The following is a 47516-nucleotide window of genomic DNA, read 5'->3' on the forward strand; positions in this document are numbered from 1 at the left end:
GGCTGCCAGCAGCCAGCGAGGCACATGACGTGGTGCGATTGTGCGATGTGAGCTTAAACTCGGAGCTCGAGACAATCCGTCTCCTTGGTCAGGCCGCGAGGCAGCTGAAACATCCCCACGAGATCATACTTATGACCGACTTGGGAGATTTGCGCGAAGGGCTGCTTCCGGAGCACCTATTGGACGCGGTCAGGGAGATAGTGAATATTCCGGCCATCAAACTTGCCGGCATCGGTGTTAATTATACGTGCTATGGGGGCGTTCTGCCCAGTGTGGATTCATACAAGGAGTTGACGCACCTTGTGCATCAAGCTGAGGCACTCACGGAATATCCATTGCAACTCGTTTCCGGGGGCAATTCGAGCAGCCTGCCCTTAATACTCGGGAGCGGGAACTTGGGGAGAGTAAATCACTTGCGCATTGGTGAGGCGTTGCTGCTAGGCAGGGAAACCGCATTTGGTGAGAATATTCCGGGTCTGTATACGAAAGCCTTTATATTGGAGGCCGAAGTAGTGGAGCTGCAATGCAAACCTACTCTACCTCGAGGGGAAGCTGGCAGAGACGCCTTCGGTGGGGTCCCGTTATTCGAAGATCGTGGCTTTCGCATCCGGGCCGTTCTGGCCTTGGGTAAACAGGATGCGGTGGTGGAGCAACTACTCCCGGAGGCTGAAGGGGCTGATATTCTCGGAGCCAGCAGTGACCACTTGATTGTCGATGTGACGGACGCACCACCGGTAAAGGTAGGTGATACGATGCGCTTCGAGCTGCGATATGGCGCCCTTCTTCACCTGATGACGTCATCCTACGTTGTCAAATATGAGCGGTCCGATCCTTTGCTGTGCAGACATTTGGCGTTGGCGGCGCAGGTTTGATCATACTGAAGAAACTGAGACAGGGCAGTCCTTTTTTGGTGACCTCTTTCTCAGAAAAAAATCACCTTTAAATAACACTGAGGGAACTAACTCCATTCTTCAACTCTTAGAAGAGTGGAGTTTTTTCGGGTTATGGCACAGGCTTCCGCCGCCTAACCTGGGCTTATCAATATCATTTGTTGTTCCTTTACTTTTTCAGAATGAAGCTCCGGTAAACACCAATCATCTTTTTCTACTACCAATGCCAAATCGACGTCTCCATTTTGAGGCTCGTTGTGATGTCATTATGATCAAGGGATTTAAGATGGCTTTTTTAACGCCGCCTTTTTCAACAATGGTCTGGAAGGTTGTACAATGTCGAAGTTCCAATATAAATACATCCCTTTAGTTCGGTTTTACTGAACTATTTCTTCATTCTTATCATTTTACTAATAAGTAGTGGTGCATTACAATTAGGGCAGAATAACACTACGTTAGCCTGTGAAAGTAATGTGAAATGTGGTTAGTCCTCTTAGAACTGGGGGAATCATGTTACATACAGAGAAGTGTAGATGATGGATTGGAGAGTGTTAACCGTGACAGTGAAGATAAAGGTTTATTCAGATTATGTGTGTCCCTTTTGTTTCTTGGCAGAAAAGCCTCTGGAGGAAGCCATTAAAGGAAAAGATGTAGAAGTGGAATGGATGCCGTATGAGTTGCGCCCCTACCCTAACGAAACGTTGAAACCCGAAGGTGATTACCTGCAAAGCACTTGGAGACAGTCTGTGTATCCAATGGCTGCACGTATGGGGATTGATATTGTTCTGCCGAGAGTTTCCCCCCAACCATACACTCATTTAGCCTTTGAAGGCTACCAATATGCGAAGGAAAAAGGAAAAGCCAACGAATACAATGATCGTATGCTGCGTGCCTTCTTTCAGGAAGAGCAAGATATCGGCAATATCGACGTGTTGACAAAGCTGGCAGGTGAAATAGGATTGGACGAGAAGGAGTATCGAGAGGCTCTGGAAACAAGAAAATACAAAGAAGCACATCGTAGAGCACTAGAACATGCCTACTCGGAAGCAGATATTACGGCGGTTCCTACTTTTGTGATAGGTGACACTAAAATTGCAGGTATTCGTTCGAAGGAAACTCTTGAACAAATCATTAATGATGAAATAAGCAGACAAAAAATGGACTTCCCAGAAGGAATGGCTTGCGGCGTGGACGGCTGTTAAAAAGTTTGTTCGAAACAACCTTTTTAGCAAGGGTAACGCGTTTACAGTTGGCATTCGAATTTCGCAAGGAAAGGAGTGTAACGTATGAAAGCAGTAGTAATTGAACAATATGGCGGCCGGGAGCAATTAAAGGAACGAGACGTGCCCAAGCCGGTGCCAAAATCGAACCAAGTGGTGATGGAAATTCATGCGACGTCGATAAATCCCATTGATTGGAAAGTTCGTGAGGGGCTTTTAACTGAACGTGTTCCCTTACAATTCCCCATTATTCTAGGCTGGGATGCCGCCGGGGTAATCACTGAGGTAGGATCTGAGGTGAAAAATTACCAAATTGGGGACCGAGTCTTCGCAAGACCGGCAACCACGGACAAGGGAACCTACGCAGAATATACAGCCGTTGATGAAGATCTGCTGGCTAGGATCCCAGAGAATCTGACTTTTGTGGAAGCGGCATCCATCCCGCTTGCAGCACTAACAGCATGGCAATGCCTCGTGGATTTTGCAAATGTTCAAAAGGACTACAAGGTATTGATCCATGCAGGGGCGGGAGGGGTCGGAAGTTTAGGCATACAAATCGCAAAGCATTTCGGCGCCTATGTGGCCACAACGGCAAGTAAGGAAAATCATGAGCTTCTGCGTTCCCTTGGCGCCGACCTGGTTATCGATTACAAAGCTGTCGATTTCGAACAGGCACTCGAAGGCTATGATATCGTGGTAGATACCGTGGGGGGCCAGACGCTGCGGAAAAGCTACCGCGTGTTAAAGGAGGGCGGCAAATTGGTGTTCGTTGTGGAACCGCCGGATGAGGCGGAGGCACAGCGACATGGGGTTAATACAGCCTTTTTGTGGCTTAATGAAAATGGAGAACAGCTTCAGCAGCTGGCCGATCTTTTAAAAAAAGAAATTGTAAAACCTTCGGTGGGTCACGTCCTTCCATTCAGTGAGCAAGGGATAAAAGAGGCGCATGCAATCAGTGAGAGTCATCATGCTAAAGGAAAAATAGTCATAAAGATGAAATAAGTCAGTTTTAGCGGCAAGGAGCTCCTCGCCACCATCAAAGAAATTCAAAGCAGCTAGTACAGTTCTTACAGGCTAGCTGCTTTAGTGTGTTCAGTTAGCCCTTTTCGTTAAGCAAAAGCCGTGTGGGAAGTGTCGGCAATCTATTTTTGGTCGGTAGTACAAGCGCAGAATCCTCTGGTCCAGGGATGGTCCTGTTTTGAAATTATCGGGGAACTAATACAGCCTTTGAAGCGTCTATATTATAGAAAAGAGCAGTTGTTTTGATCAGTAGTGGCATAGAAACGCGCGGCTCACTAAGAAGGGAAAGTGAAGTATGAAAAAAAGGATGTTTACTTTGGGATCATTCTCGGCGTGTCAGCCAGCAGTACAACAGCAGTTTTCGCAGCTGATACCATTCAAGCCTACTTGTACCCTGTGAAAGTGATTTTTAATGGAGAGGAACAAAAAATTCCTGAAGAATCCAGTGTGATCAACTACAATAATCAAGCTTATGTCCCCCTCCGTTTTGTTTCTGAAAAAATCGGTGCAACAGTTGGGTATCAAGAAGGTGCCACAGTTGAGGAGACAAAGATCACATTAGACTTTACTAAGCAAGGTGCCACCGAAGTAAATAATCTGATCGTAGATAAAGAGTTGATCTCCATCGCAAGTCAAGGGAAGTTACAAGGAATCGACATTCCGCTCGGGACCTCCAAAGAGGAGTTAATTAATAAGCTGGGCGAACCGGATTCGATTAAAAAAGCCAACAGCGAAGAGTACAAGTATGGTAGAACGACTTTTTACATTTATAGAGATACGGTAAATGTAATCGATGCAGAATTGGATCTCTCTCCCGCTGAAGTCAAAAGTATTCTCGGAAAACCACATATAGACGGTATGAGTGATGCAGGGGTAACGCAGTATCTTGTGGGATATGAGGCAGATCCAAACTATTTATGCTTTTCATACACGTCCGAAGAATCAAAATCCGGTGTACTTCGATTGAAAAACCCGAAAGGATCTTCCAGTCAATAACAGCACATAACACTAGTGATTTTTATAAATAGGCACAAACGAATGCCGCGCCATAAGCGGCTTATTCTATTTGATACCGATCTGGTTATAATGGGAAGAGCGATCGCAGGAAAGGATGAAATCATCATTGAAGGTAATTGTCATTGGAGCCGGGATTGCTGGAGCATCGACTGCATACCATTTGGCTAAGCAGGGAGCGGATGTCCTCATTATCGATCGGCAAGATGCAGGACAGGCCACGGATGCGGCTGCCGGGATTATTTGTCCCTGGCTGTCACAGCGGCGCAATCAGGCTTGGTACCGACTTGCGAAAGCCGGCGCGCGGTATTACCCTGTGCTAATTGAAGCGATTGAAAGCGAAGGGGAAACCGAAACCGGATATGCCAGGGTCGGCGCCCTCAGTATACATAGGGATGCGGAAAAGATCACCAAAATGGAAGAACGAGCCTATAAGCGTTTGGCAGACGCGCCAGAAATCGGTGAGATTACCCGGCTAGAAGAGCAGAGAACTCGAGAGCTCTTTCCGTTGCTCGGTGAGGGATACTCTTCCCTTCATATTAGTGGGGCCGCCCGTGTCGATGGCCGGGCATTGCGTGACGCGCTGCTTCGCTCTGCACAGAGGAATGGAGCTAAGCTTATATATGGGGATGCTGGGCTTGCGTTTGCATCGAACCGTGTCACGGGCGTAACGTGCGGGGCAAATCGCTACTCAGCTGACATGGTTATCGTTTGTGCGGGAGCTTGGGCGGGACATCTGCTGCAACCCTTAGGCATTGATTTCAAAGTAAGGTATCAGAAGGCGCAAATCATGCACTTGCAGGTGCCAGACACCAAGCAAAATACTGGCAGCTGGCCGGTGGTTATGCCGCCTTCGGATCAATATCTGCTCGCCTTTGAGCAGCAGAAAATCGTAATCGGGGCAACTCATGAGAATGATATAGAAGGCTACGACACCAGGATCACACCAGGCGGAATGCATGAAATTTTAAGTAAAGGCCTCACATTGGCGCCTGCTCTGGCAGATAGCACGTTCCAGGAAGTAAGGGTCGGCTTTCGCCCTTTCACGGCCGATTTTCTTCCGGTCATCGGCGCCGTACCAGGCTGGGAAGGACTTCTTGCGGCAAACGGTCTCGGAGCCTCCGGATTGACGATGGGCCCTTATATTGGCAGCCAGCTAGCTAAGCTAGCGCTAGGAGTGGAATTCGATATCGATCTAACCGACTATGACATTCGAAAAGCCATTGGCTGACCTATTTGGTTTGTCACCGGAGTGGGAGGAGGAAAATCAAAATAATCCGCCAGACACAGAGCCTATTAATCCTCAATCATCAATTCGACCCATTCGAGCCTCTTCTTTATCGGACATCGTTACCGAATCTTTTCCACACACGAGTGTCTTCTTTTTTACCTCGATGGCTTCTGGTGCGACCTGAGCACACAAAAAAGCGGCAGGATTGCTTGACATCAATCTTTTTTTCAAGGTGCCTTGAAAGGGGGAATAAGACAATGAACCAAGACATTGTCATCAATTTACCAATAGAACCTCACGAAGTTCCTGCTTTGAGAGAAATGGTGGGTTGGAACGGACGACATTGTGATTACCCGATTTTATTTGACCGATGTCATTTTTGGGCTGGGCTGAGAGATGAACAAAATCAGCTCATAGCATTCGGTTATGTTGCCGGTATGGGGCTTCAACATGGCTATATGGAGGATATAATCGTACACCCACACTATCAGCGAAAAGGAATAGGTCAAGGTTTAGTGAAGACATTGCTTGAACAAGCTGAGCGTGTCGGGCTGGAAATCGTAACCTTGACCTGTGATTCCAAGCATACGAAATTTTATACCGAGTGTGGCTTCGCAACTTGTTCTGGCGTTGTATGGCGGAGAAAGGTCTAAGGAAAGTACGTGGATTCAGCGGCACAAGGCGACTATGCCGTCATCGGCGGTCTCGTTCACAGGCACGTAATAGACGTCGCCATGAATAACTGTACGCACAAAATTATGCGCAGAGTGGAGGCGGCAATATGGAACCATGCGATTTCATTCATTTCATAATGAAGGATTTCAAAAGACCATGGGGCATCGCTGGCGGCTGGTCAACGGACCTTTTTCTCGGTGCGAAAACGAGAGACCACGCTGATATCGAAATAATTATCTTTAGAAACGATCAATTAGCTATGCAAGAGCATTTGCTCGGCTGGAGCTTTAAACAAGTGCGAAACGGACTAGTTGCCGCATGGGCGCCAGGTGAGACGTTAGATCCTCCTATACATGAAACCTACGCGGACAAAGCAAATGAGAAGATAGAGATACTTCTGAATGAATGTGACTTTCACCACTGGATATATCGTAGAGATAACAGAATACGCAGAGATTTAAACAAAACCATTTTGGTAACGCCGAACGGGATACCTTTTCTAAGTCCCGAAATCACACTGCTATACAAGTCGAAAAATGCAAGAGCAAAGGACGAGACGGACTTTAGTAATACTTGTGAGCATATGAATTTGGAACAAAAACACTGGCTCCGTGCGGCGCTGCAGCTCACCTACATCGAACATCCTTGGATCCGGCTGCTGAAATAGCGGGACGGCATAGCTGATCAATCCGCAAACGAATACGGGATGGCGACGCACGCCAGGCGGTATATGAGAGAACTACCAGTTGCCAGAGACGAGTCACACTGATATATTATTCAATATGTTATATTTGCTGACAGTGGATCTAACCCTTTGTCCAGTAATAACATCTTGAATTGACATGAGAGAAGAGGGACCCGGATTATGAAAAGGTTTGGACTTGCTTTGCAAATTCTGGCTGGCTTGGTTTTGGGTATCGCAGTGGGAGCCGTGTTTTATGGTAATCCCAATGTCACCGCGTACCTGCAGCCAATCGGAGATATTTTTATACGTTTGATCAAGATGATTGTAGTTCCTATTGTTGTATCTACCTTGATTGTCGGCGTTGCCGGCGTCGGGGATATGAAACAGCTCGGTAAAATTGGCGGAAAGACAATTATTTATTTTGAAATAGTGACTACGGTTGCCATTATTCTGGGTCTTCTTGCTGCGAATATTTTTCAGCCGGGTGCCGGCGTTAATATGGATCAGCTGCAAAAAACTGACATCAATAGTTACGTCGAAACAGCGGAACACAGTCAGCATTCGGGGTTCGCAGAAACGTTTGTGAACATCGTGCCGAAAAACATTTTTGAGGCGCTAATGAAAGGCGATATGCTGGCCGTTATATTCTTCTCGGTCTTGTTCGGATTAGGAGTGGCCGCGATAGGGGAGAAAGGAAAGCCGGTGCTGGCGTTCTTCCAGGGTACGGCTGACGCCATGTTCTACGTCACGAACCAAATTATGAAGTTCGCACCGTTTGGTGTGTTTGCGCTTATCGGGGTGACTGTATCCAAATTTGGACTGGCCTCCCTAATTCCGCTAGGGAAGCTTGTACTGCTCGTGTACGGAGCGATGATTTTCTTCATTGTTGTTGTTTTGGGAATCATTGCGAAGTGGGCCGGAACTAGCATTTTCTCCCTGATTAAAATTTTGAAGGACGAGCTGCTGCTAGCGTACACGACCTCAAGCTCCGAGACCGTACTGCCGAGAGTCATTGAAAAGATGGAGAAGTTCGGCTGCCCGAAAGTAATCACTTCCTTCGTTGTTCCGACCGGGTACTCGTTTAACCTGGACGGATCGACATTATACCAGGCGATAGCTGCGATCTTCATCGCTCAAATGTACGGTATGCAGTTGTCGCTAACGGAGCAAATCACTCTGCTGCTTGTGCTGATGGTGACATCCAAAGGGATTGCCGGTGTACCGGGCGTATCGTTCGTAGTGCTGCTTGCGACCTTGGGCAGCGTTGGTATTCCTGTTGAAGGTCTTGCATTCATTGCAGGAATCGACCGAATCCTAGATATGGCTAGAACCGTAGTTAACGTGCTGGGCAACTCGCTCGCCGCCGTTGTCATCTCCAAGTCGGAGAAACAATACGACAGCGTTAAGGGCAAAGCCTATTTCAGTTCAATATGAATAAGCGAGCAGTCTCCAGTTTCCTTGGAGGCTGCTTTTTGTTTGATACAGTCTTGGTGATAGCTGCCTTGCCGGTCAACACATAGCAGCCTGGTACTGGTGGGCCAAACATGGATAAAGGTAGGATTTTTGCAGGGCCAGTCATGTTCATTGGCGTACATCTCCCTTTTTACTTGTGGCGGAATTGCACCGCGTCGCCGGGCAGACACCGAGCTGGTGAGCTTCGGACCGATCTTTTATTTTGTTGATGGGAAATATCAATTATTTTCAACAACGTAGGGTTCACTGTGATAAAATGGTAACATGATATGGTTACGCTTACATCAACTTGACCCATTTGCACGGCGAGGGGAGGATGGGCTTTGAAAGCGTTGCCAAATAACTACCCTCGATGCACCACAAAAATTGGAATTTGGAACTGGGGGATGCGATGACTGTTGCTCGTTTTTAATTGCAGTTACAAAATAAAGGAGGCTGCAAGATGTTCTTGAAGATGTTTACGCGACAAGTTCGAAAAAAAGTGTTATTCCGCGCAGTTTTGTCATTTGTATTTGTACTCTCGTTTACCAGTCTATCAATGAGTCCAGCGTTAACGGCATACGCAGCGCCAGAAGAGAACTTAGGCATGTCGGACATCGAGGTAAACAAGCCGGCGCACGCAGCAGTTGATCTTCAGAATGCAACCGTTGATATATCACTGCCTTACGGTACTCTGTACCAAATGCTGAATGTCACAACAAATCCAGCGGCTGCCGCTGCACTCTACCGGAGTGACGGAACATCTCCGATCGCTTTTGCCGCTAGCGGCATCAATCAAGGCGATGCGAAAATGGACAAATTTTCAGCAGGCGGCACTACTTTGTATTACTTGGTAGTCACTGATCAGCATAACAGTAGTAACAGCCGTACATATACCATTACGGTTACCGTTGATACTGATTTGCCACCAATAACAGGCCCAATGGGATCGAATGACAAATATTTGCCGCTCAATATTCACTCGGGTGAACACGCTTGGGATGTCATGGGCGCGTCCAAAATTGGTAATGGGAGTACGACTGGTGCTGTAGAAGGACCGGGTGTTCCCTCGTCCTACAGTGGGAAGCCATGGTCGGAATCAGTATATGACCGCTCAGGCGACTACCCGCTAGCTTTGACAGTGAATGAATCATGGCTTGGAGATCATATGTACCTGCAGACCATAGGCAAAAATGATATCGACGCGCTCACAAAATACGGGATTGCAAACGTTCCAGGAATGGACAAACTCAACTCCGACATTTTGCGTTTCCATACGTTTAAGCCGTTTGTCACTGCCGAAGGTGTCCAACGAAACGATGGCGATCGCGGTGCAGTGAACAGCGACCGTCAGCGGTTGGAGATCAAAAGCAACACCAGCGCAGCCAACATTGATGCCAATAGCGTGGGCGGCGACATCATGACTCACCGCTGGAAGTTGATGCTCCCGTCGGAAACTCTGCGTTTCCAAAATGATGCTGGTGATAAGAAGGCAGGAGATTTCATTGTGCCCTACAGGTTTTGGCACATATTCCAATTGAAAGAAGTAGCAGGTAACGCAGCCGGGCAGCCGGTCACAACCCTCTCTCTGGTTTCAAGTGGAGGTAAAGGCCACCTTGAATTCAGGAACAATCCGGATGGCGGCTACGCGGATAGAATTAAGCCATTGTTTACCATTCCTTTTGAAAAGGTGGTTGATCGCTGGCTTGAGTTTGAAGTGACTATTTTAACAGCCGACAATGGTTATATTCACGGTAAGCTTATCGACCTGACGACAAATGAGGTGTTGTTCGAAGGCGGCATGACCGGGGAAACATACAGGCGGCCCGAAGTGAAAAACCCCACTACCGGCAGAAATGAGAGAGGTGACCTGCCTGTTGTAGCAGGCCAGCAGAACCGTTCCAAATGGGGTCTTTACCGTGGATTGTATACAGACGCGGCCCAAGCGGATGAATTCCAGTCTGCCACTATGTATCTGGCCGATGTACATTTAATTAAACGGGATGAAAATAGCTACATCTTTCCCGATGGTTGGAATCCCAACTCACAGCCTAAGGATGTTGTAGCATGGGCGCGGCCGAGCGCAGTTACGGCTGACACAGCCACGGCGTTCAATGATTTGTCGCTGCCTTCGCAGCTAGATGTGACGTTGAGCACGGGCAACACAGCAAAGGTGAACGTAACATGGAGCTCGGAAGGCTACAACTCCGACGCCGTCGGCACATATAAAATTTATGGTCAACTGAGTGGCCCGGATATATCGAACAGCAGAAACATTCAGCCGTATATTGAAGTTACGCTGTCAGAGCTCACGCCGCCGGATGTCTCCCCGCCGAAGACAGAGGCGCGGATTGAACCGGCGCCGCGGAATGGCTGGCTGAACACGGATGCATCGGTCACGCTGACGGTCTATGACGATGTCTCCGATGTGACGAAAACGGAATACAAGCTCGGGGAGCATACGGATTGGCAAACCTATATCGAACCAATCTCCATAACAAATGACGGCGTGCACCGGCTGCAGTTCCGCTCTATCGACGCTCCGGGGAACATCGAACAAACGAAGGAGCTCATGGTGAAGGTAGACAAAACAAAACCGAGCTTCGCGCTCACGGCCAACGGGGAGCCGCTGGCGGAAGGCGCTGTCTTCTCCGACGACCGTCCGATTGCACTTCGCTTGGACACGAGTGATGGATTGTCCGGCATCGTTAACGAGGAGCTTGTCCTAGACGGACAGCGGTTGGACAACGGTGCTTCCGTGGATCTCGCCGGTAAGCCCGGTCCGCATACGCTGAAGATTGTCATCACCGACCAAGCCGGTAATACGACGAATGAATCTGTCCGCTTTCTGATTTCAGTGACTCCGGAGGGGGTTTCCAGCTTGATTGACCGCTACGCCGCAGCCGGCGAATTGCAGGGACCGCTTGTCAACCAGCTGCGTAACAGCTTGAACCAGGCTCGGCATCAGTTGGAAAAGGGAGACAAGGACAAGGCGGCGAATCATATGGGGGATTTTCTGCAGCACTTGGATAAAAAATCTCAGGACGATAACGTCTCCGATACCGCGAAGGCCGTTCTCACGGCTGATGCCAACGCCTTGATCGAGGCCTGGTCCGCGAAATAGGCACTTACGCGAGGAAGTTCGTGTCTAATCAGGAAATTCAAATCCCGTCTGGCAGCGCTCATCGACCAACAGCAGGCAGACGGAGGCTGGCCGCTGGCCCCCGCTGTCCAGGCACACAGCTAGAGTGGCGCGGCTGGATCCACCGTAAGCAGGTTCCGCACGTTGAAATCATACGGCATAAGAGGTCAAACCAGTGAAAGCTGGCTGACCTCATTCTCATTTTATCTGACATTATTGCGGATCTTTGCAAGAATGCGTTTGATTTCATTTAATTCTTCCTGTGAAAGCCCCTGAATTACCAAATCGTTGAATTCATGCGTAATAGGGATGATTTGGTCACCCAGCTGTTTGCCTTCCTCGGTTAAATAAACCCGGAGCGACCGCCGTCGTGTTCCGGACTTACTCTGCGAATAAAACCTTTTTGTTCAAGATTAAACAGCATTCGCGCGACATTCGTTTTATCCTTCCTAGTTGTTCCGCAATTTCATCTCTCATAAGGCCAGCTTTTTCCCAAAGAAGCATTCAATTTTGCTCTTCAAACAACCAACTCCTTTGTTGCTATAACAACATTTTATCAATTCGTCGGCCTTGAGCTGTTGTTTATGATACTGCAACAAATATGACAGCCTGCACGTTGTAGGTATTGAGGAGCGACTTAATCTGACTCGCAAGGGATTTTGACAGTGGGAAGCGAAAAAAATGGAGGTCAAACATGAAAAAATTGTTCTACTATTCGGCACTGCTGATGATTATTCTGTTAATTAGTTCTTGCGGCAAGAGCAGCGCAAGCATACCTGCTACGCCGAAGGAGGACCCTGCGCCTGCCTACTTTGGCAATTGGACCGTCCACAAGCTGGTTGGTTCCGCGCCCATATCCACTGAAGCTGATAAAAGCATCATTGGCATGAATGCAACGTATACGCAGGAAAAGGCTGCCTTTGGTGATAATGAAATTGTGAACCCCCAATACGAACAGTTGGAAATGTCGAACGATGAATTTTTTGCTGAGTACCGAACACAACTAAGTGAGATTGGAATTAATACACAATCGGTCAACGTTGTACGAGTCAGGGATTGGACCAGTCCGGGCAGTGTTTTAATTATGGAAGACGAACAAACAATGATTACGGTATGGGACGGAAACTTCTTTGAATTGCAGAAGGAGTAAAGCGGTTCTATTTTGTTAATGCGGTGTCCGCTTGCGCCGTAGTCAGTGCCGTGTCCTCCTCGTATAAGATTCGACAGGCGGCAACCGGCAGGATACGGGCTTTGGTCCCGGCGCGGAGGAGACCAGCTGCTCAGCTCCTGTCCTCGCTCTCCCACGTCCACACGTCGTCGATTATTCTTCGTCCGCGTACGCTGGAAGCAGAGAACACTAACTGCTGCCAGCGTACGCGGATTGGGCGCGTTGGAAGTACCTTGTTTCCCTCTCCGCAGTCCGAATCGACGCTGTAATACAATTCTTTAGTCCAAAGTGTTCATCCATAGTCACAGGCAGCTTCGCATTGCTACACGATTTCGAATCTCCACCAGTGAAAACCTCGCAACGCCAGACCCCAGGCTATGGCACACTCGACCATCGTCAAAAGACGCCAATTTTTGCGTAACAAAATGTTCAAATAATGTACAGGCTTTTAACGTTGACTGGTAAAAGATTTTTGTTTATAGTTAAATCATTAACTGAAAGCGTATTCTTATTCCGAGTTTACACCAAAAGAGGGGAGGGTCGAAGCGACAGCGTTATTTTGGTACGCGTTATGCAATCGCTTACTTCCGAGTTGCAGCTGCGCAAGGGTCACAGGCAGACACCATGGCGGCAAGAGAACTCCCTAGCGCCCCTATAGTAAGCACGAGCTCGGTTTTGATCAGAAGTTGAAGGGGGATTTGTTAATGAAATTGGGCTACCAAACGAACACTTGGGGAGGCGTAGTCGGCCACCCGGCCGGCGTGACCTCAGTGAAAGATCTTTATTATCTGGCCAACGGCTCCACGGAGCAAGCAGCACGGGATATTGCTTCCGCCGGTTACAAAGGGATCGAGCTGTTTGACGGCAATCTGGCGGAGTACGAGAACCGGCAGGACGATTTTCGTCGAATGATGGCGGATCTGCAGTTGACGTTGGTTGGTGTCTACACCGGGGCAAACTTCATTTTTAGAGATATATTGGATGAAGAATTCGCCAAAATTGAAAAAGTCGCCAAGTTGGCGTCGGAGTTCGGCGCAGAACATCTTGTTTTCGGTGGAGGTGCCGTGCGTTCGGGCGGTATTCAGGAATCTGATTACGAGGTGCTGGCCCAGTCGTTAACGCGTGCCGAGGAAATTGCAGTCAAGTATGGACTCACTCCAAGCTACCATCCGCATCTCGGCACCTGCGTGCAGGCGCCCGAGCAGTTGGACAAGCTCATGAGCATGACAACCATCGCTTTGTGCCCGGACACGGCGCACATCGAGGCGGGCGGCGGAAATCCGGTAACCGTGATGCGGAAGTATATCGACCGAATCAAGTATGTCCATTTCAAAGACTACAAGGATGGCCAGTTCCTGCCGCTCGGCGAGGGCGACCAGAATTTTGCAGAAATGCTGTCCATACTTCAGGGCGCGAACTATGACGGTTGGGTCTTGGTTGAGCTAGACAGCCACCAGGATCCTTTACAAGCAGCTCAGATAAGCAAGTCATACTTACAAGATACATTAAATCTTGCGTAACTCGTACTTATAACTATCCATCCAAAAAAGGAGAGATACACACATGCGTAAATTAAACGTAGCAATGATCGGCGGAGGCTTCATGGGGAAAGCACATTCTATCGCGTATGCAGGCATGCCGATGTTTTTTTGGCCCGCCCCGGCGATACCTGTGCGTAAAGCTGTGGTAGATGTCAATGAGGAGATGGCGAAAACTGCGGCAGAGCGTTATGGCTTTGAAGCTCATTATGCTGACTGGCGGCGGGTCATCGAAGATCCTTCGATCGACATTATCGATATCGTCACTCCGAACGACTCGCATGCGGAGATTGCCATTGCTGCGGCCAAAGCTGGGAAACACATCATTTGCGAAAAACCGCTTGCCCGTAACGGGGAAGAAGCCAAAAGCATGCTGGATGCCGTGAAGGAAGCAGGCGTAAAGCACATGGTTGCATTTAACTACCGCCGCACTCCGGCTATTGCTTTGGCAAGAAAATATATTGAAGATGGTGCTATAGGCAAAATTCTCAACTTCCGCGGTACATATCTGCAAGATTGGTCAGCAGATCCGAATTCACCTCTCTCCTGGAGATTTAAGAAATCGGTTGCAGGCTCCGGTGCACTTGGTGATATCGCAACACATGTGATTGACATCGCGAGGTATTTGGTGGGAGACATCACAGAAGTTATGGCGACGACCAACACTTGGATCAAGGAACGCCCCGTTCAGTCGGGCGGCGTTGACAAACTCGGCACGGTCAAGGCAGCAGGCGACGTGAAAAAAGAAGCGGTAGACGTAGACGATGAGGTCAGCACTTTCCTCCGCTTCGATAGCGGAGCGGTCGGCAGCATCGAGGCTACACGTAACGCGTGGGGCCGCAATAACTTTATCACTTTTGAAATCCATGGTGAGAGCGGTTCCATCTTCTTCAACTATGAGCGGCGTGATGAGCTGCAGGTCTGCTTCGAAGACGACCCGGGAGACAGAAGAGGCTTCCGCACGATCTACACCGGTCCTGCGCACCCGTATGGCGAGGCCCTTTGGCCGATTCCGGCTCTTGGCGTCGGCTATACCGAGACCAAAATCGTCGAATGCCACGACTTTATCTCTTCCATTGTGAACGATACGGAAGTATCTCCGAACTTCTACGATGGTTATCGGATTGCTGTGATCAGCGATGCCATCCTGGAATCGGCAAGCAGCGAAAAATGGGTGAAATCAATATAATCCCACAGAGGCGAAAACAGGTGCTGCCGGGCTGCTCCCAATCCCGGCAGCTGCTCATAAAGGGGGACCTTCGTATGGAAACACCAATTCTGCAAATGAGCGAGATATCCAAATCATTTAATGGAATAAAAGTGCTCAACAATGTGGATTTCGAGCTAAGAAAAGGCGAAGTTCATGCCCTGATGGGCGGCAACGGCGCCGGCAAGTCGACATTAATGAAGATTTTGACGGGCGTATACCAAAAGGACGGCGGAAGGATCACGATTAACGGCAACGAGGTGCAGATCCACACGACGAATGATGCGGAAAAGCACGGTGTCTCCATGATATTTCAGGAGTTCAGCCTGGTTCCCACGTTAACCGTCGCACAAAATATTTTTATCAATAGAGAACCGAAAACGGCACTGGGCTTCATCGATGATAAAAAGACAAATCAAATGGCCAAGAAGCTGCTGCAGGCACTTAACGTAGATATAAAGCCGACTGATCTGGTCGCGGACCTGGGAGTCGGGTACTGGCAGATGACCGAAATTGCGAAAGCGCTATCCAAACAAACGAAAATTTTGGTAATGGATGAGCCGACAGCATCTTTAACGAAGCGGGAGACGGAAGTGCTTTTTGAATTCATCGCACGCTTGAAGAATAACGGCATCTCAATCATCTACATCTCCCACCGCATGGAAGAGATTTTTCAAATCTGTGACCGCATCACGATTATGGGTGACGGCCGTCACGTGATCACCGCCAACATTAAAGATCTGGATATGGACAGTGTCATTACATACATTTCCGGCAAAAACGTCGCTAAATTCGAGTGGAAGCCGCGCAAAGCGATGAACAGCAATCAGGTCGTGCTTAAAGTGCACAATTTGACAACCAAAAATCGTGTTAACGGTGTGGAATTCGAACTTCGCCAGGGTGAAGTGCTCGGTATCGCCGGCTTGATGGGCAGCGGCAGAACCGAAACTTTGCGCGCACTGTTCGGCATTGATGCTATCACTGCAGGTGAGATTCATATTAAAGGAAAGAAAGCCGTGATACGCTCGCCGAAGGATGCAATTAATCACGGACTTGCGTTAATCCCCGAGGATCGAAGAGTACAAGGATTGGTCTTGGAACATGAAGTAAAGGATAATATTTTGCTGCCTTCGCTATCACAAATAACAAACGGACTTGTGGACGATAGCATGGGGAACAAAATCGCTGCGGAATGGGTGGCGAAGCTAAGAATCAAAACCGATTCCATTCACAAGAGAGCCAGCCTGCTGTCAGGCGGCAATCAACAAAAAATCGTGTTTGCGAAATGGCTGGCGAATTCACCGGACATCATCATGCTGGACGAGCCCACCATAGGAATCGATATCGGTGCAAAAACCGAAATCATAGAGATGATAAGGCAGTTGGCCGACGAGGGCAAGAGCATCCTGCTGGTTTCTTCGGAAATGACAGAGCTTTTGGCGGTAAGTGATCGCGTGCTCGTATTCCACGGCGGACAAGCAGTCAAGCAATTTATGCGCGAAGAGATAAGCACGGAGGAGGTTTTGGAGCATGCAATCCAAGGTTTCTAGTTCGCTCCCGGGGAAGACGGCCAACCCCTTGTCCGCCCTTTTTAATTGGCGCCAATACATCGTTTATATCGCCTTTGTTGGCGTTTTGGTTTATTTCGCGGCTACTTTAAGCGATGACGGATTTCTGACAACGTACAACCTCCTGAACATCGTGCGGCAAACAGCTATCATTTCCATTATGGCCGTGGCTATGACGTTCGTCATGAGTGCTTCGGAAATCGATTTATCTATCGGTTCGATCGCGGCACTATCATCATTGACCTCAGCTTTGGCGCTGGACGCAGATTTCGGTATCATCGGCGCGACCGTCGCAGGGCTGGGCACGGGATTCGTCATTGGGCTCATTAACGGACTGTTGGTAACCAAAGTGGTTATCCCTTCTTTCCTCGTGACGCTGGGCATGATGGGCATCGCCAAGGGTTTGGCTATGTGGGTGACGGCTACCGCGCCCGTGCCAATTTTGGATAAAACGTTCGTTTATTTATTCGGTTCAGGCGATGTTGGCAGCGTACCGATTTTGTTAATCTGGACTGTGGTCATTGTATTCGCCGGGCATGTGTTGCTTCGTAAAACCGCCTTTGGCAGAAGAACACTGGCGACAGGCGGGAATCCGAGCGCAGCCGCATTTTCCGGTGTGAACGTATCTAGAATAAAGCTCTATGTCATGATCGGATCGGGTATGCTGGCAGGCCTTGCCGGAATGCTGTACGCCGGACGGATGCACGCAGGCAGGTATACCTTCGGCGAGGGCGACGAATTATCCGTTATCGCCGCAGTTATTCTTGGCGGGACAAGCCTGTTTGGCGGGGTTGGCACGGTGATCGGAACGCTCATCGGATCGCTCATGATCGGCACGATCAATAACGGGCTTATTATTATGGGGCTGGATGTCAGTCAGCAGATGATCGTTAAGGGTCTTATTATTATTTTAGCCGTTGCCTTCGGACGCAAGGCCGTCAGCAGATGATGAGCGGGCGTGAAGCAAATCAGAAAATAAAACCTGCTTTCAGCGGCAACGGAATATAGATGGGGGTGATACAGATGAAAAAGCTGTTCTCTGGAGTTTTTTTATCCGCCGTACTTCTCAGTTTGATGTTAGCAGGCTGCGGTAAAAGCGACACCAGCACAGCCGCCACTGGGAGCAGCATGGACGCCGCTCCCGCTCCCGCTTCCGGTCCTATCACAATCAACATGGATCTGCCGGACAATCCAATTATGAGCGTAGGCCCCGATAGTGAAGCTGCGGTGTCTGCCAAGACACTCAAACTTACCGTGGACGACATTGAACGAATCAAGAACGGGAACCACACCGCAGCTATCTCCTTGCATTATGCGGGTAACGACTGGTCAACAGCACAAGTAAGAGGTCTGACAGACACGTTTTCCAGAATGGGTATTAAAATCGTCGCCAAGACGGATGCCAACTTCAAGGCGGAAAAGCAGGTAGCGGACATTGAAACCATCATGTCGAAGCAGCCGGACATTCTCGTGAGTATCCCGGTCGATCCGGTATCCACCGCCGAAGCTTTCAAAAAGGCGGCAGCGGCCGGAACGAAATTGGTTTTTATGGATAACAAGCCTAACGGGTTGCAGCACGGTAAGGACTACGTCAGCGTTGTTTCGGCGGATAACTATGGCAATGGCGTGCAAGCCGCCCACCTTATGGCTGAAGCGATTGGCAAAAAGGGCGACATCGGCGTAATTTACCATGATGCGGATTTCTTCGTCACCAGACAACGCAGCGATGCATTTGAAAAAACGATAAAGGAGCAATACCCGGATATCAATATTGTTGACCGCGGCGGCATCATGGGCCCGAACGATGGAGAAAGGGTGGCTGCAGCGCTTCTTACCAAGCACCCACGTATGAACGGATTGTTTGTGCCCTGGGATATACCTGCTGAGGGGGCACTCGCCGCGGCTCGTTCAGGCGGAAGAGAGGATCTCGCCATCACAACCATCGATCTAGGGATGAGCGTTGCGGTAGAAATTGCTCTGGACGGTATGGTGAAAGGACTGGGCGCGCAGCTGCCTTATGATCAAGGCGTGGCGGAAGCCATTCTGGCGGGATACGCGCTGCTCGGAAAAGAGACGCCGTCCTATGTAGCTGTGCCTTCGCTGCGCGTAGGGAAAGACGGCATATTGGATTCATGGAAAACGGTCTACCATGCTGACGCACCGGAAATAGTGCATAAAGCTGCCAATCAGAAGTGACAGGCCGTGTCAGGCAAGCATGGACAAAGATGATTTGCTCCCGTATGATAAGACAAGATAGCGCTTTATCGTTCGCTTGCACAGAAAGTGGTGAGTTAACTGCTGCTCGTAACTGCGAGTATCCTTCAAATCATCCGCAGAGCTAAAAATCCAGTATCCAAAATGGATATTGTGGCGGCATCCGGATTGTCATGGTCGGCCGTGTCCGACCACGTCGAGCGTTTACACGCTGAAAAGTTAATTAAAGTGTCAGAGATCGGGAATTCCAGCGGCGGCCGCAAACCAAAGCTTTACGCTGTCAATCGAAATGTGGGTCATGTCATATCCATTGAACTCGGCATATCCAGCGGCCGGGTTGCCATCTGTGACTTCGACAGCAATATATTGTTCTCGCATCGCTGCGGCGTCCATGTTAGTGAAGGCCCGGACAGAGTGTTGGCTCATCTGTGCGGGCGGGTGAAAGACCTGATGGCGAGGCACCAAGTGGAGCCGCATACGGTCATGGGTATCGGCATCGGCATCCCCAGCCCGGTAGAATTCGCTTCAGGTCTTCCGATATCACCTCCGATTATGCCGGGCTGGGACCGTTATCCGATTCGAGACTTTTGGGCGAAGCATTTTGATTGTCCCTGCTATGTGGACAATGACGTCAATGTGATGGCGTTAGGGGAGCATGCCAAGGGGGTAAACTTCGAAGTCGATAATCTAATTTATATTAAGATCGGAGCCGGTATCGGCTCAGGCATTATATGCTTAGGCCAGCTGTACCGAGGGGAGAACGGAAGCGCAGGGGATATCGGGCATTTTGATGTCGGCAGCGATGTGCTTTGTTGGTGTGGCAACCACGGCTGTTTGGAAGCAATCGCAGGCGGAAAAGCGCTGGCAGCCAAAGGGGAAGCGTTGGCGTTGGCCGGGGAGAGCCCATTTTTGCTGGACATCCTGAACGCCAAAGGCGGTATCACGGTGAAAGACATCAGGAGCGGGCTGCAGAACTTGGACCCCGTCTCCCTGAAGCTGGTCAGGGAAAGCGGGATGCAGATCGGACGTGTGGTAGCGGCGCTGGCCAACTTCTATAATCCGGCACTGATTTCGCTCGGCGGCTCCGTGTCCGAATTGGGCGACATACTGCTCGCGTCGTTACGTCAAGGTGTGTATCAGCGTTCTTTGCCGCTGGCCGCCCGCAATTTGCAAATCAACAAATCCGTTCTGGGGAAAACCGCGGGACTGGTAGGCGCAGCGTTTATGACGATCGACCAACTAATCATCAACAGCACGGATAACAATCCCGAGACGTTTTTGCCGCTGCGCCAAGCGGCTGATTTGCACAAGGCTGTTCCGAACGTCGAATGACTTCGGGACAGCCTTTCAGGATTCGGGGGGATTGGCCGACGAATCTGGACTAACGTACGAATCGGATAAAAGCCTAAGCAATACTTGCAGTGGGCCTCACGATAATCTCATTGACATCTACTTCAGGCGGCTGTTCTATGGCAAATAGTATGGCATTTGCAATAGCAGAAGCAGGTATTGAGATGCGTCTATATTCCTTCATCACTTGTCTCGCTGCATTATCAGAGATACTGTCGGCAAGCTCCGATTCGGTAACGCCTGGGGACACTTGCGTGACGCGGATATCGCCGCTCACCTCCTGGCGCAAGCCTTCGGAAATGGCTCGAACGGCATACTTGGTAGCACAATAGACCGCTGCGGTGGGAGATACCGCGTAAGCGCCGATGGAGGCGATATTGATGAATTGGCCGAAGCCTTGTTTCTTCATGACAGGTAAGCCAGCTGCAATGCCGTGGAGCACTCCGCGGATATTGACATCGATCATGCGGTCCCACTCATCCACTTTCAGCGATTCCAACGGCGATAATGGCATGATGCCTGCATTGTTGAGAATGACATCTACCCGGCCGAATCTGTCAAGTGCGAGTTGTATAAAGGCTTCCATCTGCTCGCGTTTTGTGACATCCAGTGCTTGATAAGCCGCAGATCCCCCTTCCGCTATTAATATGGAAGCAAGCTTTTCTAACCGGTCGGTGCGTCTCGCTCCCAATACCACATGGGCACCATGCTGTGCCAGCAACCTCGCTGCCGCTTCGCCAATCCCGCTGCTCGCGCCTGTGATTAATACTACTTTTCCTTTTACGTTAGACAAATGTTGTTCCTCCTCGTTATACTTTTTCCAATAGATCGCTTTGGCGATCGCGAGAGTACGCTATTCTTCCCGGTACAAAATCATCCCTGCATGATACAGAATGCCGTCCCGAAAATCCCCGTCGGCCGTGAATCCGGTGTCATCTAAGTACTCGATGTGATCGCCTTCGATACAATAGCGGCCTTGGTAGGCGCTTTTCCGACTGCCGCGGGCCTCGTCGTAACGGCCATCGGGCAATAGCTCATGCCGGATATATCCGTCCTTGGTCACCCACATTCCTACATATGGATGATTCTCCCTATCTGTGCCAGATTGATCCATTTTACACTCTCCCTGTGCGGTCTTGTCTAATCCTGCCACCGTTTGATTACCAGCCGGGAATTGCAGCAAACTGCATATTAGAAGCATTATCAGCATGTGATTCACTTTTTGCATCCGACTCCCCTCAGCCATCCTCTTGGGACACTTTCATTATGAGGTACACAGCCGTAAATGCGGTAGCCAAATCCGCTAGTGTTCTTGCCTAATCCTACGAATTTGTGAGTATGAAGTCACCTCAAACTACGGAGGGTACTCATCCGACTGAAGAAGGCAGGGGACGGCTGCCGTGCCGTGCATCAAGTACACTGCCACATTGTTGAAGAGTAGTCTGAGTTAATAGCGAAACTGAAACTGCTTTCATGAGCTTCATTATAACTTAACGTGGAGTTGACACCAGGTTAAAACTCAATGGATTTAATAGAAGGTGTTCCAACTAGCAAAGGAGCTGATGCTTAATGAACAAGGACAAACTATTCAATGATCTGGAAGAACGCTTTCGGGAAGGCAAGATGAACCGCCGGGATTTTCTGCAGGCAACAGGAAAAGTCGCACTCGCATCGTTAGGGCTGGCTATCACGGCTTCACTGCAAGGCAGTGTTGTGGACGCAGCGCCCAAATTTACGGCTTATCCATTTACTTTAGGGGTAGCATCCGGTGACCCGTGGCCGGAAAGCGTCGTTCTGTGGACTCGGCTTGCGCCCGATCCGATGAATGGTGGCGGTATGTTAGACAAAGACGTTCCGGTCAAATGGGAGGTCGCGCTCGACGATAACTTCCGCAAAGTCGTACGTGAAGGCGCAGCCTTTGCAAGAGCACAGCTGGGGCATTCGGTGCATGTCGAGGTGGACGGACTGCGACCAAACCAAGTCTACTATTACCGTTTTCAAGCCGGAAAGGAGATTAGTCCCACAGGCCGCACGAAAACGCTGCCCACATACGGATCTCGCGTTGAGAAAATGACGTTTGCTTTTGCTTCCTGCCAAAATTACCCGACGGGTTACTTTACTCCTTACCGCCATATGGCGGCCGACGATTTGGACATGGTGTTTCACCTAGGAGATTACATATATGAGGGTCCGGGTCCCAAGCCGGAAACTCCAAGCCCACGCTACCATAACGGTCCCGAAATTATCACACTTGACGACTACCGTAAGCGTTACGCACTTTATAAAAGCGACAGCGACCTGCAAGCCGCACATGCGAAGTTCCCATGGGTGGTTGCTATGGACGACCATGAAATCGAGAACAACCATGCCGGCCTGATTCCTGAGGCTAATCAGCCGATCGAACCTTTCCTGGCGAGAAAGGCTGCAGCATTCCAGGCCTATTATGAAAATATGCCGCTAAGAAGCTCGTCTCTGCCCAGCGGTTTCACTATGCAATTATATAGACAATTTTATTACGGCGATTTGGCTAATGTGCATGTGCTGGATACCCGCCAATTCCGTGACGATCAGGCGAGCGGGGACGGCAGCAAGCCTCCGACGCCGGAATCCACGAGCGTGGAGCGTTCCATTTTGGGCGAAGAGCAGGAGCAATGGCTGCTTTCAGGGCTCAATCAATCGCAGGCACAGTGGAACATCATTCCACAGCAGGTGTTTTTCTGTAAGAGGGACTTCCGGATCGGAGACGGGGAGCAGTTCAGCATGGATGGATGGGACGGATACTCGGCCAATCGTGACCGCATCATCAACTTCGCTGAACAGAAGAACCTGTCCAATCTGGTCATCCTGACAGGGGACGTGCACTCGAATTGGGCGTGCGATATTAAGGCGGATTTCAACGATCCGGATTCGCAAATCCTCGGCGCCGAATTTGTCGGTACCTCCATTACTTCCGGCGGAGACGGTTTTGACATAACCGACGCCCAACAAGCCATACTTGCGGAAAATCCCCATATTAAGTTCTACAATAGTCAGCGCGGCTACGTGCGCTGCACCGCCACGCATGAAAAATTTCAGGCGGATTATCTGGTTGTGCCTTTCGTCACCCGGCCCGGTGCTGACATTTCCACTCGCGCATCCTACATGATGGAAAAGGGCAAACCGGGCTTGCAGAAAATTTACGACGCGGCCGTGACCGTATAGACGAAGTTAGCTGTTGGTGTCACGCATACCACATAATCAAGAGAATCAGCCATGGCCTCTTATAGCCATGGCTGATTCTGTCCGTTCCGAGCAGACGCTTGCAGCGCCGTCTTCAACTTCAGCACCCACACACGTCACGTGGATCGCTGCTAAATGGGATCTAAATAAACAGTAAAAGACTGACCGCCATGACCATCATGCCGCCGATCAGGCCATAGATCGACAGGTGCCCCTCGTCATATTTCTTAGCAGCCGGGAGCAGGCCGTCGAGCGAGATGAACACCATGATGCCGGCGACAGCGGCGAAAATAAGGCCGAATAGGAAGTCGTTCAGGAACGGCATCAGCAGCAGATAGGCGGCAAGCGCACCAACCGGCTCTGAGAGTCCGGACAGAAACGAGAGCTTGAACGCTTTCTTCTTATTGCCCGTCGCGTAATACACAGGCCCGGATACAGCGACTCCTTCGGGTACGTTGTGGATAGCTATCGCCACGGCTATCGCAATGCCCAGCGTTGGATCCTGAAGAGCGGAGGTGAACGTCGCAATTCCTTCCGGAAAGTTGTGGATCGCGATGGCAAGTGCCGTGAATGTCCCCATCTTGAGTAACGATCTGTCACCGCCCCGCGTACCTCCTGTGGCCTCCATATGCTCATCGGCGTGCGGATTCCCCCGCTGCGGGACGAGTTTGTCGATCAAGGCGATCAGCAGCATGCCGCCGAAGAACGCCGCCACCGTTATCCAATGTCCTGGTACGTTGCCCGCTGCAGAGACAAGCGCCTCTTGGGCCTTAACGAAAATCTCGATCATCGATACATAGATCATAACGCCAGCCGAAAAACCCAACGTTAGTGATAAAAACTTGGTGTTCGTCGTCGTGGTTACAAAGGCGAGTAGGCTTCCAATGCCGGTCGCAAGTCCGGCCATTAGCGTAAGTCCAAACGCCAGCAGCAGGTGCTCAGTCATCTCTGTCACTCCCTTCACTCGGTTATAAAATGTTTCCCTTAGTCAACATTTTAAGTCTGAGACAACTGTTTCGTCAACCTTGCAACTAAATCCATCACCCACCGTCTAAAACTATAAGAATGGAGATACAGAGTCGCGGTGTTCTAATTGTGAACTCCTCCACCGTTAGTCATGGAGGGCGGAGGATGGCCATAGAGAAATTCCCACGAATACCATGCGCAACTTGCAATGCCTAACGTCTGGTTTTAAGGAAATTGCTCTCTGCCCGTGGTAGACCTTTACAACGCACTTCCCCCAGCCGGGTAAACACTGAAAGAGTCGTATGCGACGACCTGCACGTACGCATGTGTGAGAGGCCCATGCAATTGCGCATGGGCCTACTCAATACTCAAGGACGGCAGGAGTAGAACACACTGCAGAAGTGTGCTCCCACTCTTAGTTTCATCCGTCGGATCCCTCTGTCTTCTTATCTATTTTATTTTTCTCTTCTTGCCACCATAAGGCTTCCGCAGGCTCTTCTAAAATCTCCTGTATTTCGTGCTTTTCCTCCACTGCCGGCGGTGATCCCCTAAGCGGTCTGCCCGCAGTTTCTTTAACAAAATACGTCGCAACAACGCCGATCAGACATGTAGCCACAAGATAATAAGCTGGCACCATGCGATTCCCCGTCACGTTAATCAACCAAGCCACTATCAATGGTGTCGTGCCGCCGAACAATGAAGCCGATATGTTGTACGTAATGGCAAGCGCCCCATACCTCACTTCAGTGAAGAATAGCGAAGGCAACAGCGATGGCATGGTTCCCAGAAGACAAGCTAAACAGATGGCTAGAATTATTAGTCCTAAAAAAACCAGCCAAGCGTGTCCGCTTCCGATAAATAAAAACGCTGGGATAGACAGAAATATTAGCCCCAGCAAGCCCCCTCGAATGATCCGTAAATTTCCAATCCGATCACTGACATAACCAACCGTTAACACAATGGGTATCATAATCAGCATGACCACTAGAATTAATAACAGCCCTCTGGTTTGTCCATAACCGAGCACGGCCGTCAGATGCGATGGCATATAGGATAAAATCATATAGTCGACAACGTTATAGAAAAAAACAATTATGAAAGCAATAAGCAAACTTCTCCAATGGTAAACAAAAATATCTTTTATAGACCCTGGTTCATTTTTTTTGTTTGCTTTCTCCAGCGCCTCAAAAGCTGGCGTTTCTTCTAAATGATTACGCAAGTAAAGACCGATGAGACCTATAGGCCCAGCGATAAAAAATGGAATGCGCCATCCCCAGGCCAGCATGTTTTCCGGTCCTAAAATAGCAGAGAGCAGCGTCACTATACCCGATCCCGCAATAAATCCGGTTAAGGTCCCGACTTCCAGTCCACTTGCCAAAAAGCCCCTTCTCTTGTCCGGTGTCGATTCGGCGACGAAAGTCATTGCACCGGAATACTCTCCACCCGTTGAGAATCCCTGCACCATCCTGGCGATGAGTAACAATATGGGTGCGGTCGCACCGATAGAGGCATAGCTGGGTATTAACCCAATACTCAAAGTAGCTAGCGCCATCATCACCAAAGTGATGCTCAAAATCTTTTTGCGTCCTAATCGGTCTCCTAGCATGCCAAAAAACATCCCACCGAAGGGACGGACAATAAAAGCGACAGCAAAGGTAGCAAAAGTGTACACCAGCTGCAGCGGGCCGTGCATTTCGGGGAAAAACACTTGCCCGATCGTGACAGCTAAATAAGAATAGATGCCAAAATCAAACCATTCCGTGGCGTTACCCACGGCAGTTGCGACAACAGCCCTTTTCATGACTTTTTTGTCTACAACGGTAATGTCTTCTTTATTTAATTTTGGTGCTTGTTTTTTGATTCGCTTCTGCCGCTCCAATTGTGAATTCCTCCTTGTGTTGGGCACACAGCCCAGTCTCACCTAATAATATTAACCAAGATACGCAAACCTATTAACGGGTAGGTCGGCATGGGCCAGCGCCTTGGCAGATGGTATCATAACAATGTTGACGAATGGAGAATGCCTACTTAACCCAGTTACTGCGTTAATTCAAATAGCTCAGATTCCACGTGGTACGATATTATTACTACATAAGTACACTTGATCGCCCTGACAAAGATGCAGACTTAAATCCCGCATTACAGCGATCTCATCATGAACACAAAGGGCGTTATGGTTATCGTCGTATTACGGCCGAAGTACACAATCTGCTAGATTTGTTTAACGGGGAGGTGATTACATACGCCGTTGAATCTCGCCCTATCTATTAACATGCCTCAATGCGGGGTATCTTGAAATCTGAGTTTTATATACATAACCACAAACGGATTAAAGCGAAACTAAAGGGCCTGAGGCCAGTACAGTACCTACCGGGTTGATGCCCTGCAAGCAGCCTAACTATATCCACCGTCTAACTTTATGCGGTCCACTTCATTGCCGACAGTTTATATTTTGTTAATAAGTTATTTAGAGAAATGCAATAGTGGTCCATTATAATACTAAGTAAGGAAACGTTTCCCCCAATACGAAAATAAAGGAGTTACGACATGAAACTTAGAAAAAAAACGATTACCGCACTCTCATTTACGCTTGGAGCGTGTGTGTTTGTATCTACGGCGTTCGCCGATACGCTGCTGGGCTCGGGCTACGACCAGCTGAAAGCTTCCGCCAAGTATACAGCGGCCCAGATGGAGCAAGGATTAGGCAACTATACGATCGAAGCGCTGTATGAGCTGAAGGATAACGATCAAACGCTGATCCAGTCATCCCTCTCTAAGAAAATCGATTCACAAAAGCAGGCATCTGAAAATACGACTGTGACACAAAATTTCAATGGGGAGACGGCCACTAGTTATTTTTACGCAGACCCCAAGCTCGTAATTTCCAACCGCGGGACGCAGGATAAATATTATGTAACGGAATTCACCGATGATGCGGACAGGGGAGACATTAACAAATTCACCAACCCGTTCAACGAAAAGGGAGCGCCGGAGATTGAAAAAATCGTGGACGCCGTGGTCGGCAATTTAAAAGACTACGTGCAGCCGGAAGAAAGAGCGGACGGCGGCAGAGTCTACACGGGCAGTTTATCCGAGGCCCAGGTACCCGCGGTGGTGAACGCTGTGTCTTCCTTCGGTATAAAACAGATGATGAATGAACGGGGACACATGCAGCAGCAGTCGAAGCTGCCGGACATCGAGAGTGATGTGTTTGTGAAGAAGGTGGTAGGCACCGCGGTAGAAAACAAATCGGGTATATTGGAAAGTGTGACTAGCGATGTTGTGTTGTCGGGGAAAGACAAAAACGGAGTGCAGCACGATTTAACGCTCAATGTGGTGTTCAAGCTTTCCAACATCGGAACTACGAAGATCACCTTGCCTGACCTCACAGGAGCAAACGTGGAAAAGGTCACCGAGACGGGCGGCTTTAGCAGCAAGCATGTTGGAACATACAAAAATAATATTGTTATGGAGAAAGACGGTAAATTTATTAAAATTGGTGAGAGAACTCTCGAACTAAACAGCGTGGATAAGGATAAAATCACGGGCAAGTATTTCGAAACCGTGAAACCCGAGTTTGCAGCCGAGTACGGAGACCAATATAACTTTACTTTTGAGCACAAGCCACAGCAGTCCGGGCCCAACTTCTTCACTTACACGAATGCCAAAGGCGAGCAGGAAAATGGGCAGCTGCATCCGAGTGATTCCGGAAAGATCTACCTCGACCTGAACATCAAGGTCGCCGATGACAATTCCTATCATTCCCATCAACGACCATACTTCGACGGGGAGTTTAGCCGCGTATTTCAGGAGTAGCCTGCTAAGGGAAGCCGCTAGTGCGGCTTCCTGAGCTTGTCGAGCAAGTGCCTGATGAATGGGCATACATTGGGCACTCGTCGACATTCTGGGGAAGCCGCAGCCCGGCCTCCTGACCATTTTTGGAGGGGGAAGTTGCAATACATGAATACAGCCATCAAGATCACTGGTTTGACGAAGGTTTATAACAACGGCAGAGGAATAAGCAATTTGAATTTAGAAGTTCAACATGGCGACATTTTCGGTTTTTTGGGACCCAATGGCGCGGGGAAGACTACAGCGATGAAAGTGATGGCGGGACTGCTGAAGCCAGACTCTGGAGATGTGCAGATTTTCGGAGCCAGCGTGTTAGAGGACTATGTCAATGCAATGAAGCATGTGGGTTGTATTATCGAGACAGCTGAGTCGTATCCCTACTTGACGGCCAATGACAACCTAAAATTATTCGCACGATTTTACCCGCACGTCGATCAGCGTCGAATCGATGAATGTCTGGAGATCACCGGCTTGTCGAAATACAAAAATGAAAAATCCAGAAGGTTTTCACTAGGGATGAAGCAGAGATTGGGTATAGCGGCTGCGATCTTATCGAAACCAAAGCTATTGATTCTAGATGAACCTTTGAACGGGCTCGATGTGGAGGGCATGCTGGAAATGCGCAAGCTGATTAAACAGCTCGCACAGGAGGAGCGTACGACCTTTTTCATTTCTAGCCATCTGATTCATGACGTGGAGCTTACCTGCACAAGAATCGGTGTTGTGTACGGCGGCAAGCTGATCAATGTGGATTACACGAACAACATTTTGGCGAATTACTCTTCTCTTGAAAACTATTTTGTCAGTGAGGTGGACAGGAATGGCAGGGTTTAAAGCCGCATTTTACATTGAGACCGTGAAGCTGTTCAAGAAGAAAAAAATAATCGCGGCCGCCATTCTGTCCATACTTGCCGTGCTGATCGGACAGATTGCGGTGACGGCCATCAAACACGGACTTGGACTTCGAGTTGTGGGCAGTACCGAATTTCCATTGGTAGTTCTATCGATGTTCAGTTATACGATCTTGCCGCTGTTCGCTACGTTCGTGGCAATTGATATGTTTAGCGGAGAATTTTCGTCCAATACGATGAAAATCACGCTCACACGGCCTGTTTCCAGGTTCGGCGTGTTTAGTGCGAAGGTGTTGAATTTAGCCTTGTTCATCTTTGCAACCCTGGTTTTTGTTATGGCGCTCTCTTTATGCGCGGGTTTCCTGTTTAATATGTCGACGGCGAGCGCGCTCGGGATCGCCAGGGTGGTACTGTCTTACATCGCGACGTTTTTTCCCGTTTTTGTATTTTCCCTTTTGGTGGTGCTGTTGTCTAATCTGCTGCGGGGCGGACTGGCTGTCTTTTTTCTCTCCGTCATTGCTTTTATTGCACTTACCTTCCTGAGTGTCGTGTTTTCGAGCTATTCGAGCTTCTTTATTACTTCGATGTTCGGCTGGCACACACTTTGGATCTCAGAAACAGTCAACGTGTTCAAAATAGTCCGCCAGATTCTAATCATGACGGGGTGTGGTATTATGCTATTTACAGCAGGTTACTACTTGTTTGACAGCAAGGATATATAGAAGGGGAGATAGATGCATTTAACCAAACGCTTTTTCGTCATGAACGCGTTGTCTGTACTGCTGTCTATTGGTTTGACGGTGCTGGCAGTGATCGTTTTTGTTGCTGTCTATACGAAAGTAGTCGGCCGTGAGGCGTATATGAATGAATTACAGCGGGTCTTCGAGATCAGGACAGCAATGACTGAGATCCAGCGGGAAGCGCAGACCTACGAGTTTGAACAGCTCTTGGATAAGCAATACCAGCAGAATCTCTCTGCACGCGTTAAGGCTTTGGGGGCCGCGGCTGTCCTGCTCAAAAACAGAGAAGTGTTATACTCCACCTCCAAGCTCGACCCGATCGACATCGGAAGAACCTTAATGCTCACTGGCAGCGCACAGAATCAGGATACCTTAGAGCTTGGGCCGGACGGTAAAACGTATATATTTGCGCGCGCAGACTACAAGCTGCCGTCTGGCGATGACGGGACGTTGTTGCTGTTAGCGCCGGCACAGCTGAATACGCACTTTTACATACTGCTTGGTATGTTTACGATCAGTGTTTTTATATGCGTGTTTCTATTGATGAATTTCTGGGTATCGTACAGATTCTCGCGCGGGATTATTAACCCGGTCGCCCGGCTCAAGGACGCCGCCGCAAAGATCAGCGAAGGCGATTTGAACTTCGGCATTGCTGAGGAGGGGGAAGCGGAGGTGCGGGAGCTCTGCAGAACGCTGGAGCTAATGCGGCTCAAGCTGAAGGAATCCATTTACTTACAGCAAAAATATGATGAGAACCGGATTTTCCTGGTGTCAAGCATTTCCCATGACTTAAAGACGCCGGTCACATCTATCAAAGGTTATATTGAAGGCATCATAGATGGCGTAGCCAACACGCCAGAGAAAATGCAGCAGTATTTGGAAACGGCTAGCTCTAAGGCTGAATTGGTCAACACGCTGATTGATGATCTTATTTTATATTCCAAGCTTGATTTGCAGCAGATCCCTTATCATTTTGAGCATACGGACCTCGCAGACTATTTCGCGGACTGCGTTGCGGATTATCGTTATGAGTTTGAGCAGGCCAACATCACGCTAGAGCTGATCAATGAGTTAGATGCGCCTGTTGTAGTGTTGATGGATCGCGAAAGGTTGAAGCGGGTCATTCAAAACATACTTGGCAATGCGCTGAAATACTTGGATAAGGCGGACGGCCGGGTTGCCATTATACTCAGGGAGACACGAACATCAGCCATCATGGAGATAAAGGACAATGGAGTGGGAATACCGGCGGATGATCTTCAACATATTTTTGACCGCTTTTATCGGGTGGATTCTGCCCGCAACAATGCTGACGGCAGCGGACTTGGCCTCGCTATTGCCAAGCAGATCGTGGAAGGGCATGAAGGAAAGATTTGGGCTACAAGCAGCGTAGGTGAAGGAACCCGCATGATGATATCTCTGAAAAAGGTATAGCATTTTGGAGGTTATGATGAAAAAGATACTCATTGTTGAAGACGATCCGAGCATTGCAAATTTGCAGAAGGATTACCTGGAGCTAAGCGGATACGCGGTGACCATTGTGCATAGCGGGGCGGAGGGCTTGAAGGCTCTTGCCGAAGACGAGTTTGGGCTCGTGATACTGGACATCATGCTTCCTGGGATAGACGGCTTCGATGTGTTGAAAAACATTCGCGAACGGGATGATATTCCCGTGCTTTTGGTCTCCGCCAGGGCAGAGGAAATTTACAAAATCAACGGCCTCGGCCTGGGTGCAGACGATTACATCACAAAGCCGTTCAGCTCAGGTGAGCTGGTAGCCAGGGTGAACGCCCACCTCAAAAAGTTTGAGCGGATGAAAGAGCGCTTTGGCAAGGGCAATGTGGAGACCACGCTGCGTGTCCGGGGCCTCGAGATCCATAAGGACTCCAGACGGGTGTTCGTGAACGGCAGCGAGGTTACACTAACACAGAAGGAATTCGACCTTCTGTTATTTCTTTTTCAGCATGCTAACCGGGTGTTCGGCAAGGAAGAGCTGTTTGAGCGAATCTGGGGACTGGAAGCGCTAGGAGACGCTTCAACTGTCACCGTGCATATCGCCAGAATCAGAGAGAAAATTGAGGAAACCCCGTCCAAGCCCCAGTATATCGGCACCGTTTGGGGATCAGGGTACAGATTTATGGTCTGACCGCATTAAAAAACAGGGGGCGGCAATCAACTCTACCGACGGATTGGCATCCGCAGTCACACTCAATACCAACAGCACACCCGCCGGAGAAGCAGACCTTTTCGGATGCTGTTTTCGTAAAGATTGTTGCTAATAGTGAATAAAAAATTGTTTATATAATATACTGGATCCCAAACGACGTTTCTATAAAATGGAATTATGAATCGAAACTTAGTTTCATTAAATGAAACAAGGAGGGGCTATATGTCTTTCATTTTCTCTGGGATTGACCATGTGCAATTGGCGGCTCCTGAAGGTTGCGAAGCAGACGCGCGAAGCTTTTTTGCTGACTTATTAGGTTGGAATGAAATCCCCAAGCCTGAGAACTTAAAAAAACGTGGTGGTGTTTGGTTTCAATGCGGAAGTCACCAGGTGCACATCGGAGTTCAAAAGGACTTTATCCCCGCAAAGAAAGCCCACCCTGCATTTCATGTGCAGAACCTAGATTCGTTGCGAGAATATTTACTGCAAAAGAGCACCTATGTGATTGATGATCATGCACGGTCTGATGAAGGTGTAAAACGCTTCTATCTAAACGACCCATTTGGAAATCGCATTGAATTTTTGGAATGGCTCTGACGCGAGAGCTGGCGGCCACCATGCAGGCAATCAGTGCAAAATGCCGGTATGCTCGCCACCATCGTGAACAAAAACTTAGAGCAAAGATAAGATATTGTAGCCGAGACAACGAGGCGGCCAAAGGAGGAAGTGACCTTTGCGGGTCCGGCCTTCTTTTTTTGCCGCATTTCGTCTTCTTTCTGAATTGAGCTTTAGTTCATCAACCAAATCCTTTCCTGCAATAACCCTCGTAAATGACGTTGTTCTAGTCGAGCCGTATAGAGCCTTTCTTTGTAAACTGTTCCAATTCATGCGCCGCGAGTTTATTTCGTGCAACGATGACCTATATCAATTTCGTGTCTTTTCTCAATCTCTCGTTTGCATGAGAACGTATATTTTACCTGGAGTTGTTCAGCGTGGGTTATAGTAATTTCCCAATTCAGCCCATTTATTGCTCATTCCTGTGACAAGCCGTTTTACCAAACTTTTCGTGAAATTGGATATGGTGCGTGGTTACTGTCGGCAGGGGTCACCTTTGCTTGACGTAATTTATTTTCATAATATGGAACCATTTGATGTAATCTACGGTCTATTTATTGGGGTGAAGGCATTGACAGACCACTGGGATTACTTAAAGCATCTAGCACATGGTTATGACCGTAGTATCGTGCTTCGTGACTTGATGGATTGGTTCGGCAACGATGTGTGGAACTTTGCCTATTTTATGACGAATCGTTGCGATGTCGCCGACGATATATCACAAGATGTATTCATAGCAGCATACAACGGCTTGTACGGATTTCGAGGAGAGGGATCGGTTAAAAGCTGGTTACTGACGATTACGAGGAATAAAGCACTACATTATTTGCAAAGCGCCTTCATCCGTAAAGTGACCCTAACCGACAAACTGAAAAGTGGTACCTCTCCAGCTGCGGAACAGGTGGTATTCAACCGTCTCGATAACCGCGCAGTTTGGGATGCAGTCATGCAGCTGCCTCGCAAATACAGAGAGGTATTGGTACTCGACTTTCATTACGGTCTGAAGCACAAAGAAATCGCCATTTTGTTGAAAGTATCAGAAGGTACGGTTAAATCAAGAGCGCATCGAGCTAAGAAACGGATGAGCGAGCTGCTATCCCGTGAGGAGGTGTAGAGTATGAGCGAGGAAAAACCGGATTGGGCCAAAAGTATGGCGGATCCGCCTTTTGTCATTCGTCAGTTCACGCCGGATTTGAAGCAAAAGGTGCTGCAGTATGCGGGCGAGTCACATAGAAAGCGTTTTTCTACGATGAAGGCCGTGTGTGTAGCTCTGGTCACAGCATCGCTTGTCATCGGGTTGTTGCATTTAACGGAACATGCGTTGCCTTACAGGGTCGCTCCGCAAGGTGAAGCATCCGGTGGACCGACGACAAGGAATGCTTATTATGAGCAGGGACGTGTGTTATTCACACTGTATCCGGAACCCAACGCGGAGGCTGGCAAAATCGCCGGCTATATGATCCATTTTGAAGAGCCTTTGGAAACCTTCATCGGAAAAACGTTGACGCTTCAAGCGGTGCATCGGTTGGCGGGCGTGAAGGAGACGGTGTCTTCCGAGATCATTACGAAGCCGAGCGCCGGGTATCCGGGGCTGGATCGCTACACAACCCATTTCGCTTTACCGCTAGAGGGAATGTGGGAGCTGCATGTGTTGTTAGACGATCAGCCTTATGGCAACGTGCAGCTATTCATGCGCGCACCGTCGTGGGACGTGACTCCTGAGTTCCAGTCAGGCTCTTACATGATGCGCGGGGTGGAGAAAAAGATCGGGTTCATCGATGCCGGGTTTATCGCCGGCCAACCCCAAAAATACATGTGGCATTTCTGGGGAAACGAAGATCTGCTGAACGGGCCATTTGAGGTGAAAGCGGTAAAACAAGGTACAGACAACATAATCAATGTTTACTCCTCAAACCAGGTAAGCTCAGCGAATGCCTTGGCCGGTGAATTGAATGGAGCTGACCGTAACGTCGTCACTTCGATGAAGTTACCCGAAGCAGGGCGTTGGCGGTTACTTCCATACGTGAAGGGACGACTGCTTGATACGATTGTCGTCGAAGTATTGAAGTAAACTTTCATGAGAAGATTTTTATGCAAGGCAACATCCGAGCCATAGGCTAACCGTGTTTGGGCCTACACACTATCGGCATCTTTACAGCGCAGCACTTAGCAGTTTACGTGTCCGCTGCTCCTCAAGCTATGGAAATTATCGTTGATATGGATTACATTCTTCCACGGAGGAGTACAAAAATGGAATGCAGAGTTTTTTCAAGCCTAGATACAAATTCTGACTGGTTCAAAAGTATGTGTGCATTGCACGATAGTATTTTCGGGGAACCAGAGCTCCAAATATATCACGCTGAATTATCGGGCAGACCTCAGCGCTTAGTGCTTGTCGCAGCTGATGATGGGCGTGTTGTTGGTTATAAAATAGGATATCAGGACAGGCAAAACCGCTTTTATAGTTGGCTAGGTGCAGTGCACCCCGAGTACCGCAGTCAAGGAATTGCGTCGGAATTGATGAGCAGGCAACACGCATGGTGTAAAAGCCATGGATATCACGTAGTTCGTACCCAAACGAAAAATAAATGGAGAAACATGCTAATCCTTAACATTCGACATGGTTTTGATATAATTGGAACTTTCACCGACGATCAAGGGGAAACAAAAATCATACTGGAGAAGCGTTTGTTATAAACGCAGGTATGCTTTTGAGACAATTCAGCTGAACGGGGGCATCGCTGACAGCTCACACCCATAGTCTGGATGAAGGACAGGCGAGCTGAATTTCACACCGTAGGGCGTCGGCGTTGGCACTAAACTTTAAACTTTTTTTCCCTGAAGGAGGCATCAAATTGCTGTTTGTTTTTATTCTTCTTTCCGCACTGGGCTATTTTCTTTTCATAGGCATCGCATCCTTGCTTGGAGTACATTACCGCACTAATAGTTTAGAACCTGTGATTTTTTTGCTGATCGTATTGACTGGTATCGCATTAAACATCAATTACAAAATTAAAACACTACAAAAAGAGACGAAAGCTGAGAAATAATTTTCGTGAGATCAGTACCGTGTGGAAACATGGCAACTTTTAGATTTATTTTGCGTCTGTAGCTATGCATAAATAACTTTCCATGAGGTGACGCCCTATGAAGAAGAGTTGGCTTGGACGCAAACAAAACATTCTAACTGCATGCTCCACATCCTTCCTCCTTGCTTGCCAGCTACTAGTAGTCCCTGCCACTGCTCAGGCCGCAGAAGCACACCCGGTGAAGGTGGGCCTGCCCTCTTTCCCCGTCCAAATTAACGGACTCACTATCGATCCCTACAAGGCGAAATATCCCCCTATCATTTACAAGGACATTACCTATTTCCCGGTGACCTGGGATTATACCCGTACCTTGGGTCTATCGCACACGTGGAGTGAATCGGATGGACTTCGCATCACCAGCAGGGGAATGGCTCAAGTGCGGCCGGCTGCGGATACCCAAGGTAATAACAGGAAAACGGCGTACACCGCAGTACCGGTCACCTATCCCGTATTTGTAAACGGCAAGCGAATTGAGAACGAGTCGGCGGCGTATCCGCTGCTTAATTTCCGGGATATCACTTACTTCCCGATGACCTGGCAGTTCATGCACGATGAGCTTTGGATGAATGTGTTCTGGAACCCTGAGGACGGATTTGCCGTCGTTTCGCCGCAGCGGCACTACTTGAGTACCATCTTGAACGATGACGCTGACTACCTGTATATTAACTCGGGTGTCCAGATGTTGAAGATAAAAAAATCGCTCGCCGAGCGGCCAGCAATTCTTACCAACGATGACAAAGCTAAGCTCACCAGTCTGCCCCAACGAACGTCTGCTGAGGTGCTGCCCGCAGCGCAGTTTGAGGCTCCTGACTCCCCGCTGACAGAGCGTAAGGACAAAGCATACTATTACAAAGGGGAAGAGCTGTTTTCGCTGACGCCTAATGACGGTTATTCCTCCCTACCGTTCACAGAGGGCGCTGCCACAGACAAAGAGTATACGGAAACTTGGCTTGATCTGGGGTCGGCGCGGAAGATCATGTCGTTACGAGAGATGGACAAAAACAACATCATTCCTCGCGAATTTTTCACTCATTACCGGTATTTCTTCGTGGATGGCAGTTCGCGCCCGGTGCCCGTTGATGGGTTCACCCGTTGGCCCATCTCAAGAGTACAAGCCAATCCAAACGGAACTTGGTGGTTGACTAGTACACCTCTCACAGTAGACGACATCACCGCCCGAAATAGCTTTATGATTGGCGAGCTGAGCCTGCTTCAACCAAGCGGCGAATCCGTTCTCGTAAACCGTCAACTCAACGCCAGGGAGATTGAAGTGCTTTCCCATAAGGAGGACGGCACACTCATTTTTCGCGCGTATACCCGTGCGACGGAAAGGGATAATCCCGGGTTTGGCATCTATGAGATCGACACCAAAGGAAAAATCACTAGGCTGAGTGATTTGTACGGGTCGGCCTATGTGAGCACTGATGGGGACCTGTGGGTCACCGACCGCTACACCAACCGGATCATGAATGTAACCAAGAATCTCAGTAAACTGTGGTATGACTATGAGTTCCCTTTCGCCGACCAAGGCTAGGCGCGAAGTACGTGTTGCTTCCCGCCGCACACGGGGGGTTTGCCTAGAAGGGGTCGCTAGCCAGCGGCCATCCAATTGGCCCAATCCGGCGGCGAAGCATCTCAATACGCGCCAACATGAGCAAGGTGAGCGAAGTCGAAGCGTTATTTTCGGCGACGCTCGAGCGATTCGGACGCGTGGACATTCTGGTCAATAATGCCGGCACATGGAGTGTAACGTAATCGCGGACGTACAGAGGAGATGTTTGATCGGCATTTCGCATCCACGTGAATAGGGACTTATTTCGCCTGCCAACAAGAGATGAAACATATGGCAAACAGGCGGGATGACCATCAACTTTTCGACCTCCGTGTCGTGCGCGATGCTCCCGCGTAGGCGCCCCTATGCTGCAGCGAAAGGTGCGGTCGAGCAGTTGAACCGCCAAATTGGCGAAGGAATTCGGTCCTGAGGCCATCGTCATCAATTGCATAGCCCCGGTCAAGTGTCGACCGAGTTATCTTTTGAACGGCAAATCTCCAGGAGCTAATTGATTCGTTCCGCCCAATGAATGCGGTTGGACGGCTTGGCGAACCTAAGGACATCGCAAATGCGATCGGCCTGCTCGTCAGCGATGAAGGTTGGACAAACGATTCGCGAAAATGACGTAAAAGGAGGGATAAAAGATGAAGGTCACCTTTGCAACTGACTCAGACTATGAATACATACGAGACCGTGACCTTCATATTGCTGAGAGATTAATATTGTCAAAAATAAAGGGAAGTGAAATATACATTCTGAGGAACCAAGATGAGCGTAATATCGGATGGCTGAGGTATACAAAGACGCAGGATGCTTAATACTTGATACACAACCGTTGGAAATACTTCTTATCAAGAAGCTGAGCTAGCGGAGAAACGAAAGCTGAATACACCGAAACAGAAGACTGCCGCGGGATTGATATTCTCCCCTATAAGTAGACAGGTTTAAAAAAATAAACCGGCTACTCGAGCGGATATGAAACAGTACAAATTGACGGTTGCAGCCGTGGATGTTAAGATACGACTATTAATGATGAGGAGGATTGCGATCAATGACTCACTCCATGCGTTTAAGGTAAGCACGCGACGGATTTTCCACTGAGGTGGGCCTTTTTTGAGCTGCTTATTTTTACGTATGAGGACATCGACCGCGATCCAGACGGCTTTTTTGCCATGCCTCGTTTCGCACTGTTCTGCCGCGTAAATTATGCAGACTCAAGCCCGCATGTGGCCTTGGGTCTGCATTTTTTAATTGCGGTAATCTTTGGTTGTCGATGAAAATAAGAGAAAAGGAGCCATGACGATGCGACGCATGCACTGGTATTTCTTTATATAATCTTCCCTTCGCAAAATCGCAGGTCAGCCTGCGAACTGAAAACACGGAAGCTGCGATTTTCGAAGGAGGATAAATAAATTGTTATTGATAAAAGCAAAAGATATTTATGTGGAATATTTGGGGCGCGAGGTGCTCGATATTGACCAGTTGGAGTTGTATGAATACGATCGAATCGGTCTGGTTGGTGCGAACGGAGCGGGAAAGAGCACATTATTCAAAGCGTTGCTAGGCAAAATTCCTCTGCAGCATGGCAAGATTGAAAGGGAAGGGACGTTTACCTATATCCCTCAGCTGGAAGAGGCCGTTGTCCAAGATGTACAGGATTACTCCATAATGGGCAAGTTAGGCGTCAACCTAGTGCATGCTGAGGCAATGAGCGGCGGGGAAGAGACGCGGCTAAAGATCGCGCAGGCGCTGTCCGAAGAGGTGCATGGCATTTTTGCCGACGAGCCGACATGCCATCTGGACCGGGAAGGCATCGACTTCCTCGTTAACCGGTTTAAACATTATCGCGGAGCTTTGCTCATCATCAGTCATGATCGTTATTTTCTAGACCAGGTGGTCGATAAGATCTGGGAGTTGCAAGACGGGAGGATCACCGAATATTGGGGTGGTTATACCGACTATTTGATGCAGAAAGAAGAGGAACGACAAAGTCAGCTTACCCAATATAAACAATATGTGGCCGAACGAGAGCGGCTGGAACAGGCTATCGAAGAGAAGAGAAGTCTTGCCCGGAAGCTGGATCAGAAGGCAAAGGGAGCAGATAAAAAAAACAGCTCGGAAAGTGGGGGGCGCCTCGGCCATCAGAAATCCCAAGGAAGCAAGCAGAAGAAGCTCCATAACGCAGCCAAAAATATGGAACGGCGAATCGAAGCGCTTGGCGAAGTTATTGCGCCCGAAGCCATACGAAGCGTTCAATTCCGACAGGTCAAAGCGCTGGAATTGCACAATCCATTTCCGATTGTGGGAAACGAGATCGTCAAACGGTTCGGAGACAAGGTGATTTTCGACAACGTGTCCTTCCAGTTCCCGCTCGGGGGCAAGATTGCGATAACCGGAGCTAACGGGGCTGGAAAAACCACATTGTTCAACATGATTAGCGGTCGGGAGAACGGTATTACGCTATCACCCAAAGCGGAAATCGGCTATTTTGTCCAAACCGGTTACAAGTTCGATCGGAATCAGAACGTAATGGCATACATGCAGGAAAACTGTGAATACGCCGTTTCGGCCATTCGCGCGGTACTCGCATCCTTGGGGTTCACGCATCAGGATGTGCGCAAAGGGCTGTCGGTATTGAGCGGCGGGGAGATCATCAAGCTGCAGCTAGCCAGATTGTTGCTGGGTCGCTACAACATCCTGCTTATGGACGAACCGAGCAATTTTCTGGATATTCCCGCCGTGGAAGCGCTTGAGACCATGATGCGAAAATACGTAGGCACCATCTTATTTATATCGCACGATGCCCGTCTGCTGGAGGGCGTCGCCGATCAGGTGTATGAGGTGAATGATGGGCGGCTTGTTCGATTGAAGTAATGAGAAGATTAAGGAGAAAACACTTATGCATATGCAATGGAAAAAGACATTCGCATTGATCTTCAGCGGGCAAATTTTTTCGATTTTAACGTCTTCTATGGTTCAGTTTTCAATCATCTGGCATTTGACTGAGACGACGGGGTCGGCTGCCGTCTTGATGATCGCAGGTCTTGCCGGATTCCTGCCGCAAGCGCTCCTAGGCCCGTTCATTGGCGTCTGGCTTGATCGATGGAATCGTAAGATCACCATGATGGTTGCCGACAGCGTCATTGCGTTTTCCAGTTTGGTTCTAGGCATTTATTACTTATGGGGTGAACCAAGTTTATGGGTCGTGTATGCGATACTGTTACTTCGATCGACAGCCTCGGCTTTCCATGCTCCTTCGTTCCAAGCCGCGATCCCGCTGATCGCGCCAGAAGAGCAATTAACCAGGGTGGCCGGCTGGCATCAGTTAGTGTTCTCCGCTTCCAGCGTACTTGGACCGGCACTCGCAATAGCGGTATACTCGGCTACTTCACTAGGAACGGTACTGCTCTTGGATGTGGTTGGTGCCTTGATCGCCAATCTGATGCTGCTGCTGGTCAATATTCATCAACCGAAGCCGGAGATCATACAAACGCCTTCGTTCCAGAAGGAGTTTATCCTCGGCTGGAAAGCGTTCCTCTCTGAAAAGTCGGTGGTTACGATTACGGTCGCGATGGCGGTGTTTAGCGTTGTTTTTATGCCTCTTGCCATGCTATTTCCCCTGATGACGCTGTCGCACTTCGGCCGCGGGGGGTATAGCGCCAGCTTGATTGAGGCGGTATTCGGTATCGGCATGATCCTTGGTGGCGCGCTGTTGTCGGTGCTTGCTTCCAAGTGGAAGGATTCCACGTATATGAGTCTGAGTTTAGTTGTCATTGGGTTGACTTGTTTGCTCAGCGGGATCATTGAAAGCCATGCGTTTATCTTATTCGTTGTACTTTCCTTCTTTATGGGAGCGGCAGCCCCTCTGTTCAACGGTCCCTACATGGCAATGATCCAGAAGTCGTACGAACCAGAGAAACTGGGGCGCGTGCTGTCGTTCGTAACAAGCATAGGCTTATTGTCCTCACCAATCGGGCTTGCTCTGGCCGGACCGATCGTCGATCGCTTCGGGGTTCAGATCTGGTTTTTCTGGGCCGGGATCGTCGTAATCCTGATCGGAACTTTTATCAAGTTATATTTCATAGGAAAAGAGAATAAACACGTCGGGCAGGGATCAATTTAGCACAGCTTTATTATGGGTAGAAGAACCGTCATGCGTGTATGCGTTTGACGGTTTTTCTCGCTCAACAAGCAATGTAATGAAGTGCAAACATCTGATGATCGCGCATGTGAGGCTGGACAATCGGAAAACGCTAGCTCTATAAAGGAATGCCGGCGGCTGGCCAGAACGATCGGCGGCGGTTTGCGTTAAACAGTTATGTGTAAAGACTTTCTCAACCAAAAATATGTGCGTTATGTTAACATTGGATTTAGAAAACATGGGAGGTGCATTTTTATGGCAATGAGAAACGAAAAAGAAATGTTTGAGTTGATAAAAAATGTAGCCCAAAATGATGAACGAATTCGTGCGGTTTATATGAACGGTTCCAGAGCCAATCCCAACGCTCCAAAAGACATTTTTCAGGATTACGATATTGTTTATGTGGTGACTGAAACTGCCCCCTTTCTGAAAGACGACAAATGGATACATATATTTGGCGATTTAATTATGATCCAAGAGCCCGATAAACTAGCCCAAGGTGTTGGTGTGGCTGTGGATTTTGACAGGTCATATGGGTATTTGATGCTCTTTACAGACGGTAATCGGATTGACCTTCATATTGAAACGAAAGAATCTATGATCGAGGGCTATTTTGGTGATAAACTCACGGTTCCTTTGTTGGATAAGGAGAACTGTTTGCCGCAGATTCCGACCCCGACAGACATTGACTATCATGTAAAACAACCAACAGCAGGCCAGTACGTTAGTTGTACCAATGATTTTTGGTGGTGTTTGCAGAATGTCGCAAAAGGAATCAGGCGAGATGAATTACCGTATGCGAAGCGTATGTTCGAAGAAACAACCAGGGCTTCACTGGATCAGATGGTGTCTTGGTGGATTGGGAGTAAATATGATTTCCAAATTTCTAGTGGGAAGCTGGGGAAGTATTTTAAAAAATATCTGCCTGCTGCCTATTGGGAGTTGTATAAAGAAACATTTTCTAATGGGGACTATGAAAACTTCTGGAATTCCATATTTGTGACTTGTGATTTGTTTCGTGCTTTAGCGATAGACGTTGCCACACAGTTTTCATTTATATATCCACTGAATGACGACACAAACATGACGGCGTATCTAAAACATCTCAGATGTTTACCTCTTGATGCCACGGAAATATTCTAAGACTCATTAGTTAATTAAAATTTCTAGTTCAACAAACGGATCATAGTTGCAAATGATGAAGGATATTGCAGAAAAATGTGGGGAGGCCCAAATGAACGAAAACGCACTGCAGCATGCGCTGGAACTTCAGTTATTTGACCGATTGAAGCCGGAGTTAACATCGTTCTGTTATAGAATGCTAGGATCGATCGATGACGCAGACGATGCCGTTCAGGAAACCTCTATTCGTGTTTGGCACAGTTGGAACTCATTCAGACAGGAATCCTCGTTCAAAACATGGGTCTATCGGATTGCCTCAAATATATGCCTGGACAAGCTAAGACAAGCTAAACGCCGCACTCGTCCCGTTGACTTTTCCGACCCCCAGGCATCGATTATCGTACCCAGCGAAACGTTGCCTGACTCATCCTGGATCTGGCCTGCGCCCGCATTTTCGGAGAATCCGGAAGATATACTCATTCGAAAAGATACCCTTCAACTCTGTTTTATTGCCCTCTTGCAAATCTTGCCTCTACGTCAACGTGCAGTTCTTATTTTGAAGGATGTATTTGAGTGGTCCTCCAAACAGATTGCGGAAACCTTAGGATTGTCGCCAGCAGCAGTTAACAGCGCCTTGCAAAGAGCCAGAGAAACGATGGGTCGGGCGAAACTCCGTTCTGAAGAATACAGCTTGATGGATGTCGAGCCTGATCAAGAACTGTTGTCACGGTATGTGGAAGCTTTTGAACGATTTGATATCGATGCACTGGTAACCTTGTTTCATGAAGAAGGCCATATGTCTATGCCGCCTTTTCCTATGTGGGTATGCGGCAAGGACGATTTGTTCAAGTTTTTTTCGCTTACACGCTGGCATTGTGACGGGTCCCGGTTTTTGCCGACTACGGTGAATGGCGGTTACCCTGCTTTTGCGCAATATGTGCCGAGCAGCGACAAAACCTCCTTGGTGCCCTGGGGAATTCACGTCATTGTAATGAAAGACAAGAAGATATTCCACATCCAAAATTTTATCAACACAAAATTATTTTCCCGATTTCGACTTCCTGAACAATTAGACCGATGAATATTGCAGTCGGATTTCGTCTAAGTAAATGAGAATCAAAAACAATAATCGAGTGAGGTGCTTCACAATGGAAACAAGTGAAACGAGAGTCACCGTCCAGGCAGTCATTCAGGCGCCAGTATTAACTTGTGAAAGGGGAGTTGAAAATCAATGATTAGCAAAGTAGGTCAAATTATGTTGTATGTCAACAACCAAGATGCGGCAAAGGCTTTTTGGACAGAAAAAGTAGGATTTACTGTAATTGCAGAAGAGGATAACGGTCAAGGAATGAGATGGATTGAAGTTGGCCCTACCGGTGCAGCAACAAGCATCGTTCTCCAAAACAAGGAATTGGTCGCTAAAATGGAGCCTGATATGAATCTCGGCACACCTTCTTTAATGTTTTTCACGGATAATGTCGATCAATTATACGCCGACTTATCCAATAAAAATGTCAAAGTGGGGGAAGTTGTAAGTATGCCTTCCGGGGAAAAAGTATTTAACTTTGCAGACGATGAAGAGAATTACTTTGCAGTCATGGAAAAAAAATAAATCGTTTGCTAATAGTTACGATAGTTTAATGGGAAGTCTACAATGTAGTGTGGTTCTTAAGATCAAAAGTAACAAACTGCTAGCATGCCGTTTAAAGGCTACATGATTTCCAATTTGTTCAAATAAACGTTCTTAATTTTAGCATACATAAGAACATGTGGAGTCTCCCGACAATTGCCGAATTTAACAATGCATGCTGCCACGAACTGTGTGGCAGTATGCATTGTTGTTAAACTAACGTATCCGTTAATGCTGCTACCGCCGCGCACCCCACCTCCTCCGCTTTACCATGTGTTGTCCTTTTTCTTGTGATAAAACATAACCCGCGGTGATCTAAATCACCACGGACCCCACTCCCAGAAAACCGATTAAATAACTTTATTTTCTTTCGCCAACAGATAATTTGCATATCCCCGCCCCATGTGTTACGATTTAAGTCGACAAATTTGCAGGTCTATACAAGGAGGTTCACGCGCCCATGTCCCCCCGTACCAAAGAACAAAATGAGCTCATCCGCATGCAGCGTAGAGAACAGATCCTGGACGCCGCCGCGCGCGCCTACTTCCGCACGGGTGGCAGCTTTGATATTCGCGACGTCGCCCGCGAGGCCGAGCTCGGTTACGGCACGGTATACCATTATTACCCCAACCGGCATGTATTAATAGAAGATGTGCTGCGCAGCGGCTTCGAGCGATGCGAGCAAGCCCTGACAGAATGGGCAAGCATCTGCGGCGGCAGCCCGGATGACAGGCAGCTGTTGACGTATTGCAAGGCGCTGCTCCGGCTGTGGCAGTCGGACGCACGCGCATATCTCGTCTATAAAATGGCGGCGGAACATTATGTAGGCTTACCTGAGACGGATCGGCACCCCGCCAAGAGACGATTCATGGAACGACTGTACGTTCCGCTCCAATCGATCGCCCAGCGCGAAGACGACAGCATCGACCATATGCTTGCCGTGCTGGTCGGCTGCTGCGGGCTGTACTACTATGCGGGCACTTCCGAGCTGGACGTCGATCGAATCGCTAAGCTCGCGATGCAAGCTATTACGAAGGAGTCCTGATACGAACATGGTCATCTTAAAAAGCAAGCATGAAATCGAGGCCATCCGCAAGGCATGCCAAGTGGTGGCCGAATGCCATCGCACGATCGCCCCGCTCATCAAACCGGGAATCACGACGAACGAGATTGAGCGCATCTTCGAGGACATTATCTCGAAGCACGGCGCCAAGCCCTACACGAAGGGCTACAAGGGCTATCAATATGCGACCTGTGCCTCCGTCAACGACGTGATCGCACATGGCTTCCCTAGCGATAAGCCACTTGAGGAGGGCGATATCGTGACGATCGACACGGTCGCGGAGCTCAACGGCTGGCTCGGCGATTCGGCCTGGAGCTATGCGGTCGGGAAGATCTCGCCGACGGCCGAGAAGCTGATGCGCGTAACGAAGGAATGCCTTGACCTCGGCATCACGCAGGCGCAGCCCGGCAATCGGCTCGGCGACGTGACGAGCGCCATCCAGCGGAATGCCGAATCGAACGGCTTCGGCGTCGTGCGTGACCTTCTCGCGCATGGCATCGGTCGGGACCTGCACGAGGAGCCGAACTATGTGCATGTCGGCAAGCCCGGCAAAGGCCTCCGTATCAAGGAAGGCATGGTATTCACGATCGAGCCGATGATCACCGAAGGCACCTACTTCATGACAATCGATCCGGACGGCTGGACTGCGCGGACGTTTGACCGCAAGCTCGCCGCCCAATACGAGCATACGGTCGCCATCACGGCTGAAGGTCCACAAATCCTGACCGCGCAATAGAATAATTAGAGGCCGACCACGAGATGGTCGACTTCTTGGTTCCGTTCGAAGTGTCAAATAAAAACGAAGTATTGACACTGAATGTGTTGATCTTACGCGGAACGTAGCCAAAGCGTCAGGTCCCGCCCAATAAGTATTAGACTGACTCGAATACGTAAAAGCGGTAGCCTTGGACCAGAAAGATAAAGTCCTAGATTACCGCTTTTTACTCAACTAACGTGTCCCGTTAGTGAAAAAATTCATCGGACAAAACTTCATTCAACGTGCGTCGAGCCTCTTCTATTTTTGATGGATTGGGATTAGTGTGGTCGGCAATTGTTATCAACGCTTTCCATAATGCCCATCCCCGGGCGCGGGACCAGGTATCCTCATCGATCATGAGACCTGCTCGGAAAATTTCTCTACTCTCTCCAGAAAAGAACGTCCACGCAATAGTTAAATCACACGCGGGATCACCTACTGCCGAACAGCCGAAATCGATTACGGCAGATAAGCGCCCCTTTTTGACAAGGAGGTTTGTTGGATGCACGTCTCCATGAACCCAAACTGGTGGGCGGTTCCATGTTGTCTTGATGGATTCTTCCCATACAGCAGTGGCAGCATCTTTATCAATCTGATTGCCAACAATTGAAATTGCGGTACGAGTTTGCTCATCGTAGATGCTTACTGGTCCACCTCGATAAAAGTTATGGAGACCAGGAGAAGGACCACCGATATCAATTTTTTGCAGGTCTCGAAGGAATTTGGACAACTGCTTTGCAAAATCATTTAGATTTTCTATCGTGTTGATTGACGCATTCTCGCCATCAATCCACCGATAAACTGACCAATGCCACGGATATTGCTCAGAAGGTGCTCCCTTGGCAAGAGGAGTGGGGATGGGAAAACGTAGGTGCGAAGCAAGCTGTGGCAGCCACCGTTGTTCTTTTTCCACTTGTGCAGCATATCCTTCGCCGCTTGGTAGCCGCACACTCATTTCGTTACCAAGACGAAATGTTCTATTATCCCAGCCACTTAAATCAACGGGCTTGATTGGGAGCTGAGCCCATTGCGGAAATTGTTCTGTAATCAACCGACTTACTAATGACACATTGATGTCCACTGCCACAGTTGACCCTCCCAGCAGTTAGATTTTTACATCTACTATCATAGTTTTGCGGTAAATCATGCGCAAGGGAGAGTATGGTTAAAACGGTTTTGATTAACACAGCTTGGACAATACTGTCGGAAAGATAAATAGACCGCCAATGATGATATGCTCCCCTTTAAGTAGACAGGTTTAATAAATAAACCGCTGCTTGGAGGGGAGTTTTTTTGTCAAGAAAGAATGAATATAACGCTACTGAGAAATTCACGATCATAGAAGAGTGGGAAACGGGTGGCGGTACCCGGGCGGCAG

41 protein-coding genes and 1 pseudogene (1 of these 42 only partly in view) are annotated in these 47516 nt (G+C 48.8%); 37 read left to right on the forward strand and 5 right to left on the reverse strand.

The genetic code is table 11. The annotated features are described in order from the left end of the window. From CBW46_RS16180 to CBW46_RS16255, 16 genes are all read left to right on the forward strand, one after another. Positions 1 to 872: the 3' portion of an alanine/ornithine racemase family PLP-dependent enzyme gene (locus CBW46_RS16180; protein WP_089201038.1), read on the forward strand. It extends 241 nt beyond the left edge of the window; only the last 872 of its 1113 coding nucleotides appear in the window; its start codon lies beyond the left edge, outside the window; it ends in the stop codon at positions 870 to 872. 575 nt (positions 873 to 1447) lie between these two features. Continuing rightward, positions 1448 to 2092 (forward strand): DsbA family oxidoreductase, encoded by a 645-nt coding sequence (locus CBW46_RS16185; RefSeq protein WP_089201075.1) that lies wholly within the window; start codon positions 1448 to 1450, stop codon positions 2090 to 2092. 84 nt (positions 2093 to 2176) lie between these two features. Then, complete coding sequence (locus CBW46_RS16190) at positions 2177 to 3112, forward strand: NADP-dependent oxidoreductase (RefSeq protein WP_089201039.1); 936 nt, start codon at positions 2177 to 2179, stop codon at positions 3110 to 3112. Positions 3113 to 3418: 306 nt separating this feature from the next. After that, on the forward strand, positions 3419 to 4126 hold the full coding sequence (locus CBW46_RS16195) for a stalk domain-containing protein (protein ID WP_089201040.1): 708 nt from the start codon (positions 3419 to 3421) through the stop codon (positions 4124 to 4126). Between the two features lie 115 nt (positions 4127 to 4241). Continuing rightward, positions 4242 to 5375 (forward strand): NAD(P)/FAD-dependent oxidoreductase, encoded by a 1134-nt coding sequence (locus CBW46_RS16200; protein WP_089201041.1) that lies wholly within the window; start codon positions 4242 to 4244, stop codon positions 5373 to 5375. A 257-nt stretch (positions 5376 to 5632) separates the two neighbouring features. Further along, the gene (locus CBW46_RS16205) at positions 5633 to 6028 is read left to right on the forward strand and encodes a GNAT family N-acetyltransferase (protein WP_089201042.1); all 396 of its coding nucleotides are present in this window, start codon (positions 5633 to 5635) and stop codon (positions 6026 to 6028) included. A gap of 128 nt (positions 6029 to 6156) precedes the next feature. Beyond that, positions 6157 to 6717, forward strand: coding sequence for a nucleotidyltransferase domain-containing protein (locus CBW46_RS16210; RefSeq protein ID WP_089201043.1), 561 nt, complete (start codon positions 6157 to 6159; stop codon positions 6715 to 6717). Between the two features lie 198 nt (positions 6718 to 6915). Next, a complete protein-coding gene (locus CBW46_RS16215; protein ID WP_089201044.1) occupies positions 6916 to 8169 on the forward strand; it encodes a cation:dicarboxylate symporter family transporter in 1254 nt (417 codons plus the stop codon). Between the two features lie 481 nt (positions 8170 to 8650). Beyond that, positions 8651 to 11311: an Ig-like domain-containing protein gene (locus tag CBW46_RS16220; RefSeq protein WP_089201045.1), complete on the forward strand. Its 2661-nt coding sequence runs from the start codon at positions 8651 to 8653 to the stop codon at positions 11309 to 11311. Positions 11312 to 12023: 712 nt separating this feature from the next. Further along, the gene (locus CBW46_RS16225; protein ID WP_089201046.1) at positions 12024 to 12479 is read left to right on the forward strand and encodes a hypothetical protein; all 456 of its coding nucleotides are present in this window, start codon (positions 12024 to 12026) and stop codon (positions 12477 to 12479) included. A 722-nt stretch (positions 12480 to 13201) separates the two neighbouring features. Further along, entirely contained in the window at positions 13202 to 14017 is an 816-nt protein-coding gene (locus CBW46_RS16230; RefSeq protein WP_089201047.1) for a sugar phosphate isomerase/epimerase family protein, read from the forward strand. A gap of 43 nt (positions 14018 to 14060) precedes the next feature. Next, complete coding sequence (locus CBW46_RS16235) at positions 14061 to 15224, forward strand: levoglucosan dehydrogenase (protein WP_089201048.1); 1164 nt, start codon at positions 14061 to 14063, stop codon at positions 15222 to 15224. 74 nt (positions 15225 to 15298) lie between these two features. Then, positions 15299 to 16792, forward strand: a complete 1494-nt coding sequence (locus CBW46_RS16240) for a sugar ABC transporter ATP-binding protein (RefSeq protein WP_089201049.1) — start codon at positions 15299 to 15301, stop codon at positions 16790 to 16792. Next, positions 16773 to 17759: an ABC transporter permease gene (locus CBW46_RS16245; RefSeq protein ID WP_089201050.1), complete on the forward strand. Its 987-nt coding sequence runs from the start codon at positions 16773 to 16775 to the stop codon at positions 17757 to 17759. The genes CBW46_RS16240 and CBW46_RS16245 overlap by 20 nt, the downstream gene beginning before the upstream one ends. A 74-nt stretch (positions 17760 to 17833) precedes the next feature. Further along, positions 17834 to 19006, forward strand: coding sequence for a substrate-binding domain-containing protein (locus CBW46_RS16250; RefSeq protein ID WP_089201051.1), 1173 nt, complete (start codon positions 17834 to 17836; stop codon positions 19004 to 19006). Positions 19007 to 19192: 186 nt separating this feature from the next. After that, entirely contained in the window at positions 19193 to 20356 is a 1164-nt protein-coding gene (locus CBW46_RS16255) for an ROK family protein (protein ID WP_165842351.1), read from the forward strand. A gap of 73 nt (positions 20357 to 20429) precedes the next feature. On the opposite strand, the gene CBW46_RS16260 is transcribed toward CBW46_RS16255, so the two are convergent. Both CBW46_RS16260 and CBW46_RS16265 read right to left on the reverse strand, forming a co-directional pair. Next, on the reverse strand, positions 20430 to 21167 hold the full coding sequence (locus tag CBW46_RS16260) for an SDR family oxidoreductase (protein ID WP_089201053.1): 738 nt from the start codon (positions 21165 to 21167) through the stop codon (positions 20430 to 20432). A gap of 60 nt (positions 21168 to 21227) precedes the next feature. Further along, positions 21228 to 21488 (reverse strand): Atu4866 domain-containing protein, encoded by a 261-nt coding sequence (locus CBW46_RS16265; protein WP_089201076.1) that lies wholly within the window; start codon positions 21486 to 21488, stop codon positions 21228 to 21230. 455 nt (positions 21489 to 21943) lie between these two features. Here CBW46_RS16265 and CBW46_RS16270 point away from each other — a divergent pair, with 455 nt between their 5' ends. Next, positions 21944 to 23575: an alkaline phosphatase D family protein gene (locus tag CBW46_RS16270; protein WP_089201054.1), complete on the forward strand. Its 1632-nt coding sequence runs from the start codon at positions 21944 to 21946 to the stop codon at positions 23573 to 23575. A gap of 160 nt (positions 23576 to 23735) precedes the next feature. Here CBW46_RS16270 and zupT read toward each other — a convergent pair whose 3' ends face one another. Beyond that, complete coding sequence (gene zupT, locus CBW46_RS16275; RefSeq protein WP_089201055.1) at positions 23736 to 24539, reverse strand: zinc transporter ZupT; 804 nt, start codon at positions 24537 to 24539, stop codon at positions 23736 to 23738. 441 nt (positions 24540 to 24980) lie between these two features. Next, positions 24981 to 26465, reverse strand: coding sequence for an MFS transporter (locus CBW46_RS16280; protein ID WP_424446608.1), 1485 nt, complete (start codon positions 26463 to 26465; stop codon positions 24981 to 24983). A 173-nt stretch (positions 26466 to 26638) separates the two neighbouring features. On the opposite strand from CBW46_RS16280, the pseudogene CBW46_RS22350 reads away from it, so the two are divergent. The 20 genes and pseudogenes from CBW46_RS22350 to map form a co-directional block, all read left to right on the forward strand. After that, positions 26639 to 26938 (forward strand): annotated as a pseudogene (locus tag CBW46_RS22350) (IS3 family transposase); the annotation flags it as partial. 168 nt (positions 26939 to 27106) lie between these two features. Beyond that, positions 27107 to 28375, forward strand: a complete 1269-nt coding sequence (locus CBW46_RS16290) for a hypothetical protein (protein WP_089201056.1) — start codon at positions 27107 to 27109, stop codon at positions 28373 to 28375. Positions 28376 to 28519: 144 nt separating this feature from the next. Then, the gene (locus CBW46_RS16295) at positions 28520 to 29245 is read left to right on the forward strand and encodes an ABC transporter ATP-binding protein (protein ID WP_089201057.1); all 726 of its coding nucleotides are present in this window, start codon (positions 28520 to 28522) and stop codon (positions 29243 to 29245) included. Beyond that, positions 29232 to 29984, forward strand: a complete 753-nt coding sequence (locus CBW46_RS16300) for an ABC transporter permease (RefSeq protein ID WP_089201058.1) — start codon at positions 29232 to 29234, stop codon at positions 29982 to 29984. Before CBW46_RS16295 ends, CBW46_RS16300 begins: the two co-directional genes overlap by 14 nt. Before the next feature lie 12 nt (positions 29985 to 29996). Beyond that, the gene (locus CBW46_RS16305) at positions 29997 to 31436 is read left to right on the forward strand and encodes a sensor histidine kinase (protein WP_089201059.1); all 1440 of its coding nucleotides are present in this window, start codon (positions 29997 to 29999) and stop codon (positions 31434 to 31436) included. Positions 31437 to 31452: 16 nt separating this feature from the next. Continuing rightward, the gene (locus tag CBW46_RS16310; protein ID WP_089201060.1) at positions 31453 to 32148 is read left to right on the forward strand and encodes a response regulator transcription factor; all 696 of its coding nucleotides are present in this window, start codon (positions 31453 to 31455) and stop codon (positions 32146 to 32148) included. A gap of 243 nt (positions 32149 to 32391) precedes the next feature. Further along, the gene (locus CBW46_RS16315; protein WP_089201061.1) at positions 32392 to 32766 is read left to right on the forward strand and encodes a VOC family protein; all 375 of its coding nucleotides are present in this window, start codon (positions 32392 to 32394) and stop codon (positions 32764 to 32766) included. Positions 32767 to 33280: 514 nt separating this feature from the next. Next, on the forward strand, positions 33281 to 33898 hold the full coding sequence (locus CBW46_RS16320; RefSeq protein ID WP_243633353.1) for an RNA polymerase sigma factor: 618 nt from the start codon (positions 33281 to 33283) through the stop codon (positions 33896 to 33898). A gap of 3 nt (positions 33899 to 33901) precedes the next feature. After that, positions 33902 to 34855, forward strand: coding sequence for a DUF4871 domain-containing protein (locus tag CBW46_RS16325; RefSeq protein ID WP_089201062.1), 954 nt, complete (start codon positions 33902 to 33904; stop codon positions 34853 to 34855). 179 nt (positions 34856 to 35034) lie between these two features. After that, complete coding sequence (locus CBW46_RS16330) at positions 35035 to 35481, forward strand: GNAT family N-acetyltransferase (protein ID WP_243633354.1); 447 nt, start codon at positions 35035 to 35037, stop codon at positions 35479 to 35481. 158 nt (positions 35482 to 35639) lie between these two features. After that, complete coding sequence (locus CBW46_RS16335; RefSeq protein WP_089201063.1) at positions 35640 to 35834, forward strand: hypothetical protein; 195 nt, start codon at positions 35640 to 35642, stop codon at positions 35832 to 35834. 97 nt (positions 35835 to 35931) lie between these two features. Next, a complete protein-coding gene (locus tag CBW46_RS16340) occupies positions 35932 to 37407 on the forward strand; it encodes a hypothetical protein (protein WP_089201064.1) in 1476 nt (491 codons plus the stop codon). A gap of 116 nt (positions 37408 to 37523) precedes the next feature. Further along, the gene (locus CBW46_RS21915) at positions 37524 to 37628 is read left to right on the forward strand and encodes a hypothetical protein (RefSeq protein WP_243633355.1); all 105 of its coding nucleotides are present in this window, start codon (positions 37524 to 37526) and stop codon (positions 37626 to 37628) included. 1210 nt (positions 37629 to 38838) lie between these two features. Next, a complete protein-coding gene (locus CBW46_RS16350; RefSeq protein ID WP_089201065.1) occupies positions 38839 to 40299 on the forward strand; it encodes an Msr family ABC-F type ribosomal protection protein in 1461 nt (486 codons plus the stop codon). A gap of 25 nt (positions 40300 to 40324) precedes the next feature. Beyond that, positions 40325 to 41548, forward strand: a complete 1224-nt coding sequence (locus CBW46_RS16355; RefSeq protein WP_089201066.1) for an MFS transporter — start codon at positions 40325 to 40327, stop codon at positions 41546 to 41548. A 279-nt stretch (positions 41549 to 41827) separates the two neighbouring features. Next, on the forward strand, positions 41828 to 42709 hold the full coding sequence (locus tag CBW46_RS16360; protein ID WP_089201080.1) for an aminoglycoside 6-adenylyltransferase: 882 nt from the start codon (positions 41828 to 41830) through the stop codon (positions 42707 to 42709). A gap of 52 nt (positions 42710 to 42761) precedes the next feature. After that, positions 42762 to 43769 (forward strand): sigma-70 family RNA polymerase sigma factor, encoded by a 1008-nt coding sequence (locus CBW46_RS16365; protein WP_243633356.1) that lies wholly within the window; start codon positions 42762 to 42764, stop codon positions 43767 to 43769. Positions 43770 to 43919: 150 nt separating this feature from the next. Then, complete coding sequence (locus CBW46_RS16370) at positions 43920 to 44300, forward strand: VOC family protein (protein ID WP_089201068.1); 381 nt, start codon at positions 43920 to 43922, stop codon at positions 44298 to 44300. A gap of 478 nt (positions 44301 to 44778) precedes the next feature. Further along, positions 44779 to 45363 carry a TetR/AcrR family transcriptional regulator gene (locus CBW46_RS16375; RefSeq protein ID WP_089201069.1) on the forward strand — a complete coding sequence of 195 codons (585 nt, stop codon included), beginning with the start codon at positions 44779 to 44781 and terminating at the stop codon, positions 45361 to 45363. A gap of 7 nt (positions 45364 to 45370) precedes the next feature. Further along, the gene (gene map, locus CBW46_RS16380) at positions 45371 to 46117 is read left to right on the forward strand and encodes a type I methionyl aminopeptidase (RefSeq protein WP_089201070.1); all 747 of its coding nucleotides are present in this window, start codon (positions 45371 to 45373) and stop codon (positions 46115 to 46117) included. A gap of 226 nt (positions 46118 to 46343) precedes the next feature. Here the strand turns inward: map and CBW46_RS16385 are convergent, their stop codons facing one another. Beyond that, positions 46344 to 47225 carry an aminoglycoside phosphotransferase family protein gene (locus CBW46_RS16385; protein WP_089201071.1) on the reverse strand — a complete coding sequence of 294 codons (882 nt, stop codon included), beginning with the start codon at positions 47223 to 47225 and terminating at the stop codon, positions 46344 to 46346. Between the last annotated feature and the right edge of the window lie 291 nt (positions 47226 to 47516).

The organism is Paenibacillus xerothermodurans (assembly GCF_002220865.2).
Classification (GTDB): Bacteria; Bacillota; Bacilli; order Paenibacillales; family NBRC-103111; genus Paenibacillus_S; species Paenibacillus_S xerothermodurans.

What these genes read in the sequence shown, in the direction of transcription:
- CBW46_RS16190 (WP_089201039.1), top strand. Translation starts at nt 2,177, where the DNA reads ATGAAAGCAGTAGTAATTGAACAATATGGCGGCCGGGAGCAATTAAAG.
- CBW46_RS16200 (WP_089201041.1), top strand. Translation starts at nt 4,242, where the DNA reads ATGAAATCATCATTGAAGGTAATTGTCATTGGAGCCGGGATTGCTGGA.
- CBW46_RS16205 (WP_089201042.1), top strand. Translation starts at nt 5,633, where the DNA reads ATGAACCAAGACATTGTCATCAATTTACCAATAGAACCTCACGAAGTT.
- CBW46_RS16210 (WP_089201043.1), top strand. Translation starts at nt 6,157, where the DNA reads ATGGAACCATGCGATTTCATTCATTTCATAATGAAGGATTTCAAAAGA.
- CBW46_RS16215 (WP_089201044.1), top strand. Translation starts at nt 6,916, where the DNA reads ATGAAAAGGTTTGGACTTGCTTTGCAAATTCTGGCTGGCTTGGTTTTG.
- CBW46_RS16220 (WP_089201045.1), top strand. Translation starts at nt 8,651, where the DNA reads ATGTTCTTGAAGATGTTTACGCGACAAGTTCGAAAAAAAGTGTTATTC.
- CBW46_RS16225 (WP_089201046.1), top strand. Translation starts at nt 12,024, where the DNA reads ATGAAAAAATTGTTCTACTATTCGGCACTGCTGATGATTATTCTGTTA.
- CBW46_RS16230 (WP_089201047.1), top strand. Translation starts at nt 13,202, where the DNA reads ATGAAATTGGGCTACCAAACGAACACTTGGGGAGGCGTAGTCGGCCAC.
- CBW46_RS16235 (WP_089201048.1), top strand. Translation starts at nt 14,061, where the DNA reads ATGCGTAAATTAAACGTAGCAATGATCGGCGGAGGCTTCATGGGGAAA.
- CBW46_RS16240 (WP_089201049.1), top strand. Translation starts at nt 15,299, where the DNA reads ATGGAAACACCAATTCTGCAAATGAGCGAGATATCCAAATCATTTAAT.
- CBW46_RS16245 (WP_089201050.1), top strand. Translation starts at nt 16,773, where the DNA reads ATGCAATCCAAGGTTTCTAGTTCGCTCCCGGGGAAGACGGCCAACCCC.
- CBW46_RS16250 (WP_089201051.1), top strand. Translation starts at nt 17,834, where the DNA reads ATGAAAAAGCTGTTCTCTGGAGTTTTTTTATCCGCCGTACTTCTCAGT.
- CBW46_RS16265 (WP_089201076.1), bottom strand. Translation starts at nt 21,488, where the DNA reads ATGGATCAATCTGGCACAGATAGGGAGAATCATCCATATGTAGGAATG.
- CBW46_RS16270 (WP_089201054.1), top strand. Translation starts at nt 21,944, where the DNA reads ATGAACAAGGACAAACTATTCAATGATCTGGAAGAACGCTTTCGGGAA.
- zupT (WP_089201055.1), bottom strand. Translation starts at nt 24,539, where the DNA reads ATGACTGAGCACCTGCTGCTGGCGTTTGGACTTACGCTAATGGCCGGA.
- CBW46_RS16290 (WP_089201056.1), top strand. Translation starts at nt 27,107, where the DNA reads ATGAAACTTAGAAAAAAAACGATTACCGCACTCTCATTTACGCTTGGA.
- CBW46_RS16295 (WP_089201057.1), top strand. Translation starts at nt 28,520, where the DNA reads ATGAATACAGCCATCAAGATCACTGGTTTGACGAAGGTTTATAACAAC.
- CBW46_RS16300 (WP_089201058.1), top strand. Translation starts at nt 29,232, where the DNA reads ATGGCAGGGTTTAAAGCCGCATTTTACATTGAGACCGTGAAGCTGTTC.
- CBW46_RS16305 (WP_089201059.1), top strand. Translation starts at nt 29,997, where the DNA reads ATGCATTTAACCAAACGCTTTTTCGTCATGAACGCGTTGTCTGTACTG.
- CBW46_RS16310 (WP_089201060.1), top strand. Translation starts at nt 31,453, where the DNA reads ATGAAAAAGATACTCATTGTTGAAGACGATCCGAGCATTGCAAATTTG.
- CBW46_RS16315 (WP_089201061.1), top strand. Translation starts at nt 32,392, where the DNA reads ATGTCTTTCATTTTCTCTGGGATTGACCATGTGCAATTGGCGGCTCCT.
- CBW46_RS16325 (WP_089201062.1), top strand. Translation starts at nt 33,902, where the DNA reads ATGAGCGAGGAAAAACCGGATTGGGCCAAAAGTATGGCGGATCCGCCT.
- CBW46_RS16330 (WP_243633354.1), top strand. Translation starts at nt 35,035, where the DNA reads ATGGAATGCAGAGTTTTTTCAAGCCTAGATACAAATTCTGACTGGTTC.
- CBW46_RS16340 (WP_089201064.1), top strand. Translation starts at nt 35,932, where the DNA reads ATGAAGAAGAGTTGGCTTGGACGCAAACAAAACATTCTAACTGCATGC.
- CBW46_RS21915 (WP_243633355.1), top strand. Translation starts at nt 37,524, where the DNA reads ATGAGCAAGGTGAGCGAAGTCGAAGCGTTATTTTCGGCGACGCTCGAG.
- CBW46_RS16355 (WP_089201066.1), top strand. Translation starts at nt 40,325, where the DNA reads ATGCATATGCAATGGAAAAAGACATTCGCATTGATCTTCAGCGGGCAA.
- CBW46_RS16360 (WP_089201080.1), top strand. Translation starts at nt 41,828, where the DNA reads ATGAGAAACGAAAAAGAAATGTTTGAGTTGATAAAAAATGTAGCCCAA.
- CBW46_RS16365 (WP_243633356.1), top strand. Translation starts at nt 42,762, where the DNA reads ATGATGAAGGATATTGCAGAAAAATGTGGGGAGGCCCAAATGAACGAA.
- CBW46_RS16370 (WP_089201068.1), top strand. Translation starts at nt 43,920, where the DNA reads ATGATTAGCAAAGTAGGTCAAATTATGTTGTATGTCAACAACCAAGAT.
- CBW46_RS16375 (WP_089201069.1), top strand. Translation starts at nt 44,779, where the DNA reads ATGTCCCCCCGTACCAAAGAACAAAATGAGCTCATCCGCATGCAGCGT.
- map (WP_089201070.1), top strand. Translation starts at nt 45,371, where the DNA reads ATGGTCATCTTAAAAAGCAAGCATGAAATCGAGGCCATCCGCAAGGCA.